The sequence below is a fragment of the Streptomyces sp. NPDC006733 genome (assembly GCF_040636125.1).
Classification (GTDB): Bacteria; Actinomycetota; Actinomycetes; order Streptomycetales; family Streptomycetaceae; genus Actinacidiphila.
In genome coordinates this window covers 1-43,461 of sequence record NZ_JBEYJD010000061.1, presented here as the reverse complement: position 1 = coordinate 43,461, position 43,461 = coordinate 1, and the positions used below count along the sequence as shown (strand labels likewise).

42 protein-coding genes and 1 riboswitch are annotated in these 43,461 nt (G+C 72.7%); of the genes, 27 read left to right on the top strand and 15 right to left on the bottom strand.

Annotated features, from left to right (window positions below; translation table 11 throughout):
- Both ABZ721_RS36140 and ABZ721_RS36135 read left to right on the top strand, forming a co-directional pair.
- On the top strand, positions 1 to 113 hold a 113-nt coding region (locus ABZ721_RS36140), incomplete at its 5' end, for a 3-deoxy-7-phosphoheptulonate synthase (protein WP_358793032.1).
- 127 nt (positions 114 to 240) lie between these two features.
- Positions 241 to 477: a (2Fe-2S)-binding protein gene (locus tag ABZ721_RS36135; protein WP_358793026.1), complete on the top strand. Its 237-nt coding sequence runs from the start codon at positions 241 to 243 to the stop codon at positions 475 to 477.
- Positions 478 to 504: 27 nt separating this feature from the next.
- Here ABZ721_RS36135 and bfr read toward each other — a convergent pair whose 3' ends face one another.
- The gene (gene bfr / locus ABZ721_RS36130; RefSeq protein WP_358793025.1) at positions 505 to 984 is read right to left on the bottom strand and encodes a bacterioferritin; all 480 of its coding nucleotides are present in this window, start codon (positions 982 to 984) and stop codon (positions 505 to 507) included.
- A gap of 184 nt (positions 985 to 1,168) precedes the next feature.
- Between bfr and ABZ721_RS36125 the strand changes: the two genes are divergently transcribed.
- Positions 1,169 to 1,783: a sulfite oxidase-like oxidoreductase gene (locus tag ABZ721_RS36125; RefSeq protein ID WP_358793024.1), complete on the top strand. Its 615-nt coding sequence runs from the start codon at positions 1,169 to 1,171 to the stop codon at positions 1,781 to 1,783.
- 16 nt (positions 1,784 to 1,799) lie between these two features.
- On the opposite strand, the gene ABZ721_RS36120 is transcribed toward ABZ721_RS36125, so the two are convergent.
- The 5 genes from ABZ721_RS36120 to thiO all read right to left on the bottom strand — a co-directional run bounded on the left by ABZ721_RS36120 (position 1,800) and on the right by thiO (position 6,958).
- On the bottom strand, positions 1,800 to 2,678 hold the full coding sequence (locus ABZ721_RS36120; protein WP_358793023.1) for a deoxyribonuclease IV: 879 nt from the start codon (positions 2,676 to 2,678) through the stop codon (positions 1,800 to 1,802).
- On the bottom strand, positions 2,666 to 4,642 hold the full coding sequence (gene pknB, locus ABZ721_RS36115; RefSeq protein ID WP_358793022.1) for a Stk1 family PASTA domain-containing Ser/Thr kinase: 1,977 nt from the start codon (positions 4,640 to 4,642) through the stop codon (positions 2,666 to 2,668). The genes ABZ721_RS36120 and pknB overlap by 13 nt, the downstream gene beginning before the upstream one ends.
- Before the next feature lie 114 nt (positions 4,643 to 4,756).
- On the bottom strand, positions 4,757 to 5,545 hold the full coding sequence (locus tag ABZ721_RS36110; protein ID WP_358793031.1) for a thiazole synthase: 789 nt from the start codon (positions 5,543 to 5,545) through the stop codon (positions 4,757 to 4,759).
- 46 nt (positions 5,546 to 5,591) lie between these two features.
- A complete protein-coding gene (gene thiS / locus ABZ721_RS36105; protein ID WP_358793021.1) occupies positions 5,592 to 5,801 on the bottom strand; it encodes a sulfur carrier protein ThiS in 210 nt (69 codons plus the stop codon).
- Positions 5,798 to 6,958: a glycine oxidase ThiO gene (gene thiO / locus ABZ721_RS36100; RefSeq protein ID WP_358793020.1), complete on the bottom strand. Its 1,161-nt coding sequence runs from the start codon at positions 6,956 to 6,958 to the stop codon at positions 5,798 to 5,800. Before thiO ends, thiS begins: the two co-directional genes overlap by 4 nt.
- A riboswitch (TPP riboswitch) is annotated at positions 6,955 to 7,068 on the bottom strand. (Overlaps the previous gene by 4 nt.)
- A gap of 127 nt (positions 7,069 to 7,195) precedes the next feature.
- Here thiO and ABZ721_RS36095 point away from each other — a divergent pair.
- The 5 genes from ABZ721_RS36095 (at position 7,196) to ABZ721_RS36075 (ending at position 11,536) form a co-directional block, all read left to right on the top strand.
- A complete protein-coding gene (locus tag ABZ721_RS36095; RefSeq protein WP_358793019.1) occupies positions 7,196 to 8,404 on the top strand; it encodes an FAD-dependent oxidoreductase in 1,209 nt (402 codons plus the stop codon).
- 99 nt (positions 8,405 to 8,503) lie between these two features.
- Positions 8,504 to 8,869 (top strand): Rv2175c family DNA-binding protein, encoded by a 366-nt coding sequence (locus tag ABZ721_RS36090; protein ID WP_358793018.1) that lies wholly within the window; start codon positions 8,504 to 8,506, stop codon positions 8,867 to 8,869.
- 81 nt (positions 8,870 to 8,950) lie between these two features.
- The gene (gene thiE, locus ABZ721_RS36085) at positions 8,951 to 9,622 is read left to right on the top strand and encodes a thiamine phosphate synthase (RefSeq protein WP_358793017.1); all 672 of its coding nucleotides are present in this window, start codon (positions 8,951 to 8,953) and stop codon (positions 9,620 to 9,622) included.
- 147 nt (positions 9,623 to 9,769) lie between these two features.
- Positions 9,770 to 10,687, top strand: coding sequence for a methylenetetrahydrofolate reductase [NAD(P)H] (metF, locus tag ABZ721_RS36080; RefSeq protein WP_358793016.1), 918 nt, complete (start codon positions 9,770 to 9,772; stop codon positions 10,685 to 10,687).
- A gap of 27 nt (positions 10,688 to 10,714) precedes the next feature.
- A complete protein-coding gene (locus ABZ721_RS36075) occupies positions 10,715 to 11,536 on the top strand; it encodes a hypothetical protein (RefSeq protein ID WP_358793015.1) in 822 nt (273 codons plus the stop codon).
- A 48-nt stretch (positions 11,537 to 11,584) separates the two neighbouring features.
- Here the strand turns inward: ABZ721_RS36075 and ABZ721_RS36070 are convergent, their stop codons facing one another.
- From ABZ721_RS36070 to ABZ721_RS36050, 5 genes are all read right to left on the bottom strand, one after another.
- Entirely contained in the window at positions 11,585 to 13,054 is a 1,470-nt protein-coding gene (locus tag ABZ721_RS36070) for an NAD(P)/FAD-dependent oxidoreductase (RefSeq protein WP_358793014.1), read from the bottom strand.
- Between the two features lie 49 nt (positions 13,055 to 13,103).
- Complete coding sequence (locus ABZ721_RS36065; protein ID WP_358793013.1) at positions 13,104 to 13,712, bottom strand: DUF4126 domain-containing protein; 609 nt, start codon at positions 13,710 to 13,712, stop codon at positions 13,104 to 13,106.
- Between the two features lie 265 nt (positions 13,713 to 13,977).
- Positions 13,978 to 14,601 carry a TetR family transcriptional regulator gene (locus ABZ721_RS36060; RefSeq protein WP_358793030.1) on the bottom strand — a complete coding sequence of 208 codons (624 nt, stop codon included), beginning with the start codon at positions 14,599 to 14,601 and terminating at the stop codon, positions 13,978 to 13,980.
- A gap of 25 nt (positions 14,602 to 14,626) precedes the next feature.
- Positions 14,627 to 16,744: a YhgE/Pip domain-containing protein gene (locus ABZ721_RS36055; protein ID WP_358793012.1), complete on the bottom strand. Its 2,118-nt coding sequence runs from the start codon at positions 16,742 to 16,744 to the stop codon at positions 14,627 to 14,629.
- Positions 16,716 to 17,474, bottom strand: a complete 759-nt coding sequence (locus ABZ721_RS36050) for an ATP-binding cassette domain-containing protein (protein WP_358793011.1) — start codon at positions 17,472 to 17,474, stop codon at positions 16,716 to 16,718. Before ABZ721_RS36050 ends, ABZ721_RS36055 begins: the two co-directional genes overlap by 29 nt.
- Positions 17,475 to 17,647: 173 nt before the next feature.
- On the opposite strand from ABZ721_RS36050, the gene ABZ721_RS36045 reads away from it, so the two are divergent.
- The 3 genes from ABZ721_RS36045 (at position 17,648) to ABZ721_RS36035 (ending at position 19,623) form a co-directional block, all read left to right on the top strand.
- Positions 17,648 to 18,136, top strand: coding sequence for an SAV_6107 family HEPN domain-containing protein (locus ABZ721_RS36045; RefSeq protein ID WP_358793010.1), 489 nt, complete (start codon positions 17,648 to 17,650; stop codon positions 18,134 to 18,136).
- A gap of 117 nt (positions 18,137 to 18,253) precedes the next feature.
- Positions 18,254 to 19,018, top strand: a complete 765-nt coding sequence (locus ABZ721_RS36040) for a methyltransferase (RefSeq protein WP_358793029.1) — start codon at positions 18,254 to 18,256, stop codon at positions 19,016 to 19,018.
- A 215-nt stretch (positions 19,019 to 19,233) separates the two neighbouring features.
- The gene (locus tag ABZ721_RS36035; protein ID WP_269272749.1) at positions 19,234 to 19,623 is read left to right on the top strand and encodes a DUF3040 domain-containing protein; all 390 of its coding nucleotides are present in this window, start codon (positions 19,234 to 19,236) and stop codon (positions 19,621 to 19,623) included.
- A 140-nt stretch (positions 19,624 to 19,763) separates the two neighbouring features.
- On the opposite strand, the gene ABZ721_RS36030 is transcribed toward ABZ721_RS36035, so the two are convergent.
- The 4 genes from ABZ721_RS36030 to ABZ721_RS36015 form a co-directional block, all read right to left on the bottom strand.
- The gene (locus tag ABZ721_RS36030) at positions 19,764 to 22,169 is read right to left on the bottom strand and encodes a DUF3488 and transglutaminase-like domain-containing protein (RefSeq protein WP_358793009.1); all 2,406 of its coding nucleotides are present in this window, start codon (positions 22,167 to 22,169) and stop codon (positions 19,764 to 19,766) included.
- Positions 22,166 to 23,566 carry a DUF58 domain-containing protein gene (locus ABZ721_RS36025; RefSeq protein WP_358793008.1) on the bottom strand — a complete coding sequence of 467 codons (1,401 nt, stop codon included), beginning with the start codon at positions 23,564 to 23,566 and terminating at the stop codon, positions 22,166 to 22,168. Before ABZ721_RS36025 ends, ABZ721_RS36030 begins: the two co-directional genes overlap by 4 nt.
- Positions 23,566 to 24,600 carry a MoxR family ATPase gene (locus ABZ721_RS36020; RefSeq protein ID WP_358793007.1) on the bottom strand — a complete coding sequence of 345 codons (1,035 nt, stop codon included), beginning with the start codon at positions 24,598 to 24,600 and terminating at the stop codon, positions 23,566 to 23,568. The genes ABZ721_RS36025 and ABZ721_RS36020 overlap by 1 nt, the downstream gene beginning before the upstream one ends.
- Before the next feature lie 147 nt (positions 24,601 to 24,747).
- Entirely contained in the window at positions 24,748 to 25,299 is a 552-nt protein-coding gene (locus ABZ721_RS36015; RefSeq protein WP_358793006.1) for a carbonic anhydrase, read from the bottom strand.
- A 199-nt stretch (positions 25,300 to 25,498) separates the two neighbouring features.
- Between ABZ721_RS36015 and mraZ the strand changes: the two genes are divergently transcribed.
- The 16 genes from mraZ (at position 25,499) to ABZ721_RS35935 (ending at position 43,361) form a co-directional block, all read left to right on the top strand.
- On the top strand, positions 25,499 to 25,930 hold the full coding sequence (gene mraZ / locus ABZ721_RS36010; RefSeq protein ID WP_269272744.1) for a division/cell wall cluster transcriptional repressor MraZ: 432 nt from the start codon (positions 25,499 to 25,501) through the stop codon (positions 25,928 to 25,930).
- 297 nt (positions 25,931 to 26,227) lie between these two features.
- Positions 26,228 to 27,157, top strand: coding sequence for a 16S rRNA (cytosine(1402)-N(4))-methyltransferase RsmH (gene rsmH / locus ABZ721_RS36005; protein WP_358793028.1), 930 nt, complete (start codon positions 26,228 to 26,230; stop codon positions 27,155 to 27,157).
- The gene (locus tag ABZ721_RS36000; protein WP_358793005.1) at positions 27,154 to 27,612 is read left to right on the top strand and encodes a hypothetical protein; all 459 of its coding nucleotides are present in this window, start codon (positions 27,154 to 27,156) and stop codon (positions 27,610 to 27,612) included. Before rsmH ends, ABZ721_RS36000 begins: the two co-directional genes overlap by 4 nt.
- A 50-nt stretch (positions 27,613 to 27,662) precedes the next feature.
- Complete coding sequence (locus tag ABZ721_RS35995; protein WP_358793004.1) at positions 27,663 to 29,684, top strand: penicillin-binding protein 2; 2,022 nt, start codon at positions 27,663 to 27,665, stop codon at positions 29,682 to 29,684.
- 86 nt (positions 29,685 to 29,770) lie between these two features.
- Positions 29,771 to 31,327 (top strand): UDP-N-acetylmuramoyl-L-alanyl-D-glutamate--2,6-diaminopimelate ligase, encoded by a 1,557-nt coding sequence (locus ABZ721_RS35990; RefSeq protein ID WP_358793003.1) that lies wholly within the window; start codon positions 29,771 to 29,773, stop codon positions 31,325 to 31,327.
- Positions 31,324 to 32,736, top strand: coding sequence for a UDP-N-acetylmuramoyl-tripeptide--D-alanyl-D-alanine ligase (gene murF / locus ABZ721_RS35985; protein ID WP_358793002.1), 1,413 nt, complete (start codon positions 31,324 to 31,326; stop codon positions 32,734 to 32,736). The genes ABZ721_RS35990 and murF overlap by 4 nt, the downstream gene beginning before the upstream one ends.
- Positions 32,733 to 33,797, top strand: coding sequence for a phospho-N-acetylmuramoyl-pentapeptide-transferase (gene mraY, locus ABZ721_RS35980; protein ID WP_138356957.1), 1,065 nt, complete (start codon positions 32,733 to 32,735; stop codon positions 33,795 to 33,797). The genes murF and mraY overlap by 4 nt, the downstream gene beginning before the upstream one ends.
- Positions 33,794 to 35,239 (top strand): UDP-N-acetylmuramoyl-L-alanine--D-glutamate ligase, encoded by a 1,446-nt coding sequence (gene murD / locus ABZ721_RS35975; RefSeq protein WP_358793001.1) that lies wholly within the window; start codon positions 33,794 to 33,796, stop codon positions 35,237 to 35,239. The genes mraY and murD overlap by 4 nt, the downstream gene beginning before the upstream one ends.
- Positions 35,240 to 35,312: 73 nt before the next feature.
- Entirely contained in the window at positions 35,313 to 36,695 is a 1,383-nt protein-coding gene (ftsW, locus tag ABZ721_RS35970) for a putative lipid II flippase FtsW (protein ID WP_358793000.1), read from the top strand.
- A gap of 6 nt (positions 36,696 to 36,701) precedes the next feature.
- Positions 36,702 to 37,796 (top strand): undecaprenyldiphospho-muramoylpentapeptide beta-N-acetylglucosaminyltransferase, encoded by a 1,095-nt coding sequence (gene murG, locus ABZ721_RS35965; protein ID WP_358792999.1) that lies wholly within the window; start codon positions 36,702 to 36,704, stop codon positions 37,794 to 37,796.
- 103 nt (positions 37,797 to 37,899) lie between these two features.
- On the top strand, positions 37,900 to 38,682 hold the full coding sequence (locus ABZ721_RS35960; RefSeq protein ID WP_358792998.1) for an FtsQ-type POTRA domain-containing protein: 783 nt from the start codon (positions 37,900 to 37,902) through the stop codon (positions 38,680 to 38,682).
- A gap of 249 nt (positions 38,683 to 38,931) precedes the next feature.
- On the top strand, positions 38,932 to 40,167 hold the full coding sequence (gene ftsZ / locus ABZ721_RS35955) for a cell division protein FtsZ (RefSeq protein ID WP_358792997.1): 1,236 nt from the start codon (positions 38,932 to 38,934) through the stop codon (positions 40,165 to 40,167).
- A gap of 224 nt (positions 40,168 to 40,391) precedes the next feature.
- Positions 40,392 to 41,111 carry a YggS family pyridoxal phosphate-dependent enzyme gene (locus tag ABZ721_RS35950; RefSeq protein WP_358793027.1) on the top strand — a complete coding sequence of 240 codons (720 nt, stop codon included), beginning with the start codon at positions 40,392 to 40,394 and terminating at the stop codon, positions 41,109 to 41,111.
- A 64-nt stretch (positions 41,112 to 41,175) separates the two neighbouring features.
- A complete protein-coding gene (sepF, locus tag ABZ721_RS35945) occupies positions 41,176 to 41,772 on the top strand; it encodes a cell division protein SepF (protein ID WP_277437755.1) in 597 nt (198 codons plus the stop codon).
- 61 nt (positions 41,773 to 41,833) lie between these two features.
- Positions 41,834 to 42,118 (top strand): YggT family protein, encoded by a 285-nt coding sequence (locus tag ABZ721_RS35940; protein WP_138356950.1) that lies wholly within the window; start codon positions 41,834 to 41,836, stop codon positions 42,116 to 42,118.
- Positions 42,119 to 42,167: 49 nt separating this feature from the next.
- On the top strand, positions 42,168 to 43,361 hold the full coding sequence (locus tag ABZ721_RS35935) for a DivIVA domain-containing protein (RefSeq protein ID WP_358792996.1): 1,194 nt from the start codon (positions 42,168 to 42,170) through the stop codon (positions 43,359 to 43,361).
- Positions 43,362 to 43,461 lie beyond the last annotated feature (100 nt).

The window sequence follows — 43,461 nt, the reverse complement described above, 5'->3', positions numbered from 1 at the left end:
TCTTCGTCGACGACCTCCACCAGCGCTACGAGACGGCCTGCGACCCGCGGCTGAACCGCAGCCAATCCCTCGACCTGGCCTTCCTCGTCGCGGAGATGTACCGGGGCCAGTGATCGCGGCGGAGAGCCGGTAGACAGCACAAGGGGCGCGGATCACACAGATCCGCGCCCCTTGCGGCTTTTCACCTACGGAAGCGCCGGGTAAGGTAAGGGTAACCTCAGCCCAGGGCGCCCGAGAGGGGTGAACCGCGTGTACGTGTGCTCTTGCTTCGGCATCACCGAGCAGCAGGTCAGGCAGCACGCGGACTCCGGTGCGTGCAGCCCCCGCAAGCTCGCCTCGGCCTGCAAGGCCGGCACCGACTGCGGCTCCTGCGTCAAGCGCATCCAGGCACTCCTGGGCCGGACGGCCGCCCCCGCGGCCCAGCCCGCCGCGGCGCGGCTGGCCGCCACCGACGAGCCGATGGCCGAAGCGGCCTGAGCCGTAGCGACCCGAGCCGCAGCGGGCTCAGCTCTCCGGCTGCTCGATGAGCTGCGCGATGTAGAGCGGTTCGCCGAGCTTCTCGACCAGCTCCAGCTGCGTGTCGAGGTAGTCGATGTGGTGCTCCTCGTCGGCGAGGATCGACTCGAAGATGTTCGCCGAGGTGATGTCGCCCTTGGCCCGCATGACCTCGATGCCGCGCTTGAGCCGGTCGATGGCCTCGGCCTCGACCTGGCGGTCCGCCTGGAACATCTCGGTGACCGTCTGGCCCACCCGCACGTGGAACAGCCGCTGGTAGTTCGGCAGGCCGTCGAGGAAGAGGATGCGGTCGGTCAGCACCTCCGCGTGCTTCATCTCGTCGATCGATTCCGAACGGGTGTACTTCGCGAGCTTCGTCCAGCCGAAGTTCTCCTGCATCTTCGCGTGCAGGAAGTACTGGTTGATCGCGGTCAGCTCTGCGGTCAGCTGTTCGTTGAGGAACTCGATGACCTCGGGGTCGCCCTGCATGGCAACGCCGTCCTTCCCAAGTGAATCGACAAGATGGCGGCATCCTCGCACCGCATCCCGGGTTGATCCAGTAAGTGCACGCTTACATCGGGTGGCGCAACGGGTGCCTCCCACGGGGTGCGGCGGCCCCGAATCGCGCGCAGCCCTGTCAGGAGCACTGCGTCCGGTCTGTCACCATGGAGCCATGGGTCAGTCCGAAAGCCGCGCGGGTGAGCTTCCCCCCGGGCAGCGGCTCCAGCGGGGCTGGCCGGTCACCCACTACGGTCCCGTTCCGCGCTTCAAGCCGGACCGGTGGGAGTTCCGGGTCTTCGGGGCCACGGCCGACGGGGACAAGCACTGCTGGAACCACGAGGAGTTCTCGGCGCTGCCGTACTCCGTGGTGACGGCGGACTTCCACTGCGTGACGAAGTTCAGCATGGTCGGCATGGAGTGGGGCGGCGTCTCCGCCGCGACGGTGCTGCGGCTCGCGCCCCCGGCGCCGGGCGTCACGCACGTGATGGTGTGGGCCGAGTACGGCTTCTCCTCGAACCTCAGGATCGAGGACTTCTCCGACGACAAGTCGATATTCGCGACCCACAAGGGCGGCGAACCGCTGACCGCGGAGCACGGATTCCCGGCCCGTCTGGTGGTGCCGCACCTCTACGCCTGGAAAGGACCCAAATGGGTCAGGGGCGTGGAGTACATGACCGCCGACCGCCGCGGCTTCTGGGAGGAGCGCGGCTACCACAACGTCGGCAACCCGTGGTCGGAGCAGCGCTACTCCTACCAGGAGGAGCCCGGGGACGGCCCCGAACTCTGACCGGCTGACCGGCCGGCTAGACCTCCCGCGGCCCGTCCCGCAGGGACTTGAGCAGGGCCACGTCCGCGGCATGGCCCTCCGGGCCGCCCGGCGTCTCGATGATCAGCGGAACCCCGGCGGTGGCCGGGTGGTGAAACAGCTCGCGGAACGGCTCGGAGCCGATGTGACCTGCGCCGATGTTCTCGTGCCTGTCCTTGTGGGCGCCGCTGACGTCCTTGGAGTCGTTGGCGTGGATCAGCCGCAGCCGGCCCTCGCCGACGGTGTCCACCAACGCGTCGAGCAGCAGTTTCATCCCGCCGGGCGCCGCCATGTCGTGCCCGGCGGCGAAGGCGTGGCAGGTGTCCAGGCAGACCCCCAGCCTCGGGTGCCGGTCCAGGGCGTCGGCGTACGGGCCCAGGTCCTCGACCAGCGAGCAGAGCGAGGCGCCCTGGCCCGCCGTCGGCTCCAGCAGCAGCCACGGGTCGTCGTCGTGCGTCAGCTCGTCGAGCAGCGGCAGCAGGTGCTCCCGCACCTGTGCGAGCGCGGCGGAGCGGGGGCGTCCGCCCGTCGCGGAGCCGGTGTGCACCACGACGCCCAGCGCGCCGATCTCCCGGCCCCGGCGCAGGGAGTGGCGCAGCGACTGCACCGACTTCTCGACCGTGGCGGCGCTCTCCGAGCCGAAGTTGATCAGGTAGGGCGCGTGCACGTACGCGGGCACCTCCGCCGCGGCCCGGCCGGTGCGGAACAGCTCGTCCTGCCGCGGGTCGCCGGGCGGCGTGGCCCAGCCGCGCGGGTTGGCCACGAAGACCTGGACGGCCTCGGCCGTCAGCCGCTCGGCGTTGGCCAGCCCGACGGTCGCGAGCCCGCCGGCCACATGGACGTGGCCGCCGACGGGGTTGCGGTTCACCGGACCCACACGGTGATCGTCGAGCCCTTGGCCGCCTGCTTGCCCCCGTCCGGGGACTGGCTGAACACGGTGTCGCCGAAGAAGGCGTGCAGCACCCGGATCTCGAAGCCCGCCGCCTTGAGGATCGTCCGCGCGTCGCCCGAGCTCTTGCCCTTCACGTCGGGCACGTCGAAGAGCTGCAGCCCCTTGGAGATGGTGAGGGTGACGGTGTCGCCCTGCCCCGCCTGGGTGCCCTTCTCCGGTGTCTGGAGGGCGACCGTGTCCTTCTCGGCCACGTCGGAGAAGACCTTCTCCGGGGCGAGCGCGACGATGAACCCGGCGTCCTGCAGCGCCTGCTGCGCGTCGGCGACCGAGTCCCCGACCACGTCCGGGACCTCCGCCGCGGCGCCCTTGCTGACGACGATCGACACGACGGCGTCCGGCGAACGCTTGGTGCCGGCCGGCGGGTCCGTGGAGATCACGGCGCCCTTGGGCACGTCCTCCGTGAACTCCTGCGTCACCGCGCCCGGCGTCAGCGCGGCGCCCTTGATCTGCTCCTGCGCCACCGCCAGCGTCTTGCCGGTCACGTCGGGCACGCGGATCTCCTGCGGCCCCTTGGAGACGGTCAGCGTCACCTCCGCGTTGTCGCGGACGCGCTGGCCGGGGCCGGGGTCGGTGGAGATGACCTTGCCGCGGGGGACGGTGAGGCTGAAGTTGGTGGTGACCTTCGTGTGCAGGCCGGCGGCGTCGAGCTTCTGCTGCGCGTCCGCCTGGGACAGCGCCAGGACGGCCGGCACCTTGGTGAACTGGCCGTCGCTGATGTACCAGACGCCGGCCCCGAGCCCGAGGATCAGCAGCACCGCCGCGACCAGCGCCAGCACACCGCGGCGCGGGCCGCGGCGGGGAGGGCGGTGCCCCATCGGGCTGTCCGGTCCCGGCGGACCCGCCGGGGCGGGCGGCAGCGGCGGCGGGAGCTGGAGCACGCTGGTCCGGTTCAGTTCCTCCTCGGCCGGCAGGACCGGCCGGGAGATGACGCTCGTCAGCTCCTCGTCGCCGCCGGGCGCGCCGTGGGCGCCCGCCGGGACGGCGTCCTGCGGCTCCGCGACCTCCCGGACCGCCCGGGGCGGCACCAGGTCCAGCTGCTCCTCGCTCAGCGTCTGACGGGTGGCGTGCAGCTGCGCCAGCAGCTCCACGGCGTCCTCGGGCCGCAGCCGCGGGTCCCGGGCGGAGGCCCGCGCGACCAGGGCGTCCAGCGCGGGTGCCAGCCCGGGGACGGCCTGCGACGGCGCGGCGATGTCCTCGTTCAGTACGTGGAAGATGACCTGCATCGGCGTGCCGCCGACGTGCGGCTTCCCGCCGGTCAGCATCTCGTACAGCAGCACGCCGCAGGCGTACACGTCCGTCCGCTGGTCTATCGTGCCGTGCTCGATCTGCTCGGGCGCCAGGTACGAGACGGTGCCCAGCACCGAGCCGGTCGTCACGCTGGTGGTGGTGTCGACCGCCCGGACCAGGCCGAAGTCCACGACCTTGACCCGGCCGTCGTCCCCGATCAGGACGTTCTCCGGCTTCACGTCCCGGTGGATCAGCCCGGCCCGGTGCGCGGCGCCGAGCGCGGCGAGCACCGGCTCCAGGATGTCCAGCGCGGCCCGCGGTGGCAGCGCCCCGCGCTCGCGCAGCACGTCGCGCAGCGTGCAGCCGGCGATGTACTCCATGGCCAGGTAGACGAACGTGCCGTCGGTGCCCTGGTCGTACACGCCGACCACGTTCGGGTGCGCGAGGCGGGCCACGGCCTTGGCCTCGAAGATGAAGCGGTCGACGAAGCCGGTGTCGGCCGCCAGCCCGGGGTGCATCACCTTCAGCGCGAGCACGCGGTCCAGGCGGGTGTCCACAGCCCGGTAGACCGTGGCCATCCCGCCGACGGCGATGCGCGCCTCGACCCGGTAGCGGCCGTCGAGCGTCTGCCCGACGAGAGGGTCCTGCAGGGTCGTATCCACGACACGGAAGTCTACGAGCCGTCGCCGACCCGTCCCACCGAACGCGGCCGTACTGTGTCCCGCCCGTGCTGATCCGGGACGCAACCGTGACCCGGGTGGCAGCGTTCCGCTTCGTCAGGCCCCGCTGAAGGCGGGCCGCTCGGGGTCGAACGCCGCCACGCCCTCGACGGGCGACGACGCGGCCGCGTAGTGCCGCCGGGGGATGCGTCCGGCCCGGAAGGCCAGCCGCCCCGCCCGCACCGCGTCCCGCATGGCCTCCGCCATCAGCGCCGGCTGCTGGGCGCGGGTGACGGCCGACGCCAGCATGACGGCGGCGCACCCCAGCTCCATGGCGAACGCCGCGTCGGACGCGGTGCCCGCCCCGGCGTCGAGGATGACCGGGACGCCCGCCCGCTCGGTGATGAGCTGGAAGTTGTGCGGGTTGCGGATCCCGAGCCCCGAGCCGATCGGCGACCCCAGCGGCATGATCGCCGCACAGCCGACGTCCTCCAGCCTGCGGGCGGTCACCGGGTCGTCGTTGGTGTAGGGCAGGACGGTGAACCCGTCGTCGACCAGCGTCTCGGCGGCGTCCAGCAGCTCGGCGGTGTCCGGCAGCAGGGTGCGCTCGTCGGCGATGACCTCCAGCTTGACCCAGTCGGTGCCCAGCGCCTCGCGGGCCAGCCGCGCGGTGAGCACGGCCTCGCCCGCGGTGAAGCAGCCGGCCGTGTTCGGCAGCACCCGGATGCCGTGCTTGGCGAGCACCGAGAGCACGGAGCCCTTCGTCGCCGGGTCGAGGCGGCGCATCGCGACCGTGGTGAGCTCCGTGCCGGAGGCGAGCAGCGCCTGTTCGAGGACGTCCAGGCTGGGCGCGCCGCCGGTGCCCATGATCAGCCGGGAGGTGAAGGGGACCCCGGCGATCCGCAGGGTGTCGTGGCCGGTGGCCGCCGCGGGTACGGGATACGGCACGGGATCAGCCTCCCTGGACGGCGGTGAGGACCTCGACGCGGTCGCCGTCGGCGAGGGCGGTGGTGGTCCAGCGGCTGCGGGGGACGACGGCCTCGTTGAGGGCGGCGGCGACGCCCGCGGGGGCGGACGTCAGGGAGGCGACGAGGCGGTCGAGGGTCAGGCCCTCGGCGATCTCCCGGGCCTCACCGTTGACGGAGACGGTGGAGAGGGTCATGCGGGCTGCTCCTGAAGCGCGAAACGTGTGGGGGAGAAGGGCCGGGCCGACTCGGGCACCGAGCCCGTCGTGAGCAGCTCGGCCATGACGTCGCCGGTCACCGGGGTCAGCAGGACGCCGTTGCGGTGGTGGCCGGTGGCCAGCAGCAGACCGGGCAGCGCGCTGCGGCCAAGCAGCGGGGCGTTGTCGGGGGAGCCGGGGCGCAGCCCCGCCAGGGTCTCGACGAGCGGCAGCTCGGTGAGCCCCGGCACCAGCTCGTGCGCGTCGCGCAGCAGCTCGTAGACGCCGCCGGCGGTGACGGTGGTGTCCCAGCCGAGCTCCTCGCTGGTCGCGCCCACGACCAGCTCGCCGTTCTCGCGCGGCACGAGGTAGACGTGGCCGCCGCGCACCACGGCCCGCACCGTGCGGGACAGGAACGGGGCGAGGCCGGGCGGGACGCGCAGCCGCAGCGTCTGCCCCTTGACCGGTCTGACCGGCGGCAGGGCGTGCTCGGGGACGCCCGGCATGCAGCCGCTGCGGCTGCCCGCCGCGAGCACGGTCTGCTCGGCGGCGAGCACCGTGCCGTCGTCGAGCACCGCGCCGGTGGCGCGGTCCCGGACGGTCTCGATCCGGGCCGCGGAGCCGCGGTGCAGGACCACGCCGGCGAGTTCGGCCGCGCGCAGCAGCGCGGCGGCCAGCCGGCGCGGGTCGACCTGGTGGTCGCCGTCCACGCGCAGGCCGCCGCGCACACCGGGCGCCAGCATCGGTTCCAGCCGGCGGCAGTCGCGGCCGGACAGCCACTCGGAGCGCAGCCCGAGCGAGGTCTGGAAGGCGTGCAGTTCGCGCAGGTCGGCGCGGTCGTCGGCGTCCAGGGCGACGGCGAGCGTGCCGCACGGCCGGTAGCCGAGGTCCAGGCCCGTGGCGTCCTCCAGCTCGGCGGCGAAGGACGGGTAGCGGCGCGCCGACGCGAGGTTCAGTTCGAGCAGCGTCTGCTCGCCGTACTGCAGCTCCGTGACGGCGGCCAGCATGCCGGCCGCGACGTGCGCGGCTCCGCCGCCCGGCGCCGGGTCGGCGAGCGCGGTGCTCAGCCCGCGCTGCGCGGCGCGCCAGGCCGTGACGAGTCCGATGATTCCGCCGCCCACGACCAGAACGTCGTAGCGGTGGCGCGAGGGATGCATGGGTGTCCCGCTCCTCCCTTCGCCGGCATGACCCGGATCAGGTTCGTACGGTCGGCGGCCGGTCAGCCGCCCTCTCAGCCCGGTGCGTCCGGGCTCCCGCGAGTGCGTTGGTCCCGCCACCCTAGTACGCGCGCCGGACCCCGGGTAAGGGAGCCCGGCTCGAGGGGGGCCGGAGACAGGGGGATCGATTTCGCACGGGCGCCCTACCGGTAATCCCCGGCGCGTTACGGTGATCGTGTGAGCCAGCCAAGCGCCGAGCGCGCAGTGATCGTCGGGGCCGGGATGGCCGGAGTGCAGACCGCTGTGTCGTTGCGGGAGCAGGGGTGGCGCGGCGACATCACGCTGCTGGGCGCCGAACCGCACGCACCGTACGACCGCCCGCCGCTGTCCAAGTCCGTCCTCCTCGGCACGGCCGAGGGCTCGCCCTTCGACGTGGACTTCAACGGCCTCGACGTCGAGCTGCTGCTCGGCCGGCACGCGAGCGCGCTGCGCCCCGCCGACCGGCAGCTCGTCACCGACGAGGGCGTGGTCCGCTACGACCGGCTGGTGCTCGCCACCGGCGCCCACCCGGTGGCGCTGCCCGGCAGCGAGGGCATCCCGGGCGTCTACATGCTGCGCACCCTGGACGACGCCGCCGAGCTGCGGCCGGTGCTCGAGGAGAAGCGCGACGTCGTCGTGGTGGGAGCGGGCTGGATCGGCGCGGAGTTCGCCACGGCGGCCCGCCAGGCGGGCTGCGCGGTGACCGTCGTCGAGGCGGCCGACCGGCCGCTGGCCGGCGTCCTGCCCGGCTCGGTCACCGACCACATGCGCGACTGGTACGCCGACGCGGGCGCCGAACTGCTCACCGGGACCGCCGTCGCGGCCGTCGAACCCGGCGCGGTGCTGCTCGCCGACGGGACGCGGCTGCGGGCCGGGGCCGTCGTCGTCGGCATCGGCGCCCGGCCGGCCACCGGCTGGCTGGCCGGCTCCGGCGTGGAGCTGGGCCCCGACCGCTCGGTGCAGGCGGACGACCGGCTGCGGACCTCGGTGCCCGACGTCTTCGCGGTCGGGGACTGCGCGTCCTTCCCGTCCGCGCGCTTCGGCGAGCGGCTCCTCGTCCACCACTGGGACAACGCGGTCCAGGGGCCGCGGGCCGCCGCCGCGAACGTGCTGGGCGGCGACGAGGTGTACGACCCGGTGCCGTACTTCTGGTCCGAGCAGTTCGGCCGTTTCGTGCAGTACGCGGGGCACCACTCGGCCACCGACACCATGCTGCTGCGCGGCGACCCGGCGGGGCCCGCCTGGTCGGTCTGCTGGCTGCGCGACGGCGTGCTCGCGGCGCTGCTCGCCGTCGGCCGCCCGCGCGACCTGGCCCAGGGCCGCAAGCTCATCGAACGCGGCGCGCACCTGGACGCCGCGCTCGTCGGCGACCCGGCCGTTCCGCTCAAGACCGCGGCCGGCGCCTGACGGCGAAACCGGGCTCGCCGGGCGGATGTGGGCAAACCGTCAGGCTCCCCGGCCGCCAACCGGTACGCGGGTGCCCGCCGGGGATGGCACGCTTGTCCCGTGACCGAGATCGACGCAACGATTGATGCCCTCGTACCTTCCTGGCTGAACCTCCCCGAGGTCGCCGAGCGACTGGGTGTGCCCATCACCCGGGTCCGCCCGATGATCAAGGAGAAGCTGTTCCTCGCCATCCGCCGCGGTGAGAACCGCGTCCTGATGGTCCCCGCCGACTTCATCGGCGAGGGAAGCATCGTCAAGGGGCTGCCCGGCCTGCTGACGGTCCTCAAGGACAACGGCTTCAGCGACGAAGAGGCGCTGGAGTGGCTGTTCACCGAGGACCCGACGCTGCCCGGCACGCCCACGCAGGCGCTCAAGGAGAACCGCGGGACGGAAGTGAAGCGCCGCGCCCAGGCGCTCGGCTTCTAGCCCGCAGCGGCAGCAGTAGCAGTAGCAGTAGCAGCAGCAGTCACGGCAGCAGGACCCGCAGCACCGAGGGGGAGCGGCACCATGCCCGAGCAGTCCACCGTCCGCGAGCGGTTCGCCGCCGCCCGGCTGTACCTGTGCACCGACGCCAGGACCGGCCGGGGCGACCTGGCCGAGTTCGCGGACGCGGTGCTCGCCTCGGACGTCGACGTCATCCAGCTGCGCGCCAAGGGGATCGAGGCGCGCGACGAGCTGGACGCGCTCGCGGTGCTGGCCGACGCGTGCCGCCGGTACGGCAAGCTGCTCGCGGTGAACGACCGGGCGGACGTGGCGCACGCGTCGGGTGCCGACGTGCTGCACCTGGGGCAGGGCGACCTGCCGGTGCCCGCCGCCCGCGCCGTCCTCGGCGGCGACGTGGTCCTCGGACGGTCCTGCCACGCGGAGTCCGAGGTGGCCGCGGCCGCGGTGGAGCCCGGCGCCGACTACTTCTGCACCGGGCCGGTCTGGCCCACCCCGACCAAGCCCGGCCGGCACGCGCCGGGCCTGGAGCTGGTGCGGTACGCGGCCTCGCTGGGGACCGCCCGGCCCTGGTTCGCGATCGGCGGGATCGACCTGGGCAACGTCGAGCAGGTGCTGGAGGCGGGGGCCCGGCGGATCGTCGTCGTCCGCGCGATCACCGAGGCCGACGATCCCGGCGCCGCGGCGGCGGCCCTGGCGAAGGCCGTGACCTCGTACGACACCCCGTCCGACGGCTGAGCGTTCCGCTTCACCGGCCGCCGGCGGTCCACTCCGCGCCCCGAATGTCACCGATGCGTGTCCAAGGGATGGACGGGGGTGGGGCGCACGTGGATAAATCGGCCGTCCTGGTTACGGGTGGTCTCGGGGCGCGGTTACCCTTCCGTTATGGCCCTTGGGACACCTTCTACCCGGACCGATCGCGCGGTCACCATTCGTGAGCTCCTCGCGTCCGGCGAGCGGTCGTATTCCTTCGAATTCGCCGCACCGAAGACCGAGAAGGGCGAGCGGACCCTCTGGAACGCCATCCGCCGGATCGAAGCGGTGGGGCCGACCTTCGTGTCCGTGACCTACGGCGCCGGCGGATCGTCCCGCGACGGCACCGTCCGCGCCACCGACCGGATCGTCTCCGACACCACGCTGACCCCGGTCGCGCACCTGACGGCGGTCAACCACTCGATCGCCGAGCTGCGCAACATCATCGGGCAGTACGCCGACGCCGGGATCCGGAACATCCTCGCGGTCCGCGGCGACCCGCCCGGCGACCCGCTCGGCGAGTGGGTCCAGCACCCCCAGGGACTGCTGTACGCCGCCGACCTGGTCCGGCTGATCAAGGAGTCCGGCGACTTCTGCGTCGGCGTCGCGGCGTTCACCGGAATGCACCCGCGCTCCAGCGACTGGGCCTCCGACACCCGCAACTTCATCGACAAGTGCCGCGCCGGGGCCGACTTCGCCATCACGCAGATGTTCTACGACGCCGACGACTACTTCCGGCTGCGCGACCGGGTCGCCGCCGCGGGCTGCGACACCCCGATCATCCCGGAGATCATGCCGGTGACGAACGTCCGGCAGATCACCCGTTTCCCCGAACTCAGCAACGTGCCTTTCCCCCCGGCGCTGGCCGACCGTATCCTCGCGGTGAAGGACGATCCGGCGGCGGTGCGGGCGATCGGCATCGAGTTCGCGACGGAGATGTGCCAACGCCTGATGGCCGAGGACATCCCCGGACTCCACTTCATTACGCTTAACCATTCCACGGCGTCGCTGGAAATCTACGAGAATCTCGGTCTGCACCAGAGGTCGTGACCGCTCGTGAGGTGAGGAAGTGCGGACATGGGCTACACGCTGCTCTACATCGCGTTCGGCGTGGTCGCGCTGTGGCTGCTCGGTGAGGTGCTGCTGCAGTACAAGGCGCGGCTGCGCTGGCGGCTGCTCGCCTTCGCGGGATTCCTCGGCGTGGTCGGCGGTGTCTCGCTGCGCAACGCGATCGTCATCGCGCTCGGCGCCGCGGCGTTCGGCACCGGCCAGACGTTCGTGACGATCTCCTACCGGCAGGGCTTCTCCACCGGCTGGGCGCTCGGCGGCAGCCCCGGCTCCAGCCGCCGCCGCAGGGCCGTCCGCGGCGCGGGCGCCGGGGCGGGCGAGCCCGTCCTGGAGGTCAGCCCCGTCGAGGAGGTGGCACAGGCGCCCGAACTGGCCACCGTGTACCAGGCGATGCCGGTGCTCGACGACACCGGCGAGTACGGCATCTACGACGGCCAGTCCACGTACACCCCGGACCTGTACACCAGCGGCGGCTACGAGGGCTACGGCGCCCAGGGGTACGAGGGCTGGGGCGGCACCGGTGAGCAGCAGCCGCAGCCCGCGGCGGCCGACGCGTACGCCTGGGGCGGCCAGCACGACTACGACGCCGCCTACGCGGCCCCCTACCAGGACCCGGGCCAGCAGCAGTACACCCCGCAGTACGACCACGAGTTCGGCTACGACACGCCGCCCGGCGGGGTGTGGGTCCCGCAGCAGCAGTCCGCCGAGCAGCAGCAGCCCTACGGGCAGCAGCAGTCCGCGGAGCAGCAGGCGTACATCCCGCAGCAGCCCCAGCAACCGCAGTACGACCAGCCGCTGTACGCGGACCCGTACGACCCCTACCGCTACTAGCCGCCCGGGGCCGCGCCGGGACCGGGGCCGTGCCGGAGCTGCTCGGGGCTACCGGCTGCCGCCGGGTCCGCCCGCGATCAGGTCGGCGACGATCGCGCCCGACATGCCCGCGTGGGCCAGACCGCCGCCGGGGTGGGACCAGCCGCCGACGGACCACAGGCCGGGGACCGCGGAGCGGTTGGCGGGGTGCAGGTGCAGGCCGTTCGCGCCCGCCAGGGCGGGACCGGGCACCGCGCCGCCCGGAGCGCCCGTCTCCCGCTCGGTGTCGGCCGGAGTGCGCACCTCGCGCCACAACTCCCGCCCGCGCAGGCCGGGAACGGCGGCCTCGGCCGCCTCCACCACCCGCTCGGCGAAGCCCGCCGCGACGCCGCGCGCGTCCCACCCCGGCCCGCCGGCCGCCGTCGCCACCGTGACCTGGAGCGTGACCGCCTCGGACGACCCGTCCGGGACCGTCGACGGGTCGTCGGGGCGCAGCACCGTCACGGTCGGAACGTCGCACGGAGCGCCGCCGGAGAAGACCGACCGCCACTCCGCGCGGCCGTCGGGGGCGTGCACCACCGTGCGGTGCACGGTGCCCTCCGGGCGGGGGCCGCGCAGCGCCAGGCAGACCACGAACCGGCCGGGGACGAGGTCCGCCCGGGGGCCCGGTCCGCCCGGCGCCGGCAGCGGCGCTCCCGCGACCACCGTGTCCGCGTCGATCCGCCGCCCGTCGGCGAGGTCGAGGCCGCAGGCCCGGCCGTCCGGCCCGGTCCGCACCCCGGCGACCGCGCTGTCGAAGTGGAACTCGACCCTGCGCTGCACGCACCGCTCGTACACTGCGTCGGCGAGGGCCCGCAGGCCGCCGCGCACGTACCAGGCGCCGAAGGTCTGCTCCATGTACGGCAGGACCGTGGCGCTCGCCGGGACGGCGCGCGGGTCGAAGCCGTACGCCAGGGCGTAGCTCGTCAGCAGGGCGGCCGCCCGCGGGTCGGCCAGCTCGCGGTCGGCGACGGAGGCCAGCGACGGGGTGCCGCGGCGGAAGAGCCCGCGCCGCACGGCGGGGTAGGGGTCGCGGCCGAGCGCGGCGGTGTCGTCGGTGAGGGCGTCCTCCAGCAGCGGGCGGCGGGTGGCCTCCCAGACCTCGCGGGCCCGGCCCATCACCTCGCTCCAGCGCTCGCCGGCGCCCGCGCCGAACGCTCCGTCCAGCGCGCCGATGACGCCCGCGCGGGTCGCGTTCGGCAGCGACACGTCCGTGCCGTCCGCGAAGAGGTGGCGGCTCGCGGGATCGACCTGCGCCAGACCGACGCGGCTCTCCAGCGGCTCCTTGCCGGTCTTGACGAAGAGGTCGCGGTAGACGGCGGGCAGGTGGAGCAGGCCGGGGCCGGTGTCGAAGGTGAAGCCGTCCCGGGCGAGCCTGCCGACGGCTCCGCCGTAGGTCGCCGAGCGCTCGTAGACCGCCACCCGGTGGCCGCCGACGGCCAGCCGGGCCGCCGTCGCCATTGCCCCCATACCCGCGCCGATTACCGCGATCCGTGCCATGCCAGGGACTGTATCGGGCGCCGCCGGCAGCGCCGGCCGGCAGGTCGCCTCAGCCGGGCGCGGCGGGTGCGGCCAGGCGCTTCGCCTCGCGCCGCGCCTTCCAGCGGCGCAGGAAGCGGCGGATCCGGGAGAAGAGGAAGACGACCGTGATGATGCCGAGCACCAGCAGCGTGGCGGCGATGATCGCGGCGGCGAGCGGGTGGAACAGCGCGAAGACGATGATCGCGGAGACCCCGAGGTCCTCGGCGAGGCTGAGGACGATGTTGCTGGCGGGCTCCGGCGAGGTGTTGACCGCTATCCGCGTGCCCGCCTTGACGAGGTGGCTGGCGAGCGCCGTCGAGCCGCCCACCGCGGCGGCGGCCAGCTGCGGCAGCGAGCCGTCCTGCCCCGCGAGCAGCGCCGCGACCACCGCGCCGGCGACCGGGCGGATGACGGTGTGCACCGCGTCCCACGCCGAGTCGACGAGCGGGATCTTGTCGGCGACGGCCTCGCACAGGAAGAGCACTCCGGCCACGATCAGCACGTCGGGCCGCTCCAGGGACGCGGGAACCTCGTCGGTGACCCCGGTCGCGCCCATCAGGCCGAGCAGGAACACCACGGCGTAGGCGTTGATCCCGCTCGCCCAGCCGCTGGTGAACACGAGCGGAAGTACCGACATGGTGGGGATCGTAGCGAACCGCCGGCGGGGCGGGCGGGCGAACCGCGCGGTCGTGAGTACCCGTACCTAGTTGAAGACTTGAGTAGGAGCGCGGATGGGCCGGCGCCCCCGTCCGGGAGACAGTGGGGACCACGGACGGGCGCGGCGCCGGTACCGCCGACACGGGGCGGCGGAACCGGGGCGGCCCGGACGTAACGGGGGTGAACGGGTGGCGCTGTTCCGGCACGGTCCGAGGGGGATCGGGATGTGCCGGAACAGCGCCCACTCACGTCCGCCGGGCGTCCCCGCCGACCCGGCCCTGCAGCAGCCGGGACAGGGCGGAGTGCACGTCGTCGATGGTGCGGTGGGACTGGAACGCCTGCCAGTCCAGGGCGGCGACCAGCACCATCCCGAAGAGCGCGGACGCGGTGAGCGGCACGTCGATCTCGTCGCTCAGCTCCCCGTTGTCGACCGCCTCGCGCAGCACCTTCTCCACGACCGCGACCGCCTCCTGGCGGACCATCATCAGCGTGTCCTGCCAGGCGCGGTTGGTCCGCCACAGCTCGGCGACGTAGAGCTGGGTGAAGGACGGGTAGCGGGCGATGAACGCCAGCCCGGCCCGGATCTGCGCGTCCAGCGCGTCGACCCGGCTGCCGCCGCTCGCGGCCACCTCCTCCGCGGCGACCCGCAGCGAGACGGTGAGCAGTCCGACGCCGTGCCGCAGCAACTGCTCGAACAGCTCGTTCTTGCTGGCGAAGTTGTAGTAGACGGTGCCCTTCGCGACGCCGGCCCGCTCGGCGATCTCCTCCACGGTGGTGGCGGAGAAGCCCTGCTCGGCGATGAGTGTGACGGCGGCCTCGTACAGCTTCTGCCGCGTGGCCTGACGTCGTGCGGTGGTCATGGCGTCGATTGTCCCTGTCCCGGGCGGCCCCGGCTCACAGGGTCAGCTCCGGATGCAGCCGGTCCACGGTCCACACCTGCTTGCCGCGGGCGGTCAGGGTGGTGAGCGCCAGTGCGGCGGCGGTGAAGGCCAGCAGCACCAGGCAGGCCCGCCAGACCGGTCCCAGGCCGCCGCCGGTGATCAGGTGGCGTAGCCCCTCGACGACGTAGCTCATGGGCAGCAGCGGATGCAGGAAGCCGAAGAAGCCGGGGCTGGTCTGCACGGGGTACGTGCCGCCCGCCGACGTCAGCTGCAGCATCAGCATCGCCAGGGTGAGGACGCGTCCGGCCGGGCCGAACCGGGCGCTGAGGAACTGGATGATGGCGGCGAAGCAGGCCGCGGCCAGCAGCAGGAAGCCGATCGTGCCGGCGGCGCGGGCCATCTGCAGCCCGACCACCCAGTGCAGCACCGACATCAGCGCCAGCACCTGGGCCACCCCGACCACCGCCACCGGCAGCCAGCCCGCCAGCGCTATCCGCCAGGACGCGGCCCCGGCGGCGAGCGCCCGGCGGTTCATCGGCTGGAAGATCATGTAGCCGACCATCGCGCCGACCCACAGGGAGAGCGGGATGAAGTACGGGGCGAGCCCCTCGCCGTAGTTGGACGCCTGGTGCAGCGACTGCGAGGCGAGCTGTACGGGGTCGGCCATCACGGCGGTGCGCGCGTCGCGCTGCCGGGCGTCGTAGTCCGGGATCTTGCCGACGCCCTCGTGCAGGCCGTCGGCGAGCTGGTCGCTGCCGGTGGAGAGCTTCGTCAGCCCGGTGGTGAGCCGGTTGCTGCCGGTGGCGAGCTGGTACATGCGCCCGCTGAGGGTGTCGGCGCCGCTGGAGAGGGTGCCGATGCCCCGGTCGAGGGTGTGCGCGCCGCCCGCCGCCGTGTGGGCGCCGGAGGCGACCTGGTGGGCCCCGGAGTTGAGCCGGTTGAGGTTCTTGACGGCGCCGTCGATGTCCGAGGACAGGTGCGGTGCGGCGGCGGCCAGCTCCTGGGCGTAGCCGTGCAGCGTGCCCAGGTCGGTGGCGAGCCGGTCGAACGAGGCGGGGGTGCCGACCTGCGCGTTGAGGCGCTCGGCCAGGACCGCGGCCTCGGCCGCCTTGTCGGCGCCGCGCTTGAGGGCGACGCAGTCGCCGGTGGCGGGGGTGGCGGAGCACTGCTTGAGGTACTGCTGCCGCACGAGGTCGGCGGCGGTCCTGGAGGCCTTGGCGGCGTCCGGCGCCAGTACGGCGATCGTGTCCAGGTGGTCCTTGATCGCCTGCGAGCCGTCGGCGACGAGCCGGGAGGCCTCGCCGATCTCACGGGTGTGCGCCTTCACGAACGCGATCTTGTCGGAGGCGCCGTTCACCGCGTCCACGAGCCGCTGGGTGCCGGAGGCGACCTGGCCGGCGCCGGAGTCGAGCGTGTCGAGGCCGGTGGCCAGTTCGCCGCTGCCCTTCTTGGCGTCCTTGAGGCCCGCGGCGAGCTTGCCCGCGCCCTGCTCGGCCCGGCGGATGCCGGAGCCGAGGTCCTTCGAGCCCTGCTCGGCGGTGCCCGCGCCGCCCGCCAGATCGGAGGCGCCCTGGGCCGCCTTCTGCGTCTGGTCGTGCAGGTCGGAGAACGACACGAAGATCCGGTCGTAGAAACCGCGCGAGGCACCGGCCGAGGTGGCCGCCCTGACCTGGGAGAACACGCTGCGGGAGATCTGCCCGACGATGTAGTTGTTGGAGTCGTTGGTGCGCACCTGGAGGGCGCCGGTCTCCGGGTGGCTGCCCGAGCTGGACGCGATCCGCTCGCTGAAGTCCGCGGGGATGGTGAGCGTCAGGTAGAACGAGCCGTTCTCCAGGCCCTTCGCGGCGTCGGCGGAGTCCGTCTCCCGCCAGTCGAAGGTGGCCGTGTCGTGCAGCTTGGCGGCGAGCTCGTCGCCCGCCGCGATCTTCTTGCCGCCGGCGGTCGCGCCGCGGTCGGCGTTGACCAGCGCGACGGGGATCTTGTCGAGCCGCCCGTACGGATCCCAGAAGGACCACAGGTACAGGGCGCCGTAGAGCAGCGGCAGCAGCAGGAGCGCGGCCATGGCGGCGCGCGGCAGCCTGCCCCGGCCGAACTTCTTCAGCTCAAGCGCGGCGAGCTTCGGTGTACGCATCGACGGCCCCCTCTTCGGTCTCGTCGGTTTCGGCCGTCTCAGCGGTCTCGTCGGCCTCGTATGTCATTTCGGCTGCGGCTGCGGGCGCGGCGGTCCCGGTGCTGACCACCAGCGCGCCGGCGGGCGCGCGGGTGCAGACGCCGAGGACGGTGGTGCCCGCGTCGGCCACCGAGCGCAGCATCGACCAGGCCGCCTCGCGGTCGGCGTCGCCGAGCTTGTGGTCGACGTCGTCGACGCCGAGCACCCGCGGGTGCGCCAGCAGCGCGAGGGCGACGCCCAGCCGCAGCGCCTCCAGCCGTTCGAGATCGCGCACGGCCGTCCGCTCGCCCTTGACCAGCGCGTCGAGTTCGAGCCCGGCGGCGGCGAGGGCCGCCGACACGTCGGCGCGGTCGCGGTCGGCGCGGGAGAAGAACCTGCGCTGCAGCAGCACCCGCTCGCGCAGGTGCTCGGCGACGGTCAGGGCCGGTTCGAGGGCGGAGACGCCGTCGACGGGACCGAGAGCACTGATCCGCCGTACAGCGGGCATGCGACGGGGGAGGAGATGACCATGGACCTCCGCCCGACCCTCATTGGCCTTCATGCGCCCGGTGAGCGCCAGCATCAGGCAGGTGCGGCCGGTGCCCGACGGGCCCTCCACGGCGACCAGCGTGCCGGCGGGCGCGCTGAACGACACATCCCCGAACACCCGCCCGCGCGGGCCGCGCAGCCCGTACCCCTCCGCGGTGATCACGAGTCACCCTCCTCTTTTGAACTGACTGGTCAGTACAAAAGAAGTATGCCGCATGGCGAAGGCACCCCGCCGCGGGGGTGTGCGAACACCTGTGCTAACGGCATTTCCGCAGGTCAGGACCGATTGTCAGTGGTGTGCCCCACTATGGGTCGTACGAAGACAGGAGGCTCGTCATGGCTGCTCACGTAAGCGACATCCATCCCGTGCTGCGCCGTGCGGCGGCTCCGCCCGCCGCGCTCGACCTGCTCACCCAGGCCCACCTCGGACTCGACGAGGCGGCCGTCCTGGAAACCCCCAACGAGCGTTACGCCACCGCCCACCTCGCCGCGCTGCGGACCGCCGCCGCCGTGCTGGCGGTGCGGGGCGGCCCGGAGACCGGCGGCAGACGCCGGCAACGGATACGCAGCGCCTGGGAGGTGCTGCCCGAAGTCGCCCCGGAGCTCAGCGAGTGGAGCGCCATGTTCGCGTACGGCGCCCGCCGCCGGGCGCGCGCCGAAGCCGGCATCGAGGGCGCCGCCACATGGCGGGACGCGGACGATCTGCTGCGCGCCGCCGCGATGTTCCTGCGCCTGGTGGAACGCATGCTGGTCCTCCAGCCCACCCTCCCCGCGGAACTGCGGACCGACCTCCCCCCGGCCCTGCCCCAGCAGAAGGCCAACTGACCGGCGGTCGGCCACCTCACGGATGGACCGGCCCCCTCACGGATAGAGTGGAGGCGCCCGTTCAAGTCGTTCACGCCAGTCGTCCGCGAGGAGTCGCCCGCCATGTCCCGTGAAGGAGTGGTGGATCCGATCCGCCCCCGAGCGTCCCTGCGAACCGCTGTGGTCTGGGAGGTCCTGCGCGAGGCGCTGGAGCGACAGGCCAAGGCCGCGGGGCGCGACGCCGGCGAGCCGCTCGACGTGCTCGACACCGGGGGCGGCACCGGGAACTTCGCGGTGCCCGTGGCGCGCCTCGGCCACCGGGTCACCGTCGTGGACCCGAGCCCGGACGCGCTCTTCGCGCTGGAGCGCCGGGCCGCCGAGGCCGGGGTGACCGACCGGGTCCGCGGCGTCCAGGGCGACACCCACGGCCTGCTCGACGTCGTCGAGCCCGGCAGCCATGACGTCGTGCTGTGCCACGGCGTCCTGGAGTACGTCGACGACCCGGCGGAAGGCGTCGGCAACGCCGTCGGCGCGCTCCGTCCGGCCGGGACGCTGAGCCTGCTCGCCGCCGGCCGCGGCGGCGCCGTCCTGGCGCGGGCCATCGCCGGCCACTTCGCCGAGGCGCAGCACGCCATAGGGGACCCCGACGGCCGCTGGGGCGACGGGGACTCGCTCCCGCGCCGCTTCACCGCCGAGCAGCTCACCCGCCTGGTCTCCGACGCGGGCCTGCGGGTCGGCGCGGTGCACGGCGTCCGGGTCTTCGCCGACCTGGTCCCCGGCGTGCTGGTGGACACCGAGCCCGGAGCCCTGGAAGCGCTGCTCAAGCTGGAGCTGGCGGCGGCGGAGCAGCCCGCGTTCCACTCGATCGCCACCCAGTTGCACGTGCTCGCCGACCGCGGCTGACCCGGCCCCGTCCGCCCAGGTGCCGGGGAGTAGTCGGTCACAGGCCGCCCGGTCGGCCCCTCAGGACCGTATGCTGGCATGACGTAACGGCGGACGGGGAATGAAGCCCCCGTCGGATTGGCGTAGTGGGGCGGGTTTCACGGGGGCGAATCCCTGCCTATCCTTGAATAAGGGTCGGACCGGTCGCCCCCGCGACCGACGAGTAGGAGGACGCCGTGCCGCTCTCGGAGCACGAGCAGCGCATGCTCGAGCAGATGGAGCGAGCGCTGTACGCCGAAGATCCCAAGTTCGCGTCGGCGCTTGAGGGAAGCGGGCTGCGCACCTATACCCGGCGGCGCGTCTACCAAGCGGTAGCGGGCTTCTTGGTGGGTATCGCGCTGCTGATGGCTGGAATGATCAAGCAGCAGCCCTGGATCAGTGTGGTCGGATTCCTCGTCATGCTCGCCTGTGCCGTTCTCGCGGTCACGGGCTGGCGGAAGGCCGGCAAACCCGGTGAGCAGCAGCCCGCCGCAGCAGCAGGCCGCGGCCAGCCCCGTCGCAGGGGCAAGGTCATGGACCGGATCGAGGAACGCTGGCAGCGCCGCAGGGACGGGCAGGAAAGCTAGCGGGCGCCCGGCGGAGCGTTCGCACCCGGCCTCAACAGTTCTCCGATGCATGACGAGGGGCGCGGAACCGGACTGGTTCCGCGCCCCTCGTCATGCCACCGGGTCCGGGACGCCTCCCGGACCCGCGACTGCCACCGTGCCTACGACGCCTGCCGCGAGGGCCGGCGGACCGCGTCGGTGACCCGGCTGACGGCCGCCGACCAGCGCCGCGTCGCCACCGACCACTGCTCCGACAGCCGCCAGATCACCCGGGCGGCCGAACGCGGCAGCAGAACGGCCCGCAGCCGCGCGCGCCGCCCGGCCGACCGGTGCAGCCCGTCGCGCACCTGGCGCACATCCGCCGCCAGCCCGGCCACCGGCCGCGGCCGGGGCGAGTACAGCACCTGCTCCACGGCCGCGGCGACCTGGCCCGCCGCCCGCGCCGCCGCCTCGTCGAGCTCACCCTCCCGCACCAGCCGGGCGGTCGCCCGGCGCGGGGTCTCGGAGTCGTCGGGCAGGATGCCGTAGTCCCACGCGGTGTCGACCAGCTCCCGCCAGGCCGCGAGCGTCCTGGCGCCCTCCGCCAGGCCGTGGCCGCCGCCCAGCCGCCGGGACCGCTCCCGGCGCCGCCACAGCAGCGGCACCAGCGGCACCCCGAGCACCAGCACCGCCAGCAGGGCGATGCCCACCAGCCGGCCGACGCTGATCCCGCCGCCGGTCGGTCCGCTGCCGGTGTCCTGGCCGAGCGGCGTGCAGTCGCCCATCGCCTGGTCCTTGACCGAGCAGCTCGCCGAGGCCGACGATCCGGCGCTCGGCACGGCGGACCTGCTGGGCTCCGGCACGGCGGGGCCGCCGCCGGGGTTCGGCAGCTGGTCCGCCGTGTAGCCGGGGGCGGTGCCGCGGGACGGCGTGGGCTCGAAGCGGGTCCAGCCGACGCCCTCGAAGTACAGCTCGGGCCAGGCGTGCGCGTCCTGGATCCCCACCGACACGCTGCCGTCGGACTTGGGCCCGTTGCCGGGCGCGAAGCCCACCGCGACGCGGGCCGGGATGTGCAGCGTGCGGGCCATCGCCGCCATGCTGAAGGCGAAGTGGACGCAGAACCCCTGCTTGTCGCGGAGGAAGTTGGCGATCGCGTCGACCCCGGTGCCCGACCGGACCTGCGTGCTGTACCGGAAGTCCCCGGAGTGGAAGTACTTCTGCAGGTCGACCGCCTGCTCGTACGGGTTCGCCGCGCCGCGCGTCACCTCCAGCGCCGTCCTGCCCACCACGTCCGGCAGGGACTCGGGGACCTGGGTGTACTCCTGCTTGAACGTGGCGGCCGGTTCGGGGGCCGTGGCCAGCTGGGTCGCCGTCGGCTGCACCAGCAGGCTGGTGACCTTGTACTTCACGCCCTTGGTCGTCTGCTTGCGGTCGCCGACGACCGTGCGCCCCTCCTTGTCGAACCGCCAGCGGCCGTCGACCGTCAGCTTCTCGGCGGGGTAGGGCAGCGGCAGCCAGCTCTGCGCGTAGTTCCCGTCGGCCGCGACCGAGGAGACGATCTCGCTCGCCTTGACGTCGGGGCCGAGCCCGGCCGGCGGCGGGAACACCTCGGGGATCTCGGTCACCGGGCGCTCCGAGGAGCGCCACTGCGTGCCGTCGAACTTGTCGAGGGCGACGATCCGCAGGTACATGTCCGAGGTGCTGGGCGCGTTCGTGCGGTACGACAGGACCTCGCGGTTGACCGGCTGGTTGAGGTTGTCCTGCAGCGCCACCACCGGGTTGACCGACGAGGTGCTGCCGCCGCCGAAGCCGGGGCCGGACCCGTCGCCCGAGGGGTCGAGCAGCCCGCTGCCCAGCGAGGGCAGCACGGCCGGGGCGATCAGCGCGATGCCCAGGGCCATCGCCCCGATCCGGCGGCCGGTGCGGACCGGCGCCACCACCGTCCCCTCGGACCGGGTGGAGGACGTGCCCGCCCAGCCGGTGGACGGGGGACCGCCGCCGAAGACCCGGCCCCAGCGCGACAGCCGGTCCCGGCCCTCGGCGAGGAGCAGCAGCAGGTAGCCGGCGGCCGCGATCAGGAACCACAGCCAGCGGCTGCCGCTGCCCGCGAGACCGGAGGCGACGGAGTACAGCGCCAGCAGCGGCAGCCCGGCCGGGGCCGCGCTGCCGTACGTCACCGCCAGCGCGTCGACGGCCAGCGCGATCACCAGCACGCCGGCGACCAGCAGCAGCCGGATGCCCGGGGTCACCGGGGCGGGGATGGCGAACTGGCTGACGTCCCGCAGGCCGTCGGCGAGCCGGTCGCCGAGCGCCACGAAGGCCCTGGGGCCGGGCAGGATGCCGCCCACGGCCTGCTTCGAGACGAACATCATGGTCAGTATCAGCAGGCTCACCAGGGCCTGCGCCAGGATCGTCAGCGGCCGGGCCAGCGGCACCCGCCGGGCCAGCGCGCCGACGCAGGCCTGGAGCGTGACCAGGAACGCCGCCTGCAGGATCCAGCCGGTCGGGGTGGCCAGCGGCAGCAGGGAGCACGCCGCCATGATCGACGCCGCCGCGGCGCAGACCGTCAGCCGTGCGCGTCCGCTCATGAGCCCGCCCCCGCCTCTTCGCGCGTGCGGTACCGGTCCGCGAGCTGCCACAGCGTGGGCAGGCCCTCGCCCGGCGGCACCGGCAGCACCGTCCAGCCGGCCTCGCGCAGCATGCGCACGGCCCGCCGCACCCCGGTGTCGGGGGAGGAGCCGGACGCGTCGTCGTCCTCGCCGGGACCGGCCGCCGGAGCGTCGGGGACGCTCGAGCCGGCCGCCGCCACGTCGGGGTACGGGTCCGCCGCGTCGCGCGACGCCCAGGCGGAGCTGTCCAGGACGAACGCGACCGCCCCGCCCGCCCGCCGGCGCATCCGCCCGACGATCGTCGCCTGCTCCTCGTCCAGGTCGCCGAGGAAGGCCACCAGCAGCCCCTCGCTGCCGACCCGCAGTACGTCATGGGCGCGGGAGAAGCCGCCGCCGTCCGAGTGCTCGACGACCGCGAGCGTGTCCAGCAGCACTCCGGCGGTGTCGGAGGAGTCGCCTCCGAAACCGCCCTCGGGCCCCGGGACGCTGCTGCCGGTGTCGGTCAGCAGCCGCACCGAGTAGCCGCGCTCCAGCATGTGCGTCGAGACCGATGCGGCTCCCGAGACCGCCCACTCGAAGGCGGAGTCGGGCCCCGCGCCGTAGAAGGCGAGCCGCCGGGTGTCCACCAGCACGGTGCAGCGGGCCTTGTGCGGCTGCTCCTCGCGCCGCACCATCAGCTCGCCGTACTTCGCGGTGGAGCGCCAGTGCACCCGCCGCAGGTCGTCGCCGTGCCGGTAGCCGCGCGGGATCGCGTCGTCCTCACCGGCCAGCGACAGCGAGCGGGTGCGGCTGTCGCCGTACCCGGAAGCCTCGCCCGCGAGCCGGACCGCGGGCAGCGGCTCGACCCGGGGCACCACGGTCAGGGTGTCGTAGGCGCTGAACGAACGGGTCAGCTCGCACATGCCGAAGGGGTCCGTCAGCCGCAGCTGCAGCGGCCCCAGCGGGTAGCGCCCGCGCAGGTCGGAGCGGACCCGGTAGGACACCTCGCGGTGGCCGCCCGGCTCCACCCGGTCCAGCACGAAGCGCGGCCGCGGCCCGAGCACGTACGGCACCCGGTCCTGCAGCATCAGCAGCCCGGTGGGGATGCGCGAGACGTTGTCGACGCGCAGGTGCACCCGCGCCTCGGACATCGCGGGCACCCGGGACGGCGCGAGCCGCCGGCTGCCCGCCACCCGGTAGCGGGTGCGGTACAGCACCGCGACGCAGACCAGCGGCAGCACCGCCAGCAGCAGCCCGACCCGCAGCAGGTCGGGCTGGCCCAGCACGTACGCGCAGACGGCCGCCGCGACCCCTGCCGCGAAGAAGGACCGTCCGCGCGTGGTCAGCCCCGACAGCGCCGTACGGAAACCGCCCGCGGCCTGCGGGTCGGCGGACATCACAAGCCCCGGACGCCGGGCGGCTGGGTGCTCGGGGCCTGCCGCCACGGCTGGGCGGACGCGGCGGCGGACGGGTCCGGCACGGGCGTGCGCTGCAGGATCTCCGCCACCACCTGCTCGGGCGTCCGCCGGTTCAGCTGCGCCTGCGCGGTCGGCAGCAGCCGGTGCGCCAGGACCGCGGGGGCGAGCGCCTGCACGTCGTCCGGCAGGACGAAGTCGCGGCCGTCCAGCGCCGCCGAGGCGCGCGCCGCCCGCACCAGGTGCAGGGTGGCGCGCGGCGAGGCGCCGAGCCGCAGGTCCGCGTGGTGCCGGGTGGCGCCGACCAGGGCCACGGCATAGCGCCGCACGGGGTCCGAGACGTGCACCGTCCGCACCGCCTCGATCAGCTTCACGATCTCGTGGGCGTGCGCGACCGGCTGCAGGTCGTCCAGCGGCGGCGTGCCGCCGTGCACGTCGAGCATCTGCAGCTCGGCCTCCGGGCTCGGGTAGCCGATCGACACCCGGGCCATGAAGCGGTCGCGCTGCGCCTCGGGCAGCGGATAGGTGCCCTCCATCTCCACCGGGTTCTGGGTGGCGATGACCATGAAGGGGTTGGGCAGCTCGTACGTGGTGCCGTCGACGGTGACCTGGCGCTCCTCCATCGACTCCAGCAGCGCCGACTGCGTCTTCGGCGAGGCCCGGTTGATCTCGTCGCCCACCACGATCTGCGCGAAGATCGCCCCCGGCTTGAACTCGAAGTCCCGCCGCTGCTGGTCGAACACGCTCACTCCGGTGATGTCGGAGGGCAGCAGGTCCGGCGTGAACTGGATCCGCCGCACCGAGCAGTCGATGGACCGCGCGAGCGCCTTGGCCAGCATCGTCTTCCCGACCCCCGGCACGTCCTCGATGAGGAGGTGCCCCTCTGCCAGCATCACGGTCAGCGAGAGCCGTACGACCTCGGGCTTGCCCTCGATCACGTTCTCCACGGACCGGCGCACCCGCTCCGCCGTCGTGGTCAGATCGCTGAGGCTTGCTCGCGCGTCATAGGTCGTCACCCGGTTCTCCTCGGCCTGTTCATAGGGGCGCGGCCAACCACGGACCGGCTCCTCCCCGAATGCGGTGCACCACACGCCCGGGCGGGTGAGGGGGTGCCGCACGATGCATTGTTCCCTCGAACGGCGCCCCGCGTCACTCGCCTGCCGTTACTGGGCTGTGATTTCCCGCAGCAGACCGGTGTGCACGTCGAAGACAAACCCGCGTACATCGTCCTTATGGGCCAGGAAGGGGGACGTACGCACCCGCATCATCGACTGGCGAACGTCCTGGTCGATGTCGGTGAAGGCCTCGACGGCCCAGGTCGGGCGCTGGCCGACCTCGTGCTCCAGTTCGTTCCTGAAGTCCTCCGTGATGCTCTGCATGCCGCAACTGGTGTGGTGGATGAGGATCACCGAGCGGGTGCCGAGTGCCCGCTGGCTGATGGTCAGGGAACGGATGGTGTCGTCGGTGACCACCCCGCCGGCGTTGCGGATCGTGTGGCAGTCGCCGAGGTTGAGGCCCAGCGCCGCGTGCAGGTCGATGCGGGCGTCCATGCACGCGACGACGGCAACGCCCAGCACCGGCCGGGCGTCCATCCCGGGATCGCTGAAGGCTGCCGCGTAGCGCTGGTTGGCGCTCACCAGGCGGTCGATGACGGAGTCGGGTGCGGAGGCGGGCTCGGCGCCGGCTCCGGATGGCTGCGCTGCGGATATCGACATGGGAACGACGTTAAAGGGCGCGGGCCGGTCCCACCTGCTGTGGGGCCGGGAAAAAGCCGGTCAATCGGCCGCGGTGTGAGCTAACCCACAGGCGTTGTCCACCCTTCGGCCGACCGGCGCGCGGGGGCCGTCGATTGCGTTGACGGTGGGGCGCAGTGGAGTAAAGTGGCGCGAAATGGGGTCCTGTGCGGGAGGTGTCGTGTTCCTCGGAACGTACGCGCCGCGACTCGACGACAAGAGCCGCCTGGTCCTGCCCGCGAAGTTCCGGGAGCAGCTCGCCCCGGGGCTGGTGATCACCAAGGGCCAGGAGCGCTGCCTGTACGTGTGGCCGCTGCGCGGATTCCAGGCCGTGACGGAGGAACTGCGCCGGGCGCCCCTGACGTCCAAGCCCGCGAGGGACTACATGCGGGTGCTGTTCGCCGGGGCCACCGACGAGGTGCCCGACAAGCAGGGCCGGATCCACGTCCCGCAGCCGCTGCGGGAGTACGCGGGGCTGGACCGGGACTGTGCGGTGATCGGCGCCAACACCCGGGTCGAGGTGTGGTCCGCCACGGCCTGGGACCGCTACCTGGCGGCCCAGGAAGACACCTTTTCGGCCCTGTCGGAGGAGGTTCCGACCGGATTACTGTGACCCCGGCCCCCACTCGCAGCGTCACCCCGGTGTACGTATGGCTCGGCCTCCTCCCGCTCCCCGGCTCCACTGGCTCCACTTCCCCGGCGCCAGAGGACCACTTCCTTCCGAGCGGGCGGGGACCAGGCCATATGTCGAAGAAGTCGAAGCAGCCGAAGAACCGAGAAGGGCCCCATGAGCGCCGTCCCCGCCCCGCAGTCCGAGCCGCATGGCGCCCCCGCGGACCCCGCCGTCACCGAGCCCGCCGCCACCGCGGCCTCCGGCTCCGGCCCCGCGCCCGCCAAGCACGTGCCCGTGATGCTGCGCCGCTGCCTGGACCTGCTGGCCCCCGCGCTGGCCGAACCGGGCGCCGTGGTGGTGGACGCGACGCTGGGGCTGGGCGGCCACAGCGAGGCGCTGCTGACGACGTTCCCCTCGGCCCGGCTGGTCGGCATCGACCGCGACCCCGCCGCCCTCAAGCTCTCCGCCGAGCGCCTGGCGCCGTTCGGCGACCGGGCCACGCTCGTGCACGCCGTCTACGACGAGGTGGCGGACGTCCTCGACCGGCTCGGCATCCCCAGGGTCCAGGGCGTGCTGTTCGACCTCGGCGTCTCGTCGATGCAGCTCGACGAGGCGGACCGCGGCTTCGCGTACGCGCAGGACGCCCCGCTGGACATGCGGATGGACCAGACGACCGGCATCAGCGCCGCCGAGGTCCTCAACACCTACCCGCCGGGCGACCTGGTGCGGATCCTGCGCACCTACGGCGAGGAGAAGTTCGCCCGCAAGATCGTGGACGCGGTCGTCAAGCAGCGCGTGAAGGAGCCGTTCACCAACAGCGCGCGGCTGGTCGACCTGATCCGCGAGGTGCTCCCGCAGGCCGCCAAGCGCACCGGCGGCAACCCCGCCAAGCGCACCTTCCAGGCGCTGCGCATCGAGGTCAACGCCGAGCTCGCCGCCGTCGAGAACGCGATCCCCGCGGCGCTGGGCGCGCTGGCGGTCGGCGGCCGGATCGCCGTGCTGTCGTACCAGTCGCTGGAGGACCGCATCGTCAAGCAGGCGTTCGCGGCGGGCGCCGCCAACACCGCCCCGCCCGGCCTGCCCGTGGTGCCGGAGCAGTACCAGCCCCGGCTGAAGCTGCTCACCCGCGGCGCGGAACTGCCGACCGAGGAGGAGATCGCGGAGAACAAGCGCGCCGCCCCGGCCCGGCTGCGCGGCGCCGAACGGATCCGCGAGGAGGCGCTGTGACACCGGCCCGGTCGGCCACGGCGGCCCGCGCGCCCTTCGTCCTGCTGGTGGTGGCCCTGCTGGCCGGCGGCCTGATCTCGCTGCTCCTGCTGAACGGGGCCGTCAACCAGGACTCCTTCGAGCTGAACCGGCTGCAGAAGGACACCACCACGTACACCGACGAGGAGCAGGCGCTCCAGCAGGACGTGGACCGGTACAAGGCGCCCGACGCGCTCGACCGGCGCGCCCGCGAGCTGGGCATGGTCCCCGGCGGCAACCCCGCCTTCCTGAACCCCGACGGCACCGTGCGCGGCGACCCCACCGAGGCCGAGTCCGCGCCGTCCCCGTCCTCCGCCGGCAGGACCCACGAGCCGGCCGCCGCGACGACGAGCGCGGCTCCCGCCGCGAAGCCGTCCGGCGCCGCCTCCGCGCGGACCTCCGGCACCTCCCCGACCTCCCCGACCACCGGCAGGTGACCCCGTGACCAGTCCTCGCACCCTGCGCGCCGCTCCGGGGGACGGTGCGCATGAGTGAGCCGAGGCGCCCGCAGCGCGGCCGGCTGCCCGGTCCCGCCGGGCCCCGGCGGACCGCGGCGCCGGGAGCGGCGGGTCAGGGCGCCCAGCGGTCGCCGGGCGCCGGGCGGCCCGGCCGCCCCGCCCCGGGCGGCAACCGCGGGCCCGCCGCCCGGCGCCCGCTGCGCCCGCCGCGCCCGTCGGCCCCGCTGCGGCTGGGCCAGGCCAAGCCCCGGCTGCGGCTCGTCAGCGTCGCGCTGACGCTGGTGATGCTCGCCTTCGTCGTCCGGCTGCTGCAGGTGCAGGCCGTCGACGCGCCCGCGTACGCGGCCAAGGCGGACGTCAACCGGTGGGTCACGCACACCGTCGCCGCCGACCGGGGGACCATCACCGACCGCTCGGGCACCGACCTGGCGACGACCGTCGACGCGTACGACATCACCGCGGACCCGTTCCTGTTCACCCCCGCCCAGACGAAGACCCCGGACGCGCCCGCGCAGGCCGCCGAACTCCTCGCGCCGATCGTCGGCGGCGACGCGCGGACCATCGCCAAGAAGCTCGCCACCCCGAAGTCCCGCTACCAGGTCATCGCCCGGCAGCAGTCCCCGCAGGTCTGGAACCAGATCAAGGACCTCAAGCGGGCGCTGAGCGCCAAGGCCGCCAAGACGAAGGGCGGCACCGGCGACGTCCTGGCTGGCGTCTTCAGCGACCCGCACACCAAGCGGGTCTACCCCGGCGGCGACCTCGCCGCCGGCGTGATCGGCTTCGTCAACGGCGAGGGCACCGGCGGCGGCGGTCTGGAGGCGATGCTCAACCAGGAGCTGGCGGGCGAGGCCGGCCGGATCCGCTACGCCCAGTCCAACGGCCGCCAGGTCCCGACCGCCGGGATCCAGGAGCACCCCGCCGTGCCCGGCTCCGACGTCCAGCTGACGATCGACCGCGACATCCAGTGGGCGGCGCAGAGCGCCATCACCGCGCAGGTGCAGAAGTCCAAGGCGGACCGCGGCTACGTCATCGTCCAGGACACCCGCACCGGCGAGATCCTCGCGATGGCCAACGCCCCCGGCTACGACCCGAACGACCTGGCGCACGCCGGCCGGAACTCCCTGGGCAACGCGGCCCTCCAGGACGCCTACGAGCCCGGCAGCGTCAGCAAGCTGATGTCGATGGCCGCCGTCCTCGACCAGGGCGTCGCGACCCCGCAGACCCACGTCACGGTCCCCGGCACGCTGCCGCGCGCCGACCGCGTCTTCCACGACGACGTGGACCACGGCACCTGGTCGCTGACCCTCAACGGGGTGCTCGCCAAGTCCAGCAACATCGGCACGATCCTGGCGACCGGCCAGCTCGGCACGACCCAGGCGCAGGCGAACGCGGTGCTGTACGCGTACCTGAAGAAGTTCGGGATCGGCGACCCCACCGGGCTCGGCTTCCCCGGCGAGACCCGCGGGATCCTGGCCAAGCCGCAGAAGTGGAACGCGTCGCAGCAGTACACGATCCCGTTCGGCCAGGGCCTGTCGGTCAACGCCCTGCAGGCCACCTCCGTCTACTCGACGGTCGCCAACGGCGGGGTCCGCGTGCAGCCCAGCCTGATCCGCGGCATCACCGGCCCCGACGGCCGCTTCGTGCCGGCCGAGGCGCCCAAGGAGTCCCGGGTGGTCAGCGAGAAGACCGCGAAGACGCTGGCGACCATGCTCGAGTCCGTCGTCGGCGACGAGCAGGGCACCGGGAACAAGGCGCGCATCGCCGGCTACCGGGTCGCGGGCAAGACCGGCACGGCCAACCGGGTGGACCCGGCCACCGGCCGCTACCAGGGCTACACCGCCTCGTTCCTGGGTTTCGCACCCGCCGACGACCCGCGGGTCACCGTCTCCTGCGTGATCCAGAACCCGACCAGCGGCAGCTACTTCGGCGGGCAGATCTGCGGCCCGGTCTTCAAGCAGGTCATGGAATTCGCCCTCAAATCCCTGCAGGCCGCGCCCTCCGGCACACAGGCGCCGCACCTGCCCGTCGAGTTCGACCCAACGAAGAGGTGACAACGATCACATCCGACGCGGACCGACCCGGCCGGGGCCGGGGGTCTTTTGGCTCCGAGCGGGGCGGGCCCGGTAACCTCACCGCCGTGCCGAAAGCTGATCAGTCCCCTCACAAACAGCCGGGCGCGCCCCGCCCGTCCGCAGTCCGACCCAAAGCGCCGGCGGAGCTGGCCGCGCGGCTGGGCGCGGAACCACCGGCGGACGGTGCCCCCGCCACCGGCATCACCCACGACTCCCGGGCGGTACGCCCCGGAGACGTCTACGCGGCGCTTCCGGGCGCCCGCTTCCACGGCGCCGACTTCGCCGCCCAGGCCGCGGACCTGGGCGCCGTCGCCATCCTCACCGACCCGGCCGGTGCCGAACGGGCGGCGGCCACCGGCCTGCCCGTGCTGACCGTGGAGGACCCGCGCTCCCGGATGGGCGCGCTGGCCGCCTGGATCTACGACGAGCCGGGCGAGTCCCTGCTGCAGATCGGCATCACCGGAACGTCGGGCAAGACCACCACGGCCTACCTGATCGAGGGCGGGCTGCGGGCCGTCCACGGCAAGGCCACCGGCCTCATCGGCACCGTCGAGTCGCGGATCGGCGACGAGCGGATCAAGAGCGAGCGCACCACGCCCGAGGCCACCGACCTCCAGGCGCTCTTCGGGGTGATGCACGAACGCGGCGTCCGCTCGGTCGTCATGGAGGTCTCCAGCCACGCGCTGGTGCTCGGCCGGGTCGACGGCGCCGTCTTCGACGTGGCGGTCTTCAACAACCTCAGCCCCGAGCACATGGAATTCCACTCGGACATGGAGGACTACTTCCAGGCGAAGGCGCGGCTGTTCACGCCGCAGCGCAGCCGGGTCGCCGTCGTCAACCTGGACGACGCGTACGGCCGCCGGCTCGTCGCCGAGGCCGGGGTCCCCGTCACCACGTTCTCCGCCGAGGGGGACCTGGACGCCGACTGGCGCGCCACGGACGTCGAGACGGGCCCGCTGGGCAGCACCTTCACCGTCACCGGGCCCAAGGGCGAGACGGCGCGCGCCGCCGCCCCGCTGCCCGGGCCGTTCAACGTCGCCAACACCCTCGCCGCGATCACCGCGCTGGTCATCGCCGGCGTGGACCCGCAGACCGCGGCGGACGGCGTCGCCGCCGTCCCCGGGGTCCCCGGCCGGCTGGAGGGCGTCGACGCCGGCCAGCCGTACCTCGCGGTGGTCGACTACGCCCACAAGACCGACGCCGTCGAGTCCGTGCTGCGCGCCCTGCGCAAGACCACCGAGGGCCGCATCCACGCGGTGCTCGGCTGCGGCGGCGACCGCGACCAGCTCAAGCGCGGCCCGATGGGCGCCGCCTGCGCACGGCTCGCGGACACCGCCGTGCTGACGTCCGACAACCCGCGCTCCGAGGACCCGCTCGCGATCCTCGCCGCGATGCTGAACGGAGCAGCCGAAGTACCCGCCCATGAGCGCGGACACGTCATCGTAGAGCCCGACCGGGCCGCCGCCATCGCCATCGCGGTAGCCCGGGCCGAGCCCGGCGACATCGTGCTGGTCGCGGGCAAGGGCCACGAACAGGGCCAGGACATCGCCGGAGTGGTACGCCCCTTCGACGACCGGGAAGTACTGCGCGCCGCCATCGAGAAGGACCAGGAACAGCTGTGATCCCACTCACCCTCGCCGAGGTCGCTGACGCGGTCGGCGGGAGCATGCACGACATACCGGAACCAGGGACGCGTGTGACGGGCCCCGTGGTCATCGACTCCCGCGAGGTGGTGCCCGGCGCGCTGTTCGCCGCCTTCGCCGGCGAGCGCGTGGACGGCCACGACTACGCGGCGGGTGCCGTGAAGGACGGAGCGGTGGCGGTCCTCGCCTCCCGCCCCGTCGGGGTGCCCGCGATCGTCGTCGACGACGTGGTGGCCGCGCTCGGCGCGCTCGCCAGGACCGTCATCGCGCGGCTCGGCGCGACCACCGTCGCCCTCACCGGTTCCGCCGGCAAGACCAGCACCAAGGACCTGATGGCCCAGCTGCTGGAACGGCACGCTCCGACGGTCTGGACGCCCGGCTCGCTGAACAACGAGATCGGGCTGCCGCTCACCGCGCTGCGCGCCGACGAGTCCACCCGGCACCTGGTGCTGGAGATGGGCGCCCGCGGCATCGGCCACATCCGGTACCTGACGGAGCTGACGCCGCCGAGGATCGGCGCCGTCCTGAACGTCGGGGCCGCGCACATCGGCGAGTTCGGCGGCCGCGACCGCACCGCCATCGCGAAGGGCGAACTCGTCGAGTCGCTGCCCTCCGCGATGGAGGGCGGGGTGGCGGTGCTCAACGCCGACGACCCCCTGGTGCGCGCGATGGCGTCGCGCACCACGGCCCGCGTCGTGCTCTTCGGCGAGGGGCCGGACGCCGACGTCCGCGGGGAGAATGTCCGGCTCAACGAGCGAGGTCAGGCGCTCTTCACACTCCGCACACCCACCGGGTGCGCCGAAGTGACCTTGCGCCTGTACGGTGAGCACCACGTGTCGAACGCGCTCGCCGCGGCCGCCGTCGCCGGTGAACTGGGCATGCCCGTCGAGGAGATCGCCACCGCGCTCTCCGCCGCGGGAACCCTGTCGCACTGGCGCATGGAGGTCACCGAGCGGCCCGACGGCGTGACGGTCGTCAACGACGCCTACAACGCGAACCCCGACTCCATGAGAGCCGCTCTGCGCGCGCTCGCCGCCATGGGGCGCGGGCGCCGTACGTGGGCGGTGCTCGGCGAGATGGCCGAACTCGGTGAGGAGTCCCTCACCGAGCACGACGCGGTCGGGCGACTGGTCGTCCGGCTCAACGTCAGCAAGCTCGTGGCCGTGGGCGGCTCGGAAGCCGCCTGGTTGGATATGGGCGCCAAGAACGAGGGTTCGTGGGGTGAGGAGTCGGTGCACGTGTCCGACGCGGAGACGGCGATCGACCTGCTGCGCAGCGAGTTGCGCCCGGGGGACGTCGTGCTGGTGAAGGCATCTAGGTCGGTCGGTCTGGAGCGCGTGGCACTGGCGCTGCTCGACGGCACCGAAGGCGAGGTCGCCGCGCGATGAAGCAGATTCTCGTATCCGGTGTGCTCGGTCTCTTCCTGTCGCTGATCGGCACCCCGCTGCTGATCCGCCTGCTGGCCCGCAAGGGTTACGGGCAGATGATCCGTGACGACGGCCCCAAGGCGCACCACAGCAAGCGCGGCACCCCCACGATGGGCGGCATCTCGTTCATCCTGGCGACCCTGGTCGCGTACGCCGCGACCAAGGTCATCACCAGCGAGCGGCCGACCATGTCCGGCCTGCTGGTGCTCTTCCTGACCGCGGGCCTCGGCCTGGTCGGCTTCCTGGACGACTACATCAAGATCGTCAAGCAGCGGAGCCTGGGCCTGCGGGCCAAGGCGAAGCTGGGCGGCCAGCTCATCGTCGGCATCGCGTTCGCGGTCCTGGCGCTGAACTTCTCGGACTCGCGCGGCCAGACGCCGGCCTCCACCAAGCTGTCGTTCACCCAGGACTTCGGGTGGACCATCGGCCCGGTGATCTTCGTCATCTGGGCGCTGTTCATGATCCTGGCGATGTCCAACGGCGTGAACCTCACCGACGGCCTCGACGGCCTGGCCACCGGCGCGTCCGTGATGGTCTTCGCCGCCTACACCGTCATCGGCGTCTGGCAGTACGGCCAGTGGTGCGGGGCGCCGCTCAGCGCCAACGGCGCCTGTTACGAGGTCAGGGACCCGCTCGACCTGGCGGTCGTGGCCGCGGCCCTGATGGGCGCGTGCTTCGGCTTCCTGTGGTGGAACACCTCACCGGCCAAGATCTTCATGGGCGACACCGGCTCGCTGGCGCTGGGCGGGGCCCTGGCCGGCCTGGCGATCTGCTCGCGCACCGAGATGCTGCTGGCGATCCTGGGCGGCCTGTTCGTCCTCATCACGCTCTCCGTCGTCATCCAGGTCGGCTCCTTCCGGCTCACCGGCAAGCGGGTCTTCCGGATGGCGCCACTCCAGCACCACTTCGAACTGAAGGGCTGGAGCGAGGTCCTGGTCGTGGTCCGGTTCTGGATCATCCAGGGCATGTGCATGGCCATCGGTCTGGGGCTGTTCTACGCCGGCTGGGTGGCCGCCTCGTGACAGCGCCGCCCCCGCCGGCCACCGAACTGGCCGGAGTGCGCGTCACCGTCGCCGGCCTGGGCGTCTCCGGCGTCCCGGCCGCCCGGGCGCTGCACGCGCTCGGCGCCGTCGTCACCGTGGTGAACAGCGGCGACGGCGACAAGGCGCGGGCCGAGGCCGAGAGCCTGCGGGAGCTGGGCGTCACCGTGCGCCTCGGCGACGGCGACACCCTCCCCGAGGGCACCGGACTCGTCGTCACCGCCCCGGGCTGGAAGCCCACCAGCCCGCTCTTCGCGGCCGCCGAGGCGGCCGGGGTCGAGGTGTGGGGCGATGTGGAGCTGGCCTGGCGGCTGCGGGGCGAGAAGGCGGCACCGTGGCTGGCGGTCACCGGCACCAACGGCAAGACCACCACCGTCCAGATGCTCGCCTCCATCCTCACGGCCGCGGGCCTGCGGACCGCCGCCGTCGGCAACATCGGCGTCTCGGTGCTGGACGCCGTGCTCGGCGAGCAGGAGTACGACGTGCTGGCCGTCGAGCTCTCCAGCTACCAGCTGCACTGGGCGCCCAGCGTCCGGCCGCACTCCGCGGTGGTGCTCAACCTCGCGCCCGACCACCTGGACTGGCACGGCTCCATGGCGGCGTACGCCGCCGACAAGGGCCGGATCTACGAGGGCAACCAGGTCGCCTGCGTCTACAACACCGCGGACCCGGCGACCGAGGCGCTGGTCCGCGAGGCGGACGTCGAGGAGGGCGCCCGCGCGATCGGCTTCACCCTCGGCAGCCCGGCCCCGTCCCAGTTCGGCGTCGTGGACGGCATCCTGCTCGACCGCGCGTTCGTCGCCGGGCGGCAGAAGAACGCCCAGGAGCTGGCGGAGGTCTCCGACATCCACCCGCCCGCCCCGCACAACATCGCCAACGCGCTGGCCGCGGCCGCGCTGGCCCGCGCCTTCGGCGTGGAGCCGGCCGCCGTCCGCGACGGGCTGCGCGCCTTCCGGCCCGACGCCCACCGCATCGCGCTGGTGGAGACCGTCGACGAGGTCGCCTACGTGGACGACTCCAAGGCCACCAACACCCACGCCGCCGAGGCGTCGCTGGCCGCCTACGAGTCCATCGTCTGGATCGCCGGCGGCCTCGCCAAGGGCGCCACCTTCGACGAGCTGGTCCAGCGGTCCGCCCCGCGGCTGCGGGGGGCGGTGCTGATCGGCGCCGACCGCGCGCTGATCCGCGAAGCACTCGCGCGACACGCCCCCGAGGTCCCGGTCACCGACCTGGACCGGACCGACACTGGGGCGATGGCCGCGGCGGTGGAGGCGGCGAGGACGCTCTCCCGGCCCGGTGACACGGTCCTGCTGGCACCGGCCTGCGCCTCCATGGACATGTTCACCAACTACGGCGAACGCGGCGAGGCGTTCGCCGGGGCCGTACGGGCCCTGACACCCGAGGGCGCGGGACACGACAACTAGCCGGGCGTCCCCGCGCCGCTGACGACCGCACCCGGTCACCGACCCCCGGGCGCCGCACCACTGGAGGGGACGCATGACGGCAGACCGTTCCGCCGCTCGCGGCGTCGAACGCCGTTCCCGCGAAGGGGCCGCCCGCGTGCTGCCCGCCAAACGCGTCGCGGCGGGCCCCGCCAGGCCCGTTCCGCCGCGCAGAGACGTTACGGCACGGCGGTCGGGACCCCTGGCGGGCCCGCGCAGGCTCCACGACCGCCTCCAGGCGGCCTGGGACCGGCCGCTGACCGCCTATTACCTGATCCTCGGTGGAAGCCTGCTCATCACCGTCCTCGGGCTGGTGATGGTCTACTCCGCGTCGATGATCCAGGCGCTGCGCTACGGCTACCCGTCCACGTTCTACTTCCGCAAGCAGCTGCTCGCCGCCGCCATCGGCACCGTGCTGCTGATCTCCGCCGCCCGGATGCCCGTCAAGCTGCACCGCGCCCTGGCGTATCCGCTGCTGCTCGGCGCCGTCTTCCTGATGTGCCTGGTCCAGGTGCCCGGAATAGGGGAGACGGTCAACGGCAACACCAACTGGATCTCCCTCGGCGGCCCTTTCCAGCTGCAGCCCAGCGAATTCGGCAAGCTCGCGCTCGTCCTGTGGGGCGCGGACCTGCTGGCCCGCAAGAGCGACCGGAACCTGCTGATCCAGTGGAAGCACCTGCTGGTGCCCCTGGTGCCGGTGGCATTCATGGTGCTCGGCCTGATCATGCTCGGCGGCGACATGGGCACCGCGATCATCCTCACCGCGATCCTCTTCGGCCTGCTGTGGCTGGCCGGCGCTCCCACCCGGCTCTTCGTGGGGGTGCTCTCCGGCGCCGCCTTCCTCGCCTTCCTGGCCATCAAGACCAGCCCCAACCGGATGTCACGGCTCGGTTGCATCGCGGCGAGCGATCCGGGCGCCAACGACCAGTGCTGGCAGGCCGTGCACGGCATCTACGCGCTCGCTTCGGGCGGCTGGTTCGGTTCCGGACTGGGCGCGAGTATGGAAAAGTGGGGCGAACTGCCCGAGCCGCACACCGACTTCATCTTCGCCGTCACCGGGGAGGAACTGGGTCTCGCGGGGACGCTGTCGGTTCTCGCCCTCTTCGCGGCCCTAGGCTATGCGGGTATCCGCGTGGCCGGTCGTACGGAGGACCCCTTCGTCAGGTTCGCAGCGGGTGGCGTGACAACCTGGATCACGGCCCAGGCCGTGATCAACATTGGTGCGGTGCTCGGCCTGCTGCCGATCGCCGGAGTCCCGCTTCCGCTGTTCTCCTACGGAGGTTCGGCCCTCCTGCCGACGATGTTCGCGATCGGGTTGCTCATCTCCTTCGCGAGGAGTGAGCCCGGGGCGCGAGCGGCACTTGCCGTGCGCGGTCCCGGTGTGATGTCACGGACGATGAGACGGTTCGTCAAAGGACGGCCGTCCGGGAAGCGGTGAATTTCGGTGCATGTCGTACTCGCCGGCGGGGGGACCGCCGGCCACATCGAGCCTGCGCTCGCGCTCGCCGATGCCCTGCGCAGGCAGGATCCGACCGTAGGAATCACAGCGCTCGGAACGGAGAAGGGCCTGGAGACCAGGCTCGTCCCGGAGCGCGGCTACGAACTGGCGCTCATCCCGGCCGTTCCGCTGCCACGACGCCCCACGCCCGAACTGATCACCGTCCCCGGACGGCTGCGCGGCACCATCAAGGCCGCGGAGCAGATCCTGGAACGCACCAAGGCCGATGTGGTCGTCGGGTTCGGCGGCTACGTCGCGCTCCCCGGCTACCTCGCCGCCAAGCGCCTCGGCGTGCCGATCGTCGTCCACGAGGCCAACGCCCGTCCCGGCCTCGCCAACAAGATCGGCTCGCGCTACGCCCACGGCGTGGCCGTCAGCAGCCCGGACAGCAAGCTGCGCAACGCCCGCTACATCGGCATCCCGCTGCGCCGGACGATCGCCACCCTCGACCGCGCCGCCGTGCGCGCCGAGGCACGGGCCCACTTCGGCCTCGACCAGAACCTCCCGACGCTGCTGGTCTCGGGCGGTTCGCAGGGCGCGCGCCGGCTCAACGAGGTGATCGCCACGGTCGCCTCGCGGCTGCAGCAGTCCGGCGTGCAGATCCTGCACGCCGTCGGCCCGAAGAACGAGCTCCCGGTCTCCGACAACATGCCCGGAATGCCGCCCTACCGGCCGGTTCCGTACATCGACCGGATGGATCTCGCCTACGCGGCCGCCGACATGATGCTCTGCCGGGCCGGCGCGATGACGGTCGCCGAGCTGTCCGCGGTCGGCCTGCCGGCCGCCTACGTCCCGCTGCCCATCGGCAACGGCGAACAGCGCCTCAACGCCCAGCCGCTGGTCAAGGCCGGCGGCGGGCTGCTGGTGGACGACGCGGAGGTGACCCCGGACTGGGTCGTCGGCAACGTGCTCCCGGTCCTCACCGACCCGCACCGGCTGTACGAGATGTCCCGCCACGCCGCCGAGTTCGGCCGTCCCGACGCCGACGACCTGCTGGTCGGCATGGTGTACGAGGCGATCAGCGCCCGCCGGGCAGGATAGGGAGCCCCGGGCGGGCCCGCCGGCCGACGAGGCCGCCGGTCCGCCCTGGGGCCGCCCCCGGTCACGCTCCGGGGGCCGCCAGGGCGCAGGAAGGGGCGAACACATGGCCGGACCGACCACCGCGGAGCGCGGCGAGAAGGCGGAGCCGACCGCCCCCGCACGCCGCACCCCCGACCGCCGCAGGCGCGTCCGCCGCGCCCTGCTGCTCCTGCTCGTCCTGACCACCGTGGTGGCGGCCGGCGGGAGCTGGCTGGTCTACGGCTCGTCCTGGCTGCGGACCGAGAAGGTCGCGGTCAGCGGCACCGAGGCGCTCACCGCGCAGGAGGTGCGCGCCGCCGCGGCCGTACCGCTCGACGGCCCGCTCGCCTCGATCGACACCGGGGCCGTCGAACGCCGGCTGCTCGCCGCCCTGCCGCGGATCGCCGAGGTGGCCGTCGAACGCGACTGGCCGCACACCATCCGGCTGAAAGTGACCGAGAGAACGCCTTCCGCCGTACTGAAAAATGGCGGGAAGTTCATCGAAGTGGACGCGGAAGGCGTACGTTTCGCCACCGTCGCGACCGCTCCCGCGGGTGCTCCTCTGGTGGAATTGACCGCGGAGCAGTCCGCGAGCGTTCTGCACTTCGGAACAAAGGCCATGCTGCAAGCCGCCGTCGAAGTCTCCGCCGACCTCCCCGATTCCGTCCGCAAGGATGCCCGTGTCATCCGGATGCGGTCCTATGACAGCGTCATCGTCGAACTGTCCGGTGATCGGACGGTGGTGTGGGGGAGCGCGGAGGACGGGGCGCGGAAGGCGGCCGTGCTGACCGCTCTGATGAAGGCGGCGAAAAACGCGAACAGATTCGATGTAAGCGCTCCCAGCGCCCCTGCCGCATCGGGAAGTTGACGCCGGGTATCCCGGTTCGCCCCCTGGTTCGCCCGACCGGGCCGTGATCACATAGGGTCAAAAGAAAAACGGGAGGTTCGGCGTGTTCGTTGAACGCACACCGCTTGTCGACTTAGTGTCCTGTCCCAAGGAACGCATGGGACAGGCATACTGGTAACCCTAAACCTCAGCGTTAGGGTTCGGGGCAGCACCGGCGAGCGTACCGACCGTCCCACAGGCATACGTAACTCGAGGCGAGAGGCCTTCGACGTGGCAGCACCGCAGAACTACCTCGCAGTCATCAAGGTCGTCGGAATCGGCGGCGGTGGCGTCAACGCCATCAACCGGATGATCGAGGTCGGTCTCAAGGGCGTCGAGTTCATCGCGATCAACACCGATGCGCAGGCCCTCCTGATGAGCGACGCCGACGTCAAGCTCGACGTCGGCCGCGAACTCACCCGGGGCCTCGGCGCCGGCGCGAACCCCGATGTCGGCCGCAAGGCCGCCGAGGACCACCGCGAAGAGATCGAAGAGGTGCTCAAGGGCGCCGACATGGTCTTCGTCACCGCGGGTGAGGGCGGCGGCACCGGCACCGGCGGCGCGCCCGTGGTCGCCAACATCGCCCGCTCGCTGGGCGCCCTGACGATCGGTGTGGTCACCCGGCCGTTCACCTTCGAGGGCCGCCGCCGCGCGAACCAGGCGGAGGACGGCATCGCCGGTCTCCGCGACAACGTCGACACCCTCATCGTCATCCCCAACGACCGGCTGCTGTCCATCTCGGACCGCCAGGTCAGCGTGCTCGACGCGTTCCGGTCCGCGGACCAGGTCCTGCTGTCGGGCGTGCAGGGGATCACCGACCTGATCACCACCCCGGGTCTGATCAACCTGGACTTCGCCGACGTGAAGTCCGTGATGTCCGAAGCCGGTTCCGCCCTCATGGGCATCGGCTCGGCCCGGGGCGACGACCGCGCGGTCGCGGCCGCGGAGATGGCCATCTCCTCGCCGCTGCTCGAAGCGTCCATCGACGGCGCCCGCGGGGTGCTGCTCTCCATCTCCGGCGGCTCCGACCTCGGCCTGTTCGAGATCAACGAGTCGGCCCAGCTGGTGAGCGAGGCCGCCCACCCCGAGGCCAACATCATCTTCGGCGCGGTCATCGACGACGCGCTCGGCGACGAGGTCCGGGTCACCGTCATCGCGGCCGGCTTCGACGGCGGCCAGCCGCCGCCCAAGGGCAGCCGCGACAAGGTGCTCGGCGCGTACGGCGCCCGCGAGGACGGCCCGTCGGGAGCGGCGGCCGCCACCCCCGCCCGGGTGGGCGCAGCGCCCGAGGTCCCGCGCCCGACCTCCTACAGCGGTCTGGGCAGTGTCCCGGTCCGCGCCGAGGAGCCGGAGCCGGTCGCCGAGGTCGCCCCGCCGACCCCGGTCGCCCCGCCGCACGTGCCGCCGGCCCGTCCCTACCAGGACTCCGCGGCCGAAGAGCTGGACGTACCCGATTTCCTGAAGTGACTTTCCCTCAGTTCGCTGGGTGAAGTGACCTTCTTGTCCCCTTGTTCGTGAAGCGGCCGGTTATGGCCCCTCGGTGAACGGCGCGCATCACGCCCCTCCTTTCGAGGGGGGCGCGATGAGCGCCGTTCGCTGTGTATCGCCCAACTCGCCCGGTTCGATACGGCTACGGGTGAGATATCCCATGTTCGTACCATCGGATCGAATGAAGGAACGTGAGCGAGGCAGTGACGGATCGCAGGGCCGAACTGGCCGCGAACCTGGCCCGGGTCGAGGAGCGGATCGCCTCCGCCTGCGACGCGGCGGGACGCGACCGCAAGGACGTGACGCTCGTCGTGGTCACCAAGACCTACCCCGCGAGCGATGTGCGTCTTCTCTCGGAACTCGGCGTCCGGCAGGTCGCGGAGAACCGCGACCAGGACGCCGCCCCGAAGGCGGCCGAGTGTGCCGATCTGCCGCTGAGCTGGCACTTCGTGGGCCAGTTGCAGACCAATAAAGTCCGTTCCGTGGTCGGTTACGCCGATGTCGTGCACTCCGTCGACCGGCTCCGGCTGGTCACGGCGCTGTCCACCGCGGCCACCGCCCTCGGCCGCGAAGTGGGGTGCCTGGTCCAGGTCGCCCTTGACGCGGAGTCAGGCACCCAGGGCAGCAGGGGCGGCGTCGCGCCCGACGTCGTCGACGGCCTCGCCGACGCGATCGCCGCCGCGCCGGGCCTGCGGCTCGACGGGCTGATGACCGTCGCCCCGCTCGACGGCGCCTACCGGGGCCAACCCCGTGCCGCCTTCGACCGGCTGGCGGAAATCGCATCCGGCCTGCGCGCGACCCATCCGGCTGCCACCATGGTCTCCGCAGGGATGAGCGCCGACCTGGAACAGGCGGTGGCGGCGGGAGCGACACATGTACGCGTCGGTACTGCGGTACTCGGAGTCCGTCCCGGCCTCCGGTAACGTCACCAAACAAGTCGGACCACAGCAATAAATATGGTCTTTCCCCGCTGAGAGGACGCAGAGCATGGCCGGCGCGATGCGCAAGATGGCGGTCTACCTCGGCCTCGTGGAGGACGACGGGTACGACGGCCCGGGATTCGATCCCGACGACGAGTTCGAACCCGAGCCGGAGCCTGAGCGCAACCACAGGCCGCGCAGCCAGCACAATCAGCACAATCAGCTCGCCCAGCACCAGCCACAACAGGACGAACCGGCACGACTCGTCCATGCGCCCGCACCCCGCGAACCGCGAATCGCCCCAGTGGCGTCTATCACACCCGAACGTCACAGCATGGAGAAGAACGCACCGGTGATCATGCCCAAGGTCGTGTCCGAGCGTGAGCCGTACCGGATCACCACACTTCACCCCCGTACCTACAACGAAGCCCGTACCATCGGGGAACACTTCCGCGAGGGCACACCGGTGATCATGAATCTGACGGAGATGGACGACACGGACGCGAAGCGCCTTGTCGACTTCGCCGCCGGCCTGGTCTTCGGCCTGCACGGCAGCATCGAGCGGGTGACGCAGAAGGTGTTCCTGCTGTCGCCTGCTAACGTCGATGTCACGGCGGAGGACAAGGCCCGCATCGCCGAGGGCGGGTTCTTCAACCAGAGCTGAGCACCACCACCGAGAAAATCCGGCCAACAGGCCGAAGGCGAGCAGGGGAGAGGGAAGCGCGATGAGCTACGCACTACAGGTGCTCTACATCGTGCTGATGTGCTTCCTGATCGTGCTGATCTTCCGGTTGGTGATGGATTACGTCTTCCAGTTCGCGCGCTCGTGGCAACCTGGCAAGCCGATGGTGGTGGTCCTGGAGGCCACCTACACCGTCACCGATCCGCCACTCAAGCTTCTGCGGCGGTTCATTCCGCCGCTGCGTCTCGGGGGCGTGGCGCTCGACCTGTCCTTCTTCGTATTGATGATCATCGTGCTCATCCTGCTCCGCGTTGTCGGGAGTCTGTGATGAACGATGCGGACTCCCGATATGTCGACGATCACGTTGAGGTGAAGAGATGCCGCTGACCCCCGAGGACGTGCGGAACAAGCAGTTCACGACCGTCCGCCTCCGAGAAGGCTATGACGAGGACGAGGTCGACGCCTTCCTCGATGAGGTCGAGGGAGAGCTGACCAGGCTCCTGCGAGAAAACGAGGACCTGCGCGCCAAACTGGCCGCGGCCACCCGAGCCGCCGCCCAGAACCAGCAGCAGGGCATGCGCAAGCCGGAATCGCAGGACCGTCCGGTCCCCGCGGCCATATCCGGACCGCAGCCCGTGCCGCCGCAGCAGATGGGTCCGCCCCAGCAGATGGGGCAGCCCCAGCAGCAGTCCGGCGCGCTGCAGCTGCCCGCCGGGCCGAGCGCCCAGCAGCAGCAGCACGGCCCCGGCCCGATGGGCCAGGGCGGCCCCATGGGCCAGGGTCCGATGGGCCAGGGCCCCATGGGTCAGGGTCCGATGGGCCAGAACAACATGGGCCAGCAGCACCCGATGCAGCAGCAGCACCCCATGCAGCAGCAGCACCCGATGCAGCAGCAGGGCCACCCCATGCAGCAGCAGTCGCCCGGCGGCGACAGCGCGGCCCGGGTGCTCTCGCTGGCGCAGCAGACCGCCGACCAGGCGATCGCGGAGGCCCGTTCCGAGGCCAACAAGATCGTCGGCGAGGCACGCAGCCGCGCCGAGGGCCTGGAGCGGGACGCCCGTGCCAAGGCTGACGCCCTGGAGCGGGACGCGCAGGAAAAGCACCGCGTCGCGATGGGCTCCCTGGAGTCCGCCCGCGCCACGCTGGAGCGCAAGGTCGAGGACCTGCGCGGCTTCGAGCGCGAGTACCGGACCCGCCTGAAGTCCTACCTGGAGAGCCAGCTGCGCCAGCTGGAGACCCAGGCGGACGACTCGCTGGCCCCGCCGCGCTCCCCGGCCGCTCCGTCGCTGCCCGCTCCGTCCTCCATGGGCGGCGGCACGATGGGTGGATCCATGGGCGGTGGCATGGCTTCGGCCGGCGCCGGCGCGATGGGCCACAACAACGGCCAGAACCCCTCGTACGGCAACCAGGGCATGGGCCACAGCGGCCCGAACCCGACGTACGGCGGTCAGCAGCAGATGTCGCCGGCGATGACCCAGCCGATGGCGCCGGTGCGGCCGCAGAGCCCGCAGCCGCTGCAGCAGGCACCCACGCCGATGCGCGGGTTCCTGATCGACGAGGACGACAACTAGTCGCCCGCCGAACGGATGGTCGGTCTCCGGGAGGACCCGGTCGAGCGGCAGGCTCGCCAGTAGCTTGGGCTTCCGCAGCATCGAAGCGTTGACCGAGAAG

Bases quoted from the DNA above. Each gene is read 5' to 3' on its own strand.
- bfr (WP_358793025.1), bottom strand. From the start codon at position 984: ATGCAGGGCGACCCCGAGGTCATCGAGTTCCTCAACGAACAGCTGACC.
- thiS (WP_358793021.1), bottom strand. From the start codon at position 5,801: ATGACCCTCTCCACCGTCTCCGTCAACGGTGAGGCCCGGGAGATCGCC.
- ABZ721_RS36070 (WP_358793014.1), bottom strand. From the start codon at position 13,054: ATGGCACGGATCGCGGTAATCGGCGCGGGTATGGGGGCAATGGCGACG.
- ABZ721_RS36025 (WP_358793008.1), bottom strand. From the start codon at position 23,566: ATGTCCGCCGACCCGCAGGCCGCGGGCGGTTTCCGTACGGCGCTGTCG.
- ABZ721_RS36075 (WP_358793015.1), top strand. From the start codon at position 10,715: ATGGGCTACACGCTGCTCTACATCGCGTTCGGCGTGGTCGCGCTGTGG.
- ABZ721_RS35940 (WP_138356950.1), top strand. From the start codon at position 41,834: ATGAGCTACGCACTACAGGTGCTCTACATCGTGCTGATGTGCTTCCTG.
- ABZ721_RS36065 (WP_358793013.1), bottom strand. From the start codon at position 13,712: ATGTCGGTACTTCCGCTCGTGTTCACCAGCGGCTGGGCGAGCGGGATC.
- thiO (WP_358793020.1), bottom strand. From the start codon at position 6,958: ATGCATCCCTCGCGCCACCGCTACGACGTTCTGGTCGTGGGCGGCGGA.
- ABZ721_RS35995 (WP_358793004.1), top strand. From the start codon at position 27,663: ATGAGTGAGCCGAGGCGCCCGCAGCGCGGCCGGCTGCCCGGTCCCGCC.
- ABZ721_RS36030 (WP_358793009.1), bottom strand. From the start codon at position 22,169: ATGAGCGGACGCGCACGGCTGACGGTCTGCGCCGCGGCGGCGTCGATC.
- thiE (WP_358793017.1), top strand. From the start codon at position 8,951: ATGCCCGAGCAGTCCACCGTCCGCGAGCGGTTCGCCGCCGCCCGGCTG.
- ABZ721_RS35960 (WP_358792998.1), top strand. From the start codon at position 37,900: ATGGCCGGACCGACCACCGCGGAGCGCGGCGAGAAGGCGGAGCCGACC.
- ABZ721_RS36015 (WP_358793006.1), bottom strand. From the start codon at position 25,299: ATGTCGATATCCGCAGCGCAGCCATCCGGAGCCGGCGCCGAGCCCGCC.
- sepF (WP_277437755.1), top strand. From the start codon at position 41,176: ATGGCCGGCGCGATGCGCAAGATGGCGGTCTACCTCGGCCTCGTGGAG.
- ABZ721_RS36045 (WP_358793010.1), top strand. From the start codon at position 17,648: ATGGCTGCTCACGTAAGCGACATCCATCCCGTGCTGCGCCGTGCGGCG.
- ABZ721_RS36055 (WP_358793012.1), bottom strand. From the start codon at position 16,744: ATGCGTACACCGAAGCTCGCCGCGCTTGAGCTGAAGAAGTTCGGCCGG.
- ftsW (WP_358793000.1), top strand. From the start codon at position 35,313: ATGACGGCAGACCGTTCCGCCGCTCGCGGCGTCGAACGCCGTTCCCGC.
- metF (WP_358793016.1), top strand. From the start codon at position 9,770: ATGGCCCTTGGGACACCTTCTACCCGGACCGATCGCGCGGTCACCATT.
- mraY (WP_138356957.1), top strand. From the start codon at position 32,733: ATGAAGCAGATTCTCGTATCCGGTGTGCTCGGTCTCTTCCTGTCGCTG.
- ABZ721_RS35935 (WP_358792996.1), top strand. From the start codon at position 42,168: ATGCCGCTGACCCCCGAGGACGTGCGGAACAAGCAGTTCACGACCGTC.
- rsmH (WP_358793028.1), top strand. From the start codon at position 26,228: ATGCTGCGCCGCTGCCTGGACCTGCTGGCCCCCGCGCTGGCCGAACCG.
- ABZ721_RS36125 (WP_358793024.1), top strand. From the start codon at position 1,169: ATGGGTCAGTCCGAAAGCCGCGCGGGTGAGCTTCCCCCCGGGCAGCGG.